Raw genomic sequence first — 57,671 nt, 5'->3', positions numbered from 1 at the left:
GAAGAATACGCCGGTCTGCGTTCGGCATCGGAAGGCTTCCGGCGCTTGTCGCTTGACTTACGGCATTACCAGCGAATCCACCGCGACCTGATCCTGGCGGCTCGCTTTGCCTTCAGTCAATCGGGCGGACCTGCACCTAAACAGAGTACGCTGGGCGGTATGGAAAACTGGATTGGGGCCAACCAGAAAGAACTGGTAACGTCTAATCCGCTGCTCGTACCGAACACCCTGCTGAACGAAGTACCAACGGACTACCGGGATGTGTTCTTCCTTGATTTTGCTGCGCCCCTGCGGGGTTTCCGGCAAGGGAAACTAACGGGCAACAGTTACATGCTGTTCAATGCCGAGTTGCGGCTGCCGCTGATACGTTACCTGTATCGGGGCAACATTACGTCGAACTTTCTCCGGAACCTGCAGCTGGTGGCTTTCACCGACATTGGTACCGCCTGGACGGGGAGCGGCCCATTCAGTCAGCAGAACAGTCTGAATACCGAAGTCGTAGGTGGGGGAAACATACCCTTTCGGGCAATCGTAACGAATTTTAAGAACCCTTTCCTCATTGGCTATGGTGCCGGTGTGCGGACCATGATCTTTGGCTACTTCGTCAAGTTTGATTATGGCTGGGGTCTCGAAGATAAAGTGCTGAGCAAACCGATTGCTTACCTCACCTTAGGCTATGATTTCTAGTCAGGGGATTCGTCAGTGATCGTACGTATAGTCCGTATTAATCAGCTAAGAAAGTAAAACATGAAAAGGCCACTCCGAACTGGAGTGGCCTTTTCATGTTTGTGTCTCCTAATCTAGAACTGACACGGCATATTGCCGACGTCGGCAACCCTCTGCACCTCACTAGCGTCAATAATCTGTAGATGGAAGTTAGTTTAGTCTGTATCTGTTATTATACTTAAGTATATGTAAGTGGATGAATCGTATTTATAATTAACCTTGAACGAATACATTTTTTATATTATATCAATAGTGAGGTGATTATAAATTCCTGTTTATCAAAATAGTACTAATGGACCAGTTGTTCGATTAATTAATTAGCCTCAGGAGGTTACATGCCGGTTGGCATAGTTTTCGCTAACCCCTGTCGACCCCACGCTTCCCGTAAATGCAAACGGGGGCTACCAACTCTCCTTCAAAGATCAGCTGATTGCCGAAGCAACATTCGATAGTAAGACCTTAAAATATAGGTTTTTAGCTAACCGTCAGGGATCAGGCGATCCGCTCACCCGCTAATTGGCATAGTTTTAGTTGACTTCCAGTAAAGCAAAAGTACCCATTTCGCCAAATTCTGTAAACCGTGATTCGTCATGGGTTTACGAATTTGAATAATTGTATAGTCAGCGAAGGGAATTGCTAGTACGATCGTTCCAAATCAAGTTGCAGATGGAAGTAACTTCTACGCTACGAAAAACTCATGTTGAGCCTGTAGTTCGCCCGCCTTTCCGCCCGGAAAGCGACCGGCAAGCTGCCCGCCTGACGTCGATAACCCGCCTGATCAGCCAGGTCGTTTATTTCCTGATGCGCCTGAGTCGCAGGAACGCTTTACCCGTGCCGGTAGCGAATTTATCCATAACGAGCCGCTTCGCTTCAAGGCGGCCAACTGGCTTTGTCCGTAGCGGAAATCATACGGCCAGGAGTCCCGTCGAATCGGTTGGCGAACCGCCCGACATCCCCGACCCCGGGCCACCTACCGTATCGATTCATGATAGCCAAAAGACAGTAATTCCTTTCGTGCACAATACAATGAATGAGCAACTTATACTACGCAAATCACTCGACGATGCTCCTCCCCGGAAGCTGTTAGATACGGGTAGAGGGCTAACGTCCGTAACCGGAGAGCCCTACTCGGTGAGCAGCTTAGGTAGGCTGCTGTCCTCATTTACAGGCCTGGCTTACAACCTGACAGCGCCTGTTCTGAACGGCGTCTATATTTTAGTCGCTGTACTGGCGTTTGGGCTGATTTCGTCAACCGCTCGAGGGCAGGCACCAGCGACCATTAACCTCAGCGTTAATAAATCGATTAGCAATCAAAGTCCAGCTATTGGTGATATTATTACGTATACCGTTGTTGTAACCAACGCGCCAGGGTCGGCCACCGCCACGAACGTAGTCGTGCGGGATGAGCTGCCCGCTGGTGGAGTGAGTTATATTGCGGGTTCGGCTACGTTCGTACGCGGCAACGGTACGTTTTCCCCGGTTACCTCCACATCGGCAATTACCGCAACCATGTCGATCAGCTCGATAGCGCCGGGTGATTCGGCGGTTCTGGTATTGGGAGCCATCGTGTTGCAACGCGGGGTCTGGTTCAATACAGCTGAGGTTATAGCCGCCGATCAAACCGATACAAACTCGTCGCCGAACAACGGCAGTCTGGCGGAGGATGATTACGACGCGGTCTGCTTTTCAGTACCGATTTTCTGGTATGCGGGAGAGGAGTTCACAGTAACGATCCCATCAGGGTATGATCAGGTGGTCTGGTACCGAAACGAGGTACCCATTAGCACATCAGCAGTGTCGACGAGTCTGGCCGAAGTTGGTACAGACTTATCGCTGGTTATTAAAAGTCCGGGCGTCTACCGATTCGATACGTATCGGAATGGGTGCCTGTCGGGCAATTGCTGTAACATTGTCATCGTTCAGGGGCCTTTCGGCAGCCTGGGTGATTACGTGTTTGTGGATACTAACCGAAATGGTCGCCAGGATGACGGGCCGACCGGTCTGGATGGCGTTACGGTATACTTATATGACGGGACCGGTACTACCCGGCTCGATTCTACCATTACCTCGGGTGGCGGACGGTATTTGTTCGACAGCCTGGCCGACGGCAATTACGTGGTTCGCTTTGTGACACCGGCTGGTTACCAGTCCACCTCGGCCAATGTTGGCGGAGCAGGCGATGACCTTGACAGTGATGCGGGTCCCAACGGATTTACCGGCGTTTACACCATAGATACAAGTCAGCCCGAATCCAGCACCGCACGGAATAATACGACCGTGGATGCTGGCTTCTACGTGCCGGGTGCTACGTTGGGCGATCGTGTTTTTGTGGATGCCAACCGCGATGGTCAGCAGGGACCACCGGCTACTGAACCGGGTATTCCGGACGTAGTCGTAACCCTAATCAGTAATGGCAACGTAGTAGCCTCGACCGTCACGGACGCGTCGGGTCTGTATTCGTTCACGGGCCTGACGCCGGGCGTACCGTACTCGGTCAGCTTTGCCACACCTGCGGGTTATAGCGCTACGCAGGCGAACATCGGCAACGACGCGTCGGACTCTGATCCGATAGGCGGCATAACCGCTCCGGTGTCGTTGACCGACGGCGAAAACAACACGACCATTGACGCAGGCTTCTATCTACCGACTGCTACGCTCGGTGACCGTGTCTTTGTCGACGCCAACCGCGATGGTCAGCAAGGGCCAATCGAGACGGAACCGGGCATTCCGAACGTAGTGGTGACCCTGATCAGCAACGGCAACGTAGTGGCTTCGACCGTCACGAACGCATCGGGCCTGTACTCGTTCACGGGCCTGACGCCGGGTGTACCGTATTCGGTCAGCTTCACGACACCTGCGGGCTACACGGCTACGCAGGGCAACCTGGGCGATGACGCGTCGGACTCTGACCCGGTAAACGGGATTACGGCACCGGTAACCCTGACGGCAGGCGAGAATAATCTGACCATCGATGCTGGTTTCTACGGACCTCCCACAACGCCTGAAATCCAGATCTCCATTGTCGATCCGGCAGTTTGCGATCCGGCAACGAATATATACACCAACTCAGGGGTTGTGTCGTTGACCAACACACCCGGTGGTATCCTGACGCTTACCGATAATGGAGTGCTGATTGCTTCGTTCACGATAACGGCCGGGCAAACGTCGGTTCCATTCAGCGCCACCGGTCAAAGCGGAACAGCTCCGACCTCACGTACCATCGTCGCGACAATCAACACGTTAACCGTCAGCACAGTCTATGCTGTACCTGCGTCGTGTACGGTTTGCTCGCCGATTGCGGTTACGCCCGCTACACTGGCACTTGGCAATGTAGGGAAAGCCTACAGCCAGACCTTAACGGCCAGTGGTGGTAGTGGACCGTATGCGTATGCCGTGCTGGGGGGGGCATTACCCGCTGGCCTGAGCCTGAACAACGTAACGGGCGTATTAAGCGGTACGCCAACGACCGCTGCAGTATCTGCCTTTACGGTGGTTGTTACCGACAGCCGCTCGTGTTCGGGCGTAACGCCGGTTAGCCTGACGGTGAACACATCCTGCCCGACTGACTTCAGCATAACCGTACCGAATGACTTTACCATCTGCAATGGTGAAACCGGTACACTGGTGGCAAGCAGTCCGGTACCCGGTGCGAAAATCTGCTGGTACCTGACGCCTTATGCGGGTACGGCCTTCGCTATCGTCAACAATGGCCAGGCCGTTCCGGTCAACCCAACCAGTACAACGGTGTACTACGTTGAAGTGACCACGGCGGATAGCTGCGCCAGTGCCCGTGTACCGGTGGTGGTGACAGTAACGACGGTGCCAACGCCGATATGCCTGGGTAACATTCGAAATACCTGTCCGGCTACGACCGTTGATCTGACTCAAGTTCAAATCGAAAATCAGACGACCGGTCTGATCTACGAATGGTACACCAGCCTGACTCGTACACCGCAAACGCGCGTCACGAACCTGACCACTGTCGGTGCGGGTACGTACTACCTGTTTGCAAGAAATGGCAACTGCTACAGCAACCCAACGGTACTGACGGTTGAGATTGTGAACTGCAACTGCCAGAACGTAGCGCAGGTAAATGTTGGGCCAGGTAGAGCGATCTGTGCGGGTGAGGTAATTCCGCTGGTCGCAACTGTATCCGGCACAAGTCTGGTAACGGGCGTTACGTGGACCTCAAACGGTTCGGGTACATTCAGTAACCCCAATAGCCTGACAACTACCTATACACCGTCGCCAGCCGACATCGCCAGTGGTTCCGTACTCTTAACGGCAACGACCAACGATCCTGATGGTCCGGGTGGTGTATGCAGCGCAGCGACAAGCTCGCTGATTGCGAATATTAACCCACGTCCTGATGCACCGGTCGGTGTCGCCTGCGACGATACACTCGTTTGCCAGGGCAGCAATACCAAACTGATTGGGTTTGCACCAGGCAACCGAATCAACTGGTACGATCAGGACAACAACCTGGTAGGCACGACCCCAAGCGGTGGTAAGCTGGTTATTACGCTGGCAAAAGCCGGTGCGGTTGTGTACACTGCCGAAGCCATTAGCGACGAAGGCTGCGTGAGTCCAACCCGTTCGTCGCTGACCATAACGGTTGGTACGTGCCTGGCCGATCTGGCAATTGTCAAAACTGTCGTTACGCCTGGTCCGTATAGTATAGGTCAGAAAGTAACGTATTCGCTGACTGTGTCCAATAAAGGCAAGATAGCTGCAAGCAATGTCACGGTAAACGACCTGCTGCCGGCTTCACTGGCCTATGTCAGCTCGACACCGGGCGGTGAGTACAATGCCGGGTCGGGTATCTGGACCGTCGGGTCGCTGGGCGTTGGCTCCAACCGCAGCCTGCTCATCGAAGCAACCATCGCAGCGGCCGGTCCGATCCGGAACACGGCTATTGTGAACAGCCCGGATAAGGACCCGAATTTTGCGCTGGACGATACGTCGTCGGTGGTGATCCAGACCAATACCTGCGCACTACTGCCGCCACAGATCACCTGCGCGGTTACGGAAATCTGTCAGGGTGGATCAACCACACTACAGGCCGTTGGCTGTGAAGGTGGTACTGTCAGATGGTCGGATGGACAAACGGGTCTGACGGTAAGCGTGAGCCCGACAGTCACCACGACCTACTCCGCCAGCTGCGTAGTGGTCAACTGCACGAGTGTAGCCTCTAACCCGATTACGGTAAACGTGCTCAACCCGCAGACGCCGGTTATTACGGCCAGCGCCAGCGCCGTCTGCCCGGGTTCTTCGGTGACCCTGACGGCCTCGGGCTGCGTAGGCGGCACGATCGAATGGTCGGATAAAGCACAGACCGGCGCATCGATTGTTGTGACTCCGTACACGAAGACAACCTACACGGCGCAGTGCCGCATCGCGGGTTGCCTGAGCAAGCCAGCCACGAAAACAATCGACATCTCTCCGGAGCTGCCAACACCAACGATTGTATGCAGCACCACGGGAGTCTGCCCAGGCGAAACGGTAACCCTGACGGTTGAAAACTGCCTCGGTACGCCAGTCTGGAACAGCACCACCGCCACCACGGGCAGCATCGTTGTTACGCCGACCGTCGGCAACAACAGTTACTCCGTGTACTGCACGAACGGCAGCTGCGTCAGCAAACCGTCGCCAACCTACACGATCGCGGTCACACCGGTTGTAGCACCAACGATCGTGGCCAGTGCCGATTCGGTTTGCGCGAAAGGCTTAGTCTCGCTGACGGCTACCGGCTGTACGGGTACGGTGGTCTGGAACGCGGTTGATACGTACGGTAATAACCTGACCGGATCGGTTATCAAGGTGAACCCGGATGCGAGCATCAGCTACTACGCACAGTGCAAGTACCGGACCTGCCTGAGCGAACCGTCGAACGCCGTCGACATCACGGTTGTAACGCCACAGACGCCGATCATCCGGATCGAGCCGAACAAGGCGGTAATATGCAGTGGTGAGAAAGTAAGACTGATTGCCGAGGGCTGTTCGGGAACGGTGCAGTGGTACGGCATCAACCGGGTCGGAGCGAGCATCGAAATTCTGCCAACGGAAACGACCGAGTACTACGCAACCTGTAAGCAGGGTAGCTGCGAAAGCGAACCGTCGCTGAAAGTTCGTATCACCGTCAATAAGTCGTCGGCACCGTCGCCAACGGTGACGGCGTCAACCACGACACTTTGCAATGGTGGAGTAGTATCGTTAACCGCCAGCGGCTGCACCGGTACGATCCTGTGGTCGGATGGTCAGACAGGCCAGGTGGTTTCGGTAACGGCAACGCCAACCAACAACGAGTTCTACGCAGTCTGCAAAGTCGGTGATGCCTGCGCTACCGGTAAGTCGAACGTGATTAAAGTGAACGTAACGTCTGTACCCGCGCCGACGGTAACCTGCAGCACCGGCAACATCTGTCCGGGCGAAACGGTGACACTGACCGTCAACAATTGTCAGGGCACTCCGTACTGGAGCACGAACGAAACCACGACGACCATTGTGGTGTCGCCAACGGTAACGACTTCGTACACCGTCTACTGTCAGAACGGCGTATGTAAGAGCGAAACCTCGCCGACCTACACCATTACGGTAACGCCGGTACCAGCGCCAACGATTGTGGCTTCGGCCACCGCCGTAGAGCCGGGTGGTACCATTACCTTAACGGCAACGGGTTGCATCGGTGATGTAGTCTGGTCGGCGAACGACATCAACGGCAACAACCAGGGCACGTCGATCGTGGTGCGGCCGGTGGGTACGCAGACGTACTACGCACAGTGCAAATACCGCATCTGTCTGAGCGATCCGTCGAATACCATCACGGTGAACCCAGGCGACTGCACGGTGAAACCAGGCACGCTGACACCGGTTACGCCGACGGTATGTGCCACGTCGAACACGCCAGCGGTACTGACCGCAACGCCAGCCGGTGGTCTGGTACAGCCTGATGGCTACTCGGTACTGTATGTATTGACGAAAGGAGCAGAGCTGGTCGTTCAGCAAACGAGCGCTACGCCAAGCTTCACGGTTGCGTCTGGAAGCGGAAACTACACAATCCATACGCTGGTCTACAACGCGAACCCAGCCGACAAAAATTACCTTGACCTGTCGGCGGTTAAACCGGGTATAACGACTGGCAGCGACGTAATCAAGCTGATTACGGATCGGAACGTCTGTGCGGCTCTCGATCTGGCCGGTGCCAAAATAGGCGTACGTTCTGTACAGCCGCCGGTGCTGCACACCGCGTCGCTGACCGTATGCTACGGGGCTACGGTGACACTGGAAGCTACCGGCTGCGAAGGGGGCGTGGTGAACTGGTCGGATGGCTCAGTTGGGCAGTCGATTCAGAAAACGGCCCTGAGCGACATCTGGCTGATGGCGACCTGCACCATCGACGGCTGTACCAGCGGTATGTCGAACACCATCGACGTTATCCTGGGTACGCCGGGCATCCCGACGATCGTGACCAGCAAACCTGTTGTTTGCACGGGTGAAACCGCTACGCTGGTGGCTACTGGCTGCACGGGTGGTACGTACATCTGGTCGGATGGGGTAACGGTAGGCAATACGCTGACGGTGAACCCAACGGCCGATGTAAGCTACCGTGTACGCTGCAAGGTTGGTTCCTGCGAGGGCGAATGGTCGCCATACAGCACCATCAAGGTAGGTTCGCCGGGTGCGCCGACCATTTCGATTGCCGGACCTGCGGACGTAACCAGCACCACGGCCTGCTTCGGTGCGCCAGTTACGCTGGTTGCCAAAGGCTGTCCTGCTAATGCCTACGTTACCTGGTCGAATGATCTGGTTGGCAGCACGATCACAGTCTCGCTGGCCAACAGCGTAACCTACACCGCCCGCTGCTGCGTGTCGAATAGCTGTAAGAGCGAACCATCGAACCCAGTGACCATCACGGTACTGCCGAAGGTTTCGTCTCCGACCACCGTCGATCGCACCAACACGTGTCCGTTCAATACAGTAGACCTGGCAACGGGTGTAACCAGCGCGGTCAGCACGGTGGGTGGCGTGTTCGAATACTACACGAGTGCATCGCTGAGCCCAGAATCACGGGTTGCCAGTCCGGCTGCGGTTGGCTCGGGTACGTATTACGTAGTCGAAAGAACGGTGAACGGATGCTACGGATTACCGGCTGTAATGCACGTGTTCATCAGCACCTGCGACGAGCAGGCACCTTGCAACCCGGTTAATCCGGCCAAAGCAAGTGCCGGGGCCGATGCCAGCATCTGTACCACGAAAACGTATCAGCTGAATGGGGTCATGGGTGGCGCGGGTAAAACCGCTCACTGGACCACCAGCGGCAGCGGTACGTTCGATAATCCATACGCACTCAACGCCGTCTACACCGCGAGTGCCGAAGATGTGCTGTCGGGCAAGGTCACGCTGACGCTTTCGGTAAGCACGAACAACGCAAGCTGCCCGGTTGCCAAAGACGATATGCTGCTGACGATTGAAGGCAGCAAGTCAGTACCAACCGTGAAGGTGATCGGTGCGGTCAGCTTCTGCTACGGCGATTCGGTCCGGCTGGAAGCCCCCGCCGGTGCTACGTACCTGTGGAGTAACCAGGCAACCACGCAGAGCATCGTGGTGAAGAACAGCGGAGCCTACAGCGTTCAGTTGTTCGATCCGAAAGGATGCAGCTCGGTTAAATCGGAAGACGTAGTCGTTACGGTCGGCGATCCGGGTGCTACGCCACTCGTGTCGAACCTGCGGAATGACTGCCCGGCTCAGATCGTTAACCTGACCTCGGCCTTATCGGCAACAACGGCAGGCAGTACGTATGAGTACCGGATTGGTAGCTCGGCGTCGTCGCAGGTGGTGATGCGCCCCGATTCGGTAGGCGCGGGTACATACTACGTATTTGCCCGGAACGGTGCAGGCTGTCTGAGCGCCCCCTCTAAGGTGGTGGTGAACATCTTCAACTGCACGGCCGATTCGCTAACTACGGATGTCAGCATTGCCAAGACCGCCAGCGCCAGCGTTGTGAAACACGGAGAACCCGTTGTGTACACCATCCAGGTGGCCAACCAGGGCGCGCATACGGCCCGGAACATCGACGTACGTGACGTCTTGCCGCAGGGTCTCGAACTGGTAGCCGATAGCACCCTTAATTACGTAGTGAGCAACGGGGCCATCCATAAACGCATCGATAGCCTGCAGGCGGGTCAGTCGGTATCGTTCTCATTCGCGGCCCGCGTAGTTGCCAAGGGCGAGGTTGTCAACAAAGCCGAGATCACGTATCTCGATCAGCGGGACACCAACCTGGCCAACAATACGTCGAGCGTAAGTGTGAGAGATACATCGGCTTACACGCCGAGCCGGATTGGTATCGCCAAATCGGTGGTGGGTATTCCAACGGCCGAAGGGGATTCAATTATCAAAGTCGCTTACAACTTTATTGTGACGAACTTTGGGGATGACACCCTGCGTAACGTGGGAGTTGTGGATGACCTGGCCTACTTCTTCGTGCCGAATACGGTGTTTGAAACTAAAGTGGCCCTGGGACCAAACACAACCTTCAGGCTGAATCCGAACTTCACCGGAACCGGCGTGAACACGAACATGCTTGACTCCACCACCAGCTATCTGGCCCCCGGCCGCTCGCAGGCGATTCGCCTGGACGTCAGGGTAAGACGGGTGGCGGGTGATACGGCAACGTCGTTCCGGAACCTGGCCTCAGCCTCGGCCGTCAACAGCGTAACATCGGTGTATGACCTGTCGGTTGATGGGGGGGACTCTGATCCCGACAATGACGGTGATCCGACGAATAACTTCAGCTTCTCGACGTTCACGCTCGGCGTTGGTGAACCGGGTGGTCCAGGCATCGGTCTGGCCCTGGCCGTGACGAAGATTGCACCGCAGCCCGACAGCACGTATAACGTAACGTTTAAGGCCACGATCAAGAACTTCGGCGATGTTTATTTGTACGGCATCAGTTTGACCGATAGCTTAGCGAAAGCGTTTGCGTCGCCGGTTTCCTACTCCATGGTGGGTGCGCCGATTGTCGGAGCGGGTAGTAACTTAGCGGTGAATCCGGCTTTCGATGGCAACACCGACGCGAATCTGCTGGCTGGCACCAGTAACCTGGCTCCGAGTGAGCAGGACACTGTAGTATTTACCATGAACGTGAAGCTGAATGGCAACCTGGGTCCATTCTTCTCGACGGCGACGGTGGTTGCTCGTACGGAAGATTCGACACAAACGGTTAGCGACATCTCGAATGCGGGTCTCGATCCAACGCCGTCGGGCGCGGCATCGACTACGGTACGCTTCGATCTGCCGAAAGCCTTGTTAGGGGTTGCCAAGTCGGTGGGTACGCCAACGCGGGTTGAAGAAGGAGTGTATGACATTCCGTACACCATTCAGGTCACGAACCTAGGCTCGGTGCCGCTGAAAAACGTACAGGTTGAAGATAACCTGTCGGAAACCTTCGGTCATGGTGCGCTGATTGTGAACAACCGCATTCCGGTTACAGCCGGTGCTGGCCTGACAGTCGATTCGCTGTACACGGGTCAGGGTCTGATTACCAAGATGCTGGTCGACTCGCTGAGCAACCTGGCCGTTGGAGTCAGCAGCAACCTGACTTTCACCGTCCGCGTCGACGTACGGAATGCCGATTCGCTCACCTTCTACAACGTAGCCCGAGCCACAGCATTGACCCTCGATGGAGAAGCTGTGGAAGATACGTCGACGGCGGGTACGAACAACGACCCCGACTACGACCTCGATCCACGCAACAACAGCGAGCCGACGCCGGTAGCTCTGAACAACCTCTCGACCAGCTCGTACATTGGTCTGGCGATGGCGGTCAGTGATACGGTTCGGAAAGGCGACGGCAGCTACGACGTAACGTATAAGATTGTGGTGAAAAACTACGGTATTGACCCCATGACGCACGTCGCCATCAGCGACTCGCTGTCGAAGGTGTTCAACAGCCAGACCGGAGCCACCTATACTGTGGTCAATGCGCCGATTACGATCTCGACGGGTAGTACGCTGAAGCTGAATCCGGCGTTCAACGGCGGTTCTGATCCGATGCTGGTTCTGGGCGACAGCACCAGTACGCTGGCCGCCGGTCAGACCGATACGATTCAGGTGGTGATCAATGTGGCCTTCGACGGCAGCACGACAACCTTCCTGAACTCGGCGTATGGACAGGCGATCACGAAGACGGGCCGCGTAGAGGACATATCGACGACGGGACTTAACCCCGACCTGAACGGGAACAACAACCCGACCGATGTGAACGAGCGCGAAGCTACGGCCCTGTCGTTGGAGCCAACGTTCTCGGCCGTCTTCATACCGGAAGGCTTCTCGCCAAACGGTGATGGGATTAACGACCTGTTCGTGATTCGCGGGACAACCGGGCTGTCCGTGACGGTTGAAATTTACAACCGCTGGGGTAATCTGGTGTACCAGAACAGCGACTACCGGAATGACTGGGATGGCAAGTCGAACACGGGTGTAAACATAAGCAGCGATGCGGCCGGTGTACCCGACGGAACGTACTACTACGTGATTAAGACCAGTGACGGACGCAAGTTTGTACGATACATGACTATTAACCGATAATACCGATGTCAAATCAGTTTTCAACGAAACATTGGGCAGTCGCGCTGCTGCTGATCCTTGGGATCGGCAGCAGCCCCCTCCGGGCGCAGCAGGACAAGATGTTCTCGCAGTACATGTTCAACATGATGGCCCTCAATCCGGCCTATGCCGGCAGTCGGGATGTGCTGAGCATGTCGGCGCTGTACCGCAACCAGTGGACGGGCCTGCCGGGCAGTCCGCAAACGGCGACCTTCACGATGGATATGCCGCTGAATCAGGAGCGGGTCGGTATCGGGCTACAGTTATACGGGGATAAGTTCGGGGAGATGCAGGAAGCAGGGGCCTTTGCGTCGTATGCCTTTCGCATTAAAGTCGGCACCAAGAGTACGCTATCCCTGGGTTTGCAGGGAGGAGCGTCCAGCTTTCAGTGGAACCTGGCCAACGTGAAAACGAACCCGGATGGCTCTCCGCAGTCCGATCCGGCGTTTGCCAGTAACATCTCCAAGGTGTTGCCAAACTTCGGAACCGGTATCTACCTGAGCAACGACCGCTCGTACCTGGGTATATCCGTCCCCCGGTTGATCAAAAACAAGATTTCGGAGTATGCTTCGGGCGATTACCGGTCCGTGCAGCGTCGGCACGCCTATTTAACCGCGGGTTTTGTGGTCGGTATCAGCCCGGTCGTGAAGATGAAACCGTCGATGCTGGTGAAGTACGCCGAAGGCGCGCCATTGGGATTTGATGCCAACATCAACTTCTGGTTTGCTGATCGGATCGCCATTGGTGCATCGATACGTCGAAATCAGTTCTCAACCTGGAATAACTATTCGACCGATGCGCTTGTCGGTATGCTGGAGGTGCAGCTTACGGACCAGTTCCGCTTTGGCTACGCCTACGACCGGACGATGAACCAGTTGAAGGACATAGCCCCCAGTTCGCACGAGATCATGCTTCGCTACGAATTTGGCTTCGGCAAAAACCGCATTCTGACTCCTCGTTACTTCTAACTTCGGCGCAGTATTTGCTTACGGGAAGGTATGTTCTCCAGAGCGAGAGAATATACCTTTTCTTTTGGGGCCTTTGCCGCGTTTTCCAACCATCAGAGTGTATGACACGTATCGTTTCGCTATTCGGATTTCTCTGGCTGTTCACGAATACCGTACTGGCACAGTCACTTAAACAGGCCGATCGTCAGTTCGATCAACTCGCCTACGCAAAGGCCATTGAACTGTACGAACAGGTGCTGAAAACGCCCACGTCGCTGTCGGAAGCCGAACTGCGGTCCGCAAAAGCCAGACTAGGGTATAGTTATCAGCAGCTGCGGGATATGCCCAATGCCGAACGCGTGTATCGCGACCTGGTCAGTGGAAGCAGTTTACCCCCGGACTATGGGCCCTACTACCTGTATTATGCCCAGTCGCTGGCCAGTAACGGCAAATACCGCGAAGCTCAGGAAGCCTATGATAAATACGGAACCCTGCAGGCGTCGGATAAGCGCGGTCCGGTTTTTTCCAAGCTATACCGGGATGTGAGTAACCTGACACGTAACGCGGGGAGCTATAAGGTCGAGTTCCTGACCATGAATACCCGCAAGGCGGAGTTCAGCCCGATGCTGTATAAAGAAGGCCTGGTGTTTGTTTCCGCCGGTCATGGTGGAAACGGGATCAAGCGGGTATTCAACTGGAACAGTACGTCTTTTCTGGATCTGTACTACGTACCGGAGTTAAAATCGCTGCGGGGCGCGAAGGCATCGTCGCTGGGTGGATCAAAGAGCACCCGCCGTACCCGCACGCAGGTAATTCGCCCGCTCGGCCGCGACGATTATACCGCGCCAACGGCCAATGACACCCGCACGGTTGGCTTCTACGGCGGCACCAACATCAGCCTCGGCTACGAAGATCAGCCCATCGGCGAAGCCGACCGCTTCAGCCAAACCCTCAACACGAAATACCACGAGGGTCCCGCTACGTTCACCAAAGATGGCCGGCGCGTGATCTTCACCCGCAACAACTACAACGAGGGCGAGTACCGCCAGAGTAAAGACGGCGTTAATAAACTCAAACTGTATACCGCTACGCAGACGAACGGCATCTGGGGTAAAGCCGAAGAGTTACCGTTTAACAATGACGAATACTCAAGCGGACACCCGGCGCTGTCGAAGGATGACCAGCTGCTGTACTTTGCTTCAGATCGGCCGGGTGGGTTTGGCGGCACCGATATTTACGTATCCCGCCTGACAAACGGCAAGTGGGGCGAACCGGTGAATCTGGGAAAAGAAGTCAACACGAAAGGGAATGAGCTGTTTCCATTTGTTGATGAAAAAGGAAACCTGTATTTCTCGTCCGATGGTCAGCCCGGATTAGGCGATCTGGATATGTTTTATGCGCAGCTCACCAACGAAGGCAGACAGGCCACGACCGTGCGGAACCTGGGCGAGCCTCTCAACTCACCCAAAGATGATTTTGGTATCGTAACCGATGGCGATCGTAAATCGGGCTATTTCAGCAGCAATCGCAAACGGGGCGGAGCCGACGATGATGTGTACCGATTCACCCGCGAAGGGTCTCTGTATCCGTGTCGTGAGTTGACCGTCAGCGTGTTCGATGCCGATACGAAAGAGCCGCTGGCCAACACGGCCCTTGCCTACGACAATGCCGCCGGATCGAGCCAGAAACAATTGAAAACCGATGCCGATGGCCTGGTTCGCGTTTGCCTGGATGCCGACAGCGAAACTAGTTTCCTGGCCACCCGCGAAGGGTACCTCGACAACAAAGTAGGATTCTCAACCCGGTACATGTCGGACGATGGTCCGTCGCGGCTGGAGATTGCGCTGATGAAGCCAAAAGCCCCCGAAAAACCAGCCACCACAACTCTCCGTGGCCGCGTAACGACCCAGACGGACAAGAAGCCGATTGTGGGCGTAAAAGTGGTGCTTGTCAATGAATGCGACGGTACGTCGCAGGAAACGACAACGGGGGCGGATGGCAGCTACGAATTCACGGTACGTCCGGGCTGCGACTACTCACTCGAAGCCATGAAGGACAACATGGGAACGAGCGGCACCCGGATTGCGAAAGACGGCTCCGGCTCAGCCGACCTGACCATGTTCAAAAAAGGGGATGTGATCAAGATCGACAACATCTATTATGACCTGAACAAGGCAACCATTCGGCCCGATGCCGCCACGGAGCTGGATAAACTGGTCGAGCTGTTGAACAAATACCCAAAAATGACCATTGAAATGCGGTCGCATACCGACAGTCGGGCTACGGCTCAGTACAACAATACGCTGTCGACCAACCGGGCAAAAGCCGCCGTTACGTATCTGAAGTCAAAAGGAATTTCACCTAAACGGATGACTGCCAAAGGGTACGGCGAAAGCGCTTTGCTGAACAAGTGCAAAGACGGGGTGAACTGCCCCGAAGAACAGCACCAGCAGAACCGCCGGACAGAGATTAAAATTCTGAAATTAAGCTAGGGCAAGCGACAGGAATCTGGAATGGCTATTGGTAGAAGGGAATCCGGCTATCGACAGCCATTTTAGGTTTTTAGCGTAAAACGCCCCAATTTGGCTGTTTACTCGTTTGGTATATGGTTAGTTTTCACCCGAAGAAAATCGTTGGGCTCGTCTGCGTTCTTGCGTTGGTCTGTCAGCAGGCACGGGCGCAGCGGGAAGTCCTGTATTCGCAGTATCTGCTCAATCCGTTGAGTATCAACCCCGCCTATGCCGGCAGTCGGGAGTCGTTCCAGTTATCGGCGTTTCTCCGGCGGAAGTGGTTCGGAGTCCGGGCCGCTCCGGTTACGCAGAGCGTATCGGCCGATGGGCCCATTGCGAATGGACGGATAGGGCTGGGTTTTCAGGCGCTCAACGACCGGATGGGGCTGTTTGCCGCAACGGGCGTCTACGGAAGCGTTGCCTATCGGTTTAATCTGCCGGCTCTGGCGAAGCTGTCAGTTGGCGTTCAGGGCGGTGTGAACGTACTGCCTCTGTATGATTTTGCGTCCGCAGCGAGCGTGAACCGGGCCATCGGCAGCTTTGGCGTTGGGATTTATTACCAGTCCGACCGCTTTTTTGGTGGGCTTTCGGCACCTGAGCTGACCGGCCAGACGCTGGACCTGGCGGGGCGGTTCCTGTACAAAAGCGTTCGGCCGATCATGGCGCAGGCGGGTATGAAGTTTCTCGTCGGCGATAATACCGTACTGATTCCCTCGGTGCTTGTTTCCAAGATCACCGACCGGCCTCTGGGAGTTGATCTGAACGTAAGGGCCTGGTTCAATGAACAGGTCGGGTTAGGCGTATCGTACCGGCAGAATAGCCCCGGCCTGATCCAGACGAATTACCTGCAGGCACTGGCGGAATATCAACTGACGAAGGCGATTCGGTTAGGGTATATCTTCAACTCCGACACACCCGAGAGCCCGAACGCGAGGCTGTACTACCAGAAAAGCGTACACGAACTCATGCTGCGCTTCTCGCCCAACAGCCTGAGATTTACGTATTAGCGTAACTACGTCTAAAACGTGAGTTCGTAAGGCCAGAAGTTGCTTGTGCCGAGTCGACCTCACGGTTAGGCGATTTGTCGAATTTTGGGTAACTTGGTCCCCTAGAAACGTAATCCAACGCCCGTTTGAAACCCCACGAAGAGATTTCCAGGGCCGACATGTTTCGCTACCTGACGGCCGACAGTCGTATGCCCAACCAACAAACGATCCAGAATCTATACATTCCCAGCGACCTCGACCGGGAGTTTCCGCTGGCTCCGCACTTTGTCCAGGCCTTTGGCAGCTACCCGAATTATCTGCACTTCAACGACGATTTCAGGCTGTCGGGCCGCGATCTGCTGGACAGCCGGGGGTTCGCACTGATCAATCACTCGGCCCGCGTTGCCGACGAAGGCTGGAGCATTGTGGAACGGATTTACCAGCATGAGGACGGGGTCCTGTTGAAAGCTGAGTTTGTTGGCGAACGGTTCTTTCGGCTGTACGGGTTTTACCGCGACGAGGCTTCGGCCAGGACGTTGCTAACAGGCTTGCAGGAGCATAAATACGTCCACGAAGACAATCAGACGCATATCTATCTCATTCAGAGCGGACTGGGTGGGCTGCATACCGAACGGGTTGAGATTCTGCCTCCCGATATAAATCTCGAACTGCATTATAATGCCGACTTTCCGCCCGTTCACGAGCGGCTGGTAAACCTGCTGGCCCAGCCGAAAAGCAAAGGGCTTATCCTCTTGCATGGTGAGCCCGGAACCGGCAAAACTACGTACATCAAATACCTCAGTTCGCTGGTCAAAAAGGATATGCTCATTTTGCCGCCTTACATGACCAACTACCTGACCTCGCCCGAAATCATTCCGTTTCTGCTCGATAACAAGGACTCGGTATTGATCATTGAGGATGCCGAGCGGATTCTGCAATCGCGCGAAGCCGGTGGCGACACCAACAGCGTCTCGAACATCCTGAACCTGACGGATGGGCTGCTGGCCGACTGCATGCACATTCAGGTAATTGCTACGTTCAACGCCAGCAAACACCTGCTGGATAAGGCCTTATTACGTAAAGGGCGCCTGATGGTCGACTATGCGTTTGGAAAACTGGCCCCCCCAAAAGCCAACGACCTGCTGTCGCACCTCGGCATGGAGTATCGCACGAACGAGGCCATGACGCTGGCCGACATCTTCAATCTGGAAGAACAGACCGTATCGGGTGAGCGGCACGAGATGAAAATGGGGTTTTAACCCGGTAGGTCAGCTATAGTTTTTGTCGATCCGGAAGCCAGTCAGTACCGTTTAGCCAGTCTGATGCAGGAGTTGCGTATGGCTGAAAACCTATGTTGCGAAGCCTTTGCTGCTGGCGTTGCTTAGCCTACTAAGTACTTATACAACAACATTGCCATGCGTGATACACTCAAGAGGTTGACACAACTTGATAACGATACGTGGCCAGTTTTTGACAACGTACTGACTGAATATAAGCTTAATAAAGGAGAGCTTCTCCTACATCCTGGGCAAGTATGCAGGCATATCTTCTTTCTGCAAACGGGACTCTTACGGAGTTTTCATAGCAGGGATGGCGACGAATGGAACGTGGCATTTACTGCCGAAAACTCCTTTGTCACTGATTTGAAAAGTTTACGCGCCGGGCATCCATCCGAACTAACGGTTCAGGCCCTCGAACCCTCACTGGTTTTAGGCATCACTAAAACAGATTTGATCCGGCTTTATCAGGCATCTCATCAGATTGAAGCCTTTGGTCGTAAGTTACTGGAAACACTACTGGAAGAGCAGGAAGAATACGCAACCTGGTTTAAACTGTATTCAGCTAAAGAGCGCTACGATTTGTTCGCCCAAAAACATCCTTCTTTAACCCAGCGAGTTTCATTAAGTCATTTGGCTTCCTTCCTCGGCATTCGACGGGAGACATTGAGCCGGATTCGGCGATTGAGATAGCTTCGTTTTTTGACTTTTGTCACACAGCTTACCTTTACTGCGTGCCTACTTTTGCGTTAGATAAATATTAAATGCGATGGAAGTAGATCAGGTTAAACAGGTAGCCGCCAGGTTCATTGAAGAAGTCTGGAATCAACAACAGTATGACAGATTAGGTGAATATCTTCATCCGGATTATGTCGACCACTCGTTACCAGCAGCCTTACCCCCTGACCGCATCGGTCTAGTGAAATGGATTCAGGCGACCAGCCAGTCGTTTTCCCACCAGACCCTTATCGAAGACCAGGTCACTGAAGGTTACAAGACAATTCTTAAGGTTAAGATGGTAATGACCCATATTGGGGTATGGCGTGGAGTTGATCCTACTGGAGCGCAGGTCAGTACAGGCGGCTACCGGTTTTATCGCTTACAAGACGGTAAAATCATTGAACACTGGGCGGAGATCAACGGTACGGTGCTGGAAAGTCAACTCAAGCAGCAAGCTTCAGAAGGATGCAAAGTGCCCGAGTAATGTAAAACCTGAAAGTACTCTTTGCTTTGCCTGTCTTTCTGTTATCTGGAGTAGGTGCAAAGCTCCCGTATGTCAATACTACCGTCCGTCCACAACTGCCGAGTCGGGCAAGTTTTGCGGGACGGGAATGGGCTCGGCCGAAAGTGCACGTTTGCGTTTCGCCAGCGACCGGCGCATTTTGGGCATGTCCAGCACCATGTCTGCCTGTTTCAGCATCGCATTGATACCTGCATACCCAACCGCCCGGTGAACCACTTCGCCCGCGGGCGTGATGAACAGGGCGGTTGGATAGCTGGAAACGGCGTATGTTTTGGCTAATTGAACGCCTTCTCCCCGTTCAGCGTCTAGCTGATAATTAATGAAATGCCCGTTAAACTTGGCCCCAATCTGTGGATTGGGAAAAGCCTCCCTTGTCATTCGTCGGCACGGCGGACACCAGGTTGTGTAAAAGTCAACGTAGATCGGCTTATGCTGACGACTGGCTTCGGCCTGTACCTGCTGCCACGACCCCATAAAAAATCGAACGCCTGAGGGTTCCTCGGCCCGCATGGCGACCGAAAGCAGACAGAACATAAGGGCAAGACGCTTCATACGCCAAATGTAAACACAAATTACCAATCGCCTGGGCGGTTCTGCGGTTACTGGTCCGTATGTTCGTTTGTCGAAGCGGACTGATGCGTACGGCGTCGGCGTCGATTCTGTAAGTCTTCGGTTTTCTCTTCGTGGATCTCTTCGGCCTCTTCGATCGAGTGCGACTCCACAAAAATGGCCTCTGCTTTTGCTTTCTCGGCCAATCGCCCGAAAAAGTCGTGCAGAACGTGTAACTCAGCTTCGGTCAGGTCTTCTACATTGAGCAGCCGGTTGCTGGCTTTCCGATTGACGGCAATCAGTTCGTTGAGCTTGATCTGCATTGCCAGTGAATCTTTGTTCTGCGCTTTCTGAATCAGAAATACCATCAGGAACGTAATGATGGTCGTGCCGGTGTTGATGATGAGTTGCCAGGTGTCGGAGTAGCCAAAAATGGGTCCGGTGATGAGCCAGACAACAACGGTCAACAGCGCCAGCAGAAATGCGGTTGATGAACCAGTGGCCTGCGTAGCGCGTGACGCAAGTTTCTCGAAGTATTGCGAAAATCTGTTAGATTTCATAAGGTGTACGAATGGATGTATATCTATCCAAAACGCACGATGAGGCTGCTTTGTGAAATTAAATTCGTTTAATCCCTGCTTGTAATCTACATGAAAGAACAGGTGACTTTGCCTCGAAGAGTATGCTAAGATTATGCATTCTGTGTAAGCTAGTCAATTGACATCTGCTGACGCCTGACCAGGCGTCAGCAGATGTCAATTGTTAGCATGGAAGGCAGGTAACCAAACGCCCGTTTCAACAGCGTTGAAACGTGATGAGTTTCGCTTGTTATAGTCAAAAAGTTAGGGGCTGAGCGATGCTATTGATGGGGAGCAGTAAGGCAAGTTCAACTGAACTAATCCCCAGTTGCACTTGTCTTTTACGTGTATGGCAAAACCTGTAACTCCACACGTTAACTCCACTGATACTAAGGAACAAATAAGCTGGCGCGAACGCTTCGCAGCGTTAGGTAACCTGCCCGCTTTTTTTCGACTGGTCTGGGAAACGTCACCCGGTTTATTTCTGGGTAACGCGGCCCTGCGGCTGATTCGGGCCGCCATTCCAGCCGCTACGTTATACATTGGGAAGCTGATCATCGATCAGGTTGTTGACCTCACCAAACACCCCGACAACGGCAGCACCGAATACCTTTGGTGGCTGGTTGCGGCCGAGTTCGGACTGGCAATTTTGTCCACCGGACTCGGGCGGGCCGTAGCCCTGATGGATAGCCTGCTGGGCGATCTGTTCGCGAATCAGACCTCAATCCGCCTGATGGAGCACGCGGCCACGCTCGACCTGGAACAGTTTGAAGACGCTACGTTCTACGACAAACTCGAACGGGCCCGTCGGCAGACAACGGGCCGGACGGTGTTGTTGTCGGGCGTGTTCGGGCAGGTGCAGGAACTCATTTCGGTGGGTTTTCTGGCGGTCGGACTGGCGGTGTATAACCCCTGGCTGTTGCTGCTGATTCTGATCGCCGTAACGCCGTCGTTCATTGGCGACAATTATTTTAATCAGCGCAGCTATTCGCTTTCGCGCTCCTGGACCCCCGAACGCCGTGAGCTGGACTACCTGCGCTACATTGGTGCCAGCGATGAAACGGCCAAAGAGGTTAAAATTTTCGGGCTCTCAGGCTTTCTGATCGATCGGTTTCGCAGCCTCTCGTGGGAGTATTTTACGAAGAACCGGGCGCTGGCCATTAGCCGGGCTGGCTGGGGAACCCTGCTGACGGCACTCGGTACGGCAGGCTACTACGGCGCTTACGTCTGGATTGTGATGCGGGCGGTGAACAGCCAGATTACACTGGGCGACCTGACCTTTCTGGCGGGGTCGTTCCGGCAGGTACGGAGTTCGCTGGAAGGCATTCTGCTTCAGTTCAGCAGTCTGACTCAGGAGGCCATCTATCTGCAGGATTTGTTCGATTACTTCGCCATCAAGCCGCTGATTCACTCGCCCAACACCACCCGTCCGTTTCCGAACCCAATTCGCGAGGGGTTCGTATTCGAGAACGTCGGGTTCAAGTACACCAACTCCGAGCGGTGGGCGTTACGGAACCTGTCGTTTATGTTACAGGCCGGTGAAAAATTAGCGCTGGTGGGCGAAAATGGAGCGGGGAAGACCACCCTCGTTAAGCTCCTGGCCCGGCTGTATGACCCGGCCGAAGGACGTATTTTGCTGGATGGGTATGACCTCCGCGAGTATGATCTGATGGAGCTGCGACGGAACATCGGCGTTATCTTCCAGGATTATACGCGCTTCAAAATGTCGGCGGGAGTGAACATTGCCGTTGGCGATATTGATCAGCGTACCAATCAGCCACGTATCGAAACCTCAGCCCAGCGGAGCCTGGCCGATACGGTTATTGCCAAGCTGGCCGGAGGCTACGACCAGCAGCTGGGTCGTTCGTTCGGCAAAGGCGTTGAACTGTCGGGGGGTGAGTGGCAGAAAGTAGCGCTCGGCCGGGCGTATATGCGCGATGCCCAGCTCATTATCCTCGACGAACCGACCGCGGCCCTCGACGCCCGTGCCGAATATGAGGTGTTCCAGCGGTTTGCGAAACTGACCGAAGGCAAGTCGTCGGTGATTATCTCGCACCGTTTCTCAACGGTACGTATGGCCGACCGGATTCTGGTGCTAGAAAATGGTACGTTGCTCGAAATTGGCTCGCACTATGAGCTATTGGAAAAAGATGGTCGTTACGCTGAACTGTTTGGCTTGCAGGCCAGAGGGTATCAATAGGTTTAAATAATATAAGTACGTAATTCTGTACGTATAAAGATTAAATGTAAAGTATGCAGGTTATAAATTATAGCGAGTTTCGACGTTCGATGAAGGCTAAACTCGATCAGGTTAGCGATGATGGGGATATGGTTATTATTAATCGCAGCGGAAGCAAAAACGTAGTGCTTATCTCGTTGCGGGAATATAATTCCCTGAAAGAAACGCTTCATCTGCTTAGTTCTGAAAGAAATAGAAATCGGCTAATGGATGCTGTTGACCGCTCGAACCGGGGAGAGTATGAGAATCACGGGCTGATTGAAGAATAACAATGAACCTATCGTGGGATAAGGACGCCTGGGAAGACTATATCTATTGCCAGCAAACAGATAAAACGGTTCTTCGACGTATTAACGAGTTGATCAAAGAATGTTTGCGAACACCATTCGAAGGGAGAGGTAAACCAGAGCCGCTTAAGGAAAACCTGAGCGGCTTTTGCCGGGCCGCCGGGCGGTCGCGTCGTATAACGGATGAACATCGTCTCGTCTATCGGGCTGATGCTGAACGGTTGCACATCATCCAGTGCCGTTACCACTATTAGTATTACACTAACGAAATCAGATTACGCACCTCGTTTTGATACGTCATTCCGTCAAGACCGCGCTTTAATTTTCCAACGAACGGTCGTAAGCCTTTACCGCTGGCCTTTTTTTTGGCCAGCAGGGCTTTGATCTCTTCCGCAGTTGCTCCTTTGCGTATTTCGGTGGTCATAGCATTCTACTTTTTACAAAGCTACTGAATGTATGGTTGACATGTGCAGGGAGTGAGAGCCCAAAGCCGTTATAACCATGCTCACTACCGCTTTTTGAGTAGTAGTCGGATTGATTTTCCTTACTGCATAAACGGATACTGACCATGAAAACGCCTGTTCTTGTTGTTGCCTTACAAGGGCTTATTGCCGTTACGTTCGCGCAAACGCCCACCGTACCCTCTGCCGATATCCAGATAAAAACAGCCGTGCTGGCCGCTCCGGCTGACAAACGCGACGGCGCTACCGTATACGGCTACTCGCCAAAGAATGAATTTGTCGTACTCCGTAAAGGAACGAATGAGATGGTGTGTCTGGCCGACGATCCTCGCCAGAAGGGCTTGAACGTATCGTGCTACCACCGCGATCTGGACCCGTTTATGGAACGAGGCCGGGTGCTGAAACAGGAGGGGAAGAAAGCCGACGAAATTCTGAAAATTCGGGAGCAGGAAGTTAAAGACAAGAAGCTGACTATGCCCACTCACCCGTCGACCTTGTACTCGTACACCGCCAAAGACGAAAACGTCAACGCGGCAACCGGTGAGGTGAAAGATGGCTACCTGCGCTACGTCGTCTACATTCCGTATGCCACCGCCGAGAGCACGGGCCTGCCCCTGAAACCCGAAGCGCCGGGTATGCCCTGGATCATGGACCCCGGTACGCACCGCGCCCACATCATGATTAACCCGCCGGTGCCGACGGCGGAAGCGCGCCATTAAAGGCTGTTTAAAAAAGGCGATGCTGACTCTACCGCAGGTGAACGGCCCGTTCCTGTTTCGTTATGGCGGTAGGCTGTTGTTGGCAGCCGTGGTGTATGCGCTGTCTGTCGGTCAGGGTATGGCCCAGAACAAGGAAGTGGACTACTCCCGCACCAGGGCACCGCTGAGTACTGCTAACCCGGTTCTGGTAAAATCTGCGCCGGTGGATTCGGGGCGCAAAGCCGCACCCAGCGTATTGACGATCAAAGCGTTTGCGGTTGATATCCGTAAGCCTCTCGCATCTGCCAGAGTCAGAATTACGTCCGGAAACACGAAAAAGCAGGAGTCGTTTGTCTTGCTGAACGGCCAGCTGGAGTGCCTGTATACCGCCCCCGATGTGTTAACTATTGAGGTCGGCGGAGAGGGCTACACGACCGTTAAGCGGACAATGACGATTGCCATGTCGCCAACGGGTAATCGGTACGAATTCGATGCGCAGCTAGACCCCGCCGGCATCAAGCTGATCGTGTGGGCGGTGGATAGCCGGACCCGGAAGATCATCAATGATGCGCATTTCACGATTTCGGGCAAAGCCGGAAGCGCGACCCTGTTGTTAACGCCCGATTCCACGACGGGCAAGGTGAAAACCGAACTGCCCGGTAAGGGAGTCTATCAGTTGGCTAGTTCGGCGGCTGGCTACGGAAGTTTTATAAAGCCAATCCGGCTGGACAGTGCCGAGAACGAAGCCCAGGTGCTGTTATCTCCGGTAAAATCGCCTACTACTGCCACGGAGGCTCAGGCGCTGCCCGAAGCGGTGGTAAAATCCGTGAAAACGCCGACTGTGGAGACGCCAGCCCCGGCTCCAGCCGTTCGGAGACCGGTTCTGTCAGGCACCATAAAAGTCCCTGTCATTACCAACAAACAGTTCGGCGTAGTGGAGAAGGCGAAGCCGGTTCAGTTGAAGAATCTTTATTTCGACCAGAGTTCTCCGGTGATACGTCCGGAATCGGTTCCTGAACTCGACCAACTGGCGGCTATGCTACAGGAAAACCCGTCGCTGCAGCTCGAAATACGCGGCCACACGGATAATCAGGGCGATTTTGATTTAAACGTAACGCTCTCCCGCGACCGCTGTCAGTCGGTTATCAATTATCTGGTTAGTAAGGGAATTGCCAGGGGCCGCCTGAAAGCTGTTGGGCGCGGCCCCATTGATGCGCTTGTGCCCAACACCAGTGAAGCGAATCGGAAGCAAAACCGACGCGTCGAGTTTGTGGTATTGTGATTGCCGGTGGAAGCCAATAAGGCTGTTTAAGATTTTACTTTGAGTGTGTTTTTGTCATCCCGACGATAGGAGGGATGACAAAAGTCTGCTGTAATTTACGTGAACTGGTTAGGGTGATGTCGGTTATACATCCATATACAATTACATTATTGCAACCAGTTGTTGCTGAATAAACTACTGTCAAAAGTCGCCTACAAGCCCAACATTGCACTTGTTCACAACCGAATGATGGGTTAACTTGCCATTCAGTTTTTATCCTAAAGACATATACCGACAAACCCGAAAAGACAACTTATTCTGACATAAAGATATAGCGTTGCTTACAGTTTCCCCTTCAGGAAAAACCGCCAAATTTTTTAAGCGAGGGGAGGAAACAGTCAAGCAGGACGCGCCCGGACGGGTGCGCCCTCTTGCTGTTTCTGCATTTAACCCTCGCTGGGCGCTTGGCGGTGCCTTCCTGAGATAGAATGTTGAGCAGCGGAGGTTGCGTACCCTGTTTTTTTGCCCTCTCAGCCTCGGGGTTTCATTCAAAAACCGCCGAACGCGTACAATGCCTACCCTGACCTGGATTGGGAAAGAGAAAGTAATTAATCACCACCACGACGTACCGTTTCGGGTACTCGATCAGCAATATGCCGTCGGCGATACGTCTGCCGAGAACAAGATCATCCACGGCGATAACCTCGAAGCGCTCAAAGCCCTGCTGCCGTATTACGAAGGCCGCGTAAAGTGCATTTACATCGACCCGCCCTACAATACCGGCAATGAGAACTGGGTGTATAACGACAACGTGAACGACCCGAAGATCAAAAAGTGGTTAGGCAAGGTCGTTGGTAAAGAAAGTGAAGACCTCAGCCGCCACGATAAGTGGCTGTGCATGATGTATCCCCGCCTTCAACTGCTTTATAAACTGCTGTCACCAGATGGAGCCATTTTCATTTCCATCGACGACAATGAGCAGGCAAGTTTGAAGCTCATGATGGATGAGATTTGGGGAGAGAATAATTTTATTTCTTACGTGGCTTGGCAAAAGATATTCACAGTTAAAAACTCAGCTAAGTATCTGTCCGACATGCATGAATATGTAGTTGTCTATGCTAAAAAAGTGGAACAATGGAAAAGAAATCTGTTACCTCGAAGCGAGGGTCTCGATGAGACATATACGAATCCAGATAATGATCCACGTGGCCCTTGGACAACCAATGCAATACAAGCTAGAAACTACTATAGCTTAGGAAGTTATCTTATAACTGCTCCAACCGGTAAAGAGCATCTGCCACCTAAAGGCACTTATTGGAGAATATCCAAAGAAACGTATCAAAATCTTGAACAAGACAAAAGAATATGGTGGGGCCGTGATGGTCAAAGCATACCAAGAGTAAAGAAGTTTTTGTCCGAAGCCAAACAAGGAGTTGTACCTACTACTTGGTGGACACATAGCGATGCGGGTCAAAATGCGGACGCTAAAGTTGAGCTAAGGAATATATTCGAAGGTAGTGACACTAACCTTTTTAATACTCCTAAACCTAAAAAGCTAATTGAACGCATTCTTCAACTCGCAACCGGCCCCAATGACATCATACTCGATTCCTTTGCTGGCTCCGGTACGACGGCTCATGCGGTTTTGAATCTAAACCAGCAGGACGGCGGAAATCGTCAATTCATTCTGGTGGAGATGGAAGATTATGCCGAAACCATCACGGCGGAGCGGGTCAGGCGCGTTATGAACGGCTATGGCGACAAACCCGGCACGGGTGGAGGATTCAGCTACTACACCCTTGGTGAGCCGGTCTTCACAGAAGATCAACTGCTCAATGACCAAATTCCGACAGACCGAATTCGGGAATACGTCTGGTATACCGAAACCAAAACCACCCTGCCCGTTACGTTCGAAATCACCGATGAAACGGCGCATTTCCTGGGCAAGCACTACGAAACGGCCTACTATTTTTATTATGAACCGGAGGCTTTGACAACGCTCGATTACGATTTTCTGGCCACGATCAGAACCCCGGCCGAACAGTACGTCATTTACGCCGACAACTGCCTGCTCCCCCGCGACTGGCTGCAGCAACGTCGGATTGTGTTCAAAAAGATTCCGAGAGATATTTCCCGATTCTAGCCCACCGCCTTCATGGAACTCAAACCCTACCAGGCGGGCGTGTTGACCGACCTCGACCGCTACCTGCACTATACCCAGCAACACCAGAACTACGCCGAAGCCTATAATCTGTTCTGGCAGGACGAAGTAGGCGAATATGACCCGCTCGACGGCAAAGGCATGCGGCCGTACCAGAACAACGTACCGGGTACGCCCCATGTCTGCGTGAAGGTGCCCACGGCGGGCGGCAAAACCTTCATCGCCCTGAACGCCCTACGTACCGTGTTCGACGCCTACGCCAGCGATCGCCCTAAGGCCGTGGTCTGGCTGGTACCCTGGAGCAACCTGCTCGACCAGACCGTGCGGAACCTGTCGGACCCCGGCCACCCGTACCGGCGCAAACTCGACAGTCTGTTCAGTCACCGCGTCGCCATCTACCAGAAGAAAGACCTGCTGCAAGGCTCCAATTTCAATCCGTCGGTGGTGCGCGAGCAACTGAGCGTGTTTGTGCTGAGCTTCGGCAGCTTACGCGCCACCAAGAAAGAAGACCGCAAGATTTTCGAGGAAAACGGCGCGCTGGCCTTATTTGCCCGGCAGTACGGCGGCACCGATCACGTTTTGCCCGATACCGACGAAACGGCGCTCATCAACGTCATTCGCAGCCTGACGCCCGTAGTTGTCGTCGACGAAAGCCACAACGCCGAAAGTGACCTGAGCGTGGAGATGCTCCGCAACCTGAACCCGTCGTTCATTCTGGACCTGACCGCTACGCCCAAGAAAAACGCCAACATCATCAGCTTCGTCCCGGCCATTGAGCTCAAGAAAGAGCACATGGTGAAGCTGCCGGTCATTGCCTATAACCACAAGGACAAGTCGCAGGTGGTGGAAAGCGCCCTGAACCTGCAACGGCAACTGGAACTCCTGGCCAAGGCAGAGCAAAAGGCTGGTGGGCGGTACATTCGTCCGATTGTGCTGTTCCAGGCCCAGCCTAAAATTGGCGAAGAAAATACTACGTTCCAGAAGCTGAAAGCGCAGTTGCTGGGCCTGAATATTCCAGAGTCGCACATAAAAATTAAGACCGCTACGATCAACGAACTCAACGGCGTAGACCTGATGAGCCCGGCCTGCGAGGTGCGGTACATCATTACCGTCAATGCTCTGAAAGAAGGCTGGGACTGTCCGTTCGCCTACATACTGGCGTCGCTGGCCGACCGGTCGTCGGCGGTAGATGTCGAGCAGATTCTGGGGCGGGTGCTGCGGCAACCGTACGTCATGCGGCACAAAAGCGATCTGCTGAACGTATCGTACGTGTTGACCGCATCGGCGAAATTCAGCGATACGTTGCAAAACATCATTCGCGGACTGGAATCAGCCGGATTCAGCCGCAACGACTACCGTGCCGAAGATCCGCAGGCCACCGCCGAAGCGCCTAAGCCTAAAGAACAGGTACTATCGGGTTTTCTCTTTCCGGAAGAGCAACCGGCTGTTGTGGCCGAGCCGGCCGATGAGATTCGACCGGAGCAGATTCAGTTCAATCCTGACGAAGCCGTTGTGCCCGTTATCACTACAACAATAGAAACGATCACGCAGCTCGCCAGCGAGAAGAACCAGGCGTTCACCGAGCAGATCACAAAGCAAACCGACACCGCAGACACGCCAATAGTTCAGGAGATGGGGGATAAGGTCAGGCAGTATAAGCTTAAAGACGACTTTGTTACGTTGGCCGGGCAACTGCGTCTGCCGCAGTTTTATCTGGACGTACCCAACCTTGGTATCTTTGGCGAAGGCAAAAAAAGGCCGCTAAATCAGGAGGCTTTGCTGGGCGGTTTCAAGCTCTCGGAAGAAGACATCAAGATCAACTGGGACGAGGTTGACAGCGAATTATACAAGATCGACCTGGAACGGACGCAGGGCAACCAGTACCGGCCGGTGTACCTGCAAATCGACAACATAGCCGTACGCGACGTGTTTGTCGATTACATTCTGGCCAAACCCAAAGCCGGACAGATTAAAGACCTGGCGCACCGGATGCTGCAACTGATCGGCGATATGTACCCGATTCCTGACCCGCAGATCAAGCTGTACCTCGAACGTATTTTCGCTACGTTCGACAGCGAGCGGATTAAAGACCTGCTGGCGCGGGAATACAGCTATAAAGACAAGATCAGAAAAAAGATTCAGGCCCTGGCCGACCGATACGCCGAAGAACAGTTCAGGGAACTGCTGGACCTGGGCCGAATATCGGTTGAAGCAGGCTTCACGTTCAAAAAAACGATTGTGCCGGGTGTGTTGGGCAATCCCATCGGTAAATCACTCTACGAACGCGAAGGGCAGATGAACCAGTTTGAAGCCAGAATCATCGCCGACATCGCCAGCCTGCCGAACGTCGTGTTCTGGCACCGCAACCTGGGTCGTGGCAAAGGGTTCGCCATTAACGGCTTCAAATCGAACCACTACCCCGACTTTATCCTCTACACGAAAAGCGGCAAAATCATCCTGCTCGAAACCAAAGGCGACGATCGCGACAACTCCGACAGCGAAGCCAAAAACCGCCTGGGCCGCAAATGGGCCGACAAAGCCGGTAACCAGTTTCGCTATTTCATGGTATTCGACAGTCATCGGCTCGACGATACGTATACCGTGGCCGAGGTCAAAGAGCGAATCAAGCAGTTGTAACGTCAGGAAAGATCTGGTAGAATCACGTGATTTACGGATAAGCCTTTGCATCATAACCAGATCCTTTTTTGTCATCCCGACGTAGGAGGGATCTTCTCTAGCCGGGAGTTTTTAGCCTCACCCGAAGATCCCTCCTACGTCGGGTTGGCAAAAGACGTTCTTCGAGTTCGTAGAAAAAGCTATAATTCGCATTGTAAAAGGACACCGTGTGCTCCGGAAGCGGGCGGTCTAAACCGCCCGCTTCCGGAAGACCTTACTGCATTTCCGGCTCTGTACCCCGAAACGCGTCTTTCTTTGTGATGCTGGTCAGCTTCACTGGTCGACCGTCGCGGGCGGACTGGTAGATGGCTTCCATAATTTTATGGTCCTGTAAGCCTTCTTCCCCCGGCGTAAATGGTGTTTTGTTCTGCGAAACACATTCCGAAAAATGGTCGATTTCCGACGCGAACTGGTTTTTCTCCGAAATTTTTGGCTGCTCTTTATGCTCTACGTTGCCTTCCGCGTAGGAGAGTTGAGGTTGCAGGCCGCTGTAGGCAAAGGCCGGGTCCATGCCCATCCAGCCGCGCTCGGCCATCACGCGGTACCGACGGGTCTCGTGAACGCCGTAGTTGGTGCCACAGTTTGCAATGATCCCACTCGGAAAACGCATCTGCCAGCTCACCATTTCTTCGACTTCCTTAAAGCGCGGATCGCCCGGTGTGCTGTACTGGTAAGCAAACACCTCGTTGGGTTCTTCGCCCAGCAGATACCGCACCGTGTTTAGGCAGTACAGACCGATATCGGGTAATGCACCCCCGCCCGCCAGCGCTTTTACGTGCCGCCAGTGCTGCGGGTTGGCCGAGTTCTGCACGTTGAAGGCTTCGATGAACTTGGTGGTCCCGAACCGATTCGACTGAATCATGTCGCGGATCATGCGGTTGTTGGGCTCGTACTGAATCCGGTACGCTACCATCAGCTTCCGGTCGGCTTTGCGGCAGGCGTCGATCATGGCCTGGCACTCGGCTGCGGTATTGGCCATCGGTTTTTCGCACAGGATGTGCTTACCGGCCTGCGCCCCCCGAATGGTGTATTCGGCGTGCATACCGTTGGGCAGCACGATGTAGATGGCCTGCACCTCGGGATTGTCTTTCAGCCGGTCATACTGATCGTAGGTATAGCAGCCTGATTCTTTAACGCCGTATTGTTTGGCCACTTTCTGCATTTTCTCGCGGCTGCCGCTGACCAGCGCCACTATCTTCGATTTTTTGCACTCGCCAAAGGCGGGCAGCAGTTCGTCGAGCGTCAGATGGCCCAGGCCAACAATGGCGTAGCCAACGCGCTGGTCGGGGGGCGTAGGGGAGGGCGTCGGGCCTGATTCAACTTCGGTCTTTGCTTTCCACTCTTCCAGCTTGATGGGCTCATCTACTTTAGCGGGAATTTTGGCCGGGGGCGACTGCGCAGGCAGCTTCGGTACGTTGCCCGACGAGGATGCGTAGGTGCCTGAACTACCCACTGCATTCTGGCTTGTTTTGCAGGAAGCCGCCAGTCCACCGGCTACGCCTACGGCCAGGCTTCGCCCGGCGAGGGTCAAAAAATCCTTTCGTGATACGCCTGCTTCGGAGGGCTTGTCGAGCATCAGGTTAACTAGGTGATCAATCTGTTTCATAACGTTGTAGTTTTGCTGAAAACCCCAACAAGCGACGCTTTGTTGAGAAAACCAATCGACTCGCTTCTATGCGCCCAACCGTTCATGACCTTCACCACTCCGGCCGTTACGTCCTGATTGAGTCGTTCGGTATTGATGAGATGAATCAGTTCATTTTGCGGGAATTAGGTATGACGCCCCCGTCGGCCGAAAAGCCCCGTCAGCGCGGGTTGAAAACCTGGCTCTTTATCCTGGTGATGCTCGTGGCCGGTGGACTGGTTGGGTACGCTGGTTCTTCGCTGATGATCAGCCAGGCCAGGCAGGGCGGTGGCTTGTCGATCGTGTGGCAACTCGGCGCGGGGGTAGTGGGGTTGTTCGTGCTGCTGCCTATTCACGAGTTCATTCATGGACTGGCGTTCAAATCCATCGGCGCACCGCACGTTGGCTACGGCTACTCCCTGAAAAGCCTGATGGTTTACGCCTATAGCCAATTGTTTCCGGCCACTATGCGCGAAGTGGCGTTTGTGGCGATTATGCCGTTTCTGGTCATTACGCTTGGATTGATAACGGGGATGGCCGTCTGGCCCGCCTACACGCTGTTCTGGATTGTGCTGATGCTGGTGCATACGAGCGCCTGCTTCGGCGATTTTGCTTTAATCCGGTATTACCTGAAAAACCGCGACCGCGTCATCTACACCTACGACGACGTAGAAACTGAACGCCGGTCTTACTTCTTTACGCCGGTGACAGCCTGAGTAGAGGTCCGGATCGTCGACGCTGTTTTTGCGGGCCGGGCGGCATTCGGTGCAGGTTGAGGAAACGGGTTGTACAGCTCAGTCGTTAAAAATGACAACTCATGACTTCCTTATTGGCTGGAATCGGCCCGCTGCGCATTTTTGACGGGGTAAACAGCACCTACAATGATTCATACGTTCAGCCAACGTTCAAATTAAGGAGTACACTCGGTTTATGGCCACCAAAGGCGAAGAAGCCCGGCATCAGCACGGCTGTCAGCGTGCGCAGGTGTATACCACCGCCGGTTCCCGCGCACTGGTTGTACTTTTCGACTGGTCGTTGCGTCAGGATTTCGACGGGATTTTAACGAGCCGGTCCGTCAGGGAAACGATGAACGCAAGTGGCACGATGGGCCCACCGACGTTTACGTTTTTAGATAAGGTAGGCGAATTGCCCGGCTGATTGACGAGTTGATGGCGTAATTTTGCTGGTCGTCTTACTGGCCCTGTCCGCCATTTGATACGTGACACAACTGAACACGCTGTTCAAGGGTCCTGTCGGTAGTTTTTAAACAGTAGGAACAGCGCTAGTTCATACTTACATGAGTAAAACCAGGCGATGATCAAGATGAAAGTATGGCTTTTTTGGGTGGCCGTAGTTGCGGCTGTAGTCATCGGTGGGCTTAGCGCGTTTCGACCCGCTCCGCAGGGCCCCAGGAATATTATTTTTATTCTGGCCGATGACCACCGCTACGATTTCATGGGCTTCACGGGCAAGGTAGCGGGGCTACAAACGCCTAACCTCGACCGGCTGGCGCGCGAAGGTGCCCATGTACAGAACGCGTTCGTATCCACGGCGCTTTGTTCACCCAGCCGGGCCAGTATTCTTACCGGTCAGTACGCGCATACGCACAAAGTCGTGGATAACTTCGCGCCCTTGAGCAAGGGGCTGATGTTCTTTCCGCAGTATTTGCAGAAAGCTGGTTATCAGACGGCATTCCTGGGTAAATGGCACATGGGAAACACCGACGACCGACCGCAGCCGGGCTTTAATTACTGGCTCAGTTTTCAGGGGCAGGGCGTCTATTACAACCCCACATTCAACATCAATGGCAAGCGCGTTCCGCACGGCGACAGCAGCTACACCACTACGCTGCTGACCGATTACGCCCTGAACTGGCTGAACAACGGCCGCGACAAAAAGAAGCCGTTTATGCTGTATCTGTCGCACAAGGCGGTCCATTCCGAGTTTCAACCGGCCCGTCAGCACCGGGGACGTTACGCCAGCATGCCCATCAACTACCCGGCTTCCATGTACCTGACGGCTACCGACAGCAGCAAACGGTGGGGACCCGATCCGCTGGCCAGTCCGGAAACTGGACCCGGCAAGGTGAACATGCGGGATATGCCCAACTGGGTGAAAAAGCAACGTTACAGCTGGCACGGGGTCGATTACATGTACCACGGCCAGATTGGCTTTAATGACTTTTACCACCAGTATGCGGAAACCCTGCTGGGCGTTGACGACAGCGTAGGGCGGGTGCTGAAATGGCTGGAGGATAACGGGTTGAGTGAGAATACGATGGTTGTGTATATGGGCGATAACGGCTTTAGCTTCGGCGAACGGGGCCTGATCGACAAGCGCCACATGTACGAAGAGTCGATGCGGGTGCCCATGCTCGTTCGGTGTCCGGCGGTCGTTAAGCCCGGTACCAAGGTTACGTCGGTCATTCAGAATGTCGATATTGCTCCCACCTTCATGGCGTATGCCGGTTTGCCGACGCCCGCCAACATGCAGGGGGCTTCGTTCCTGCCTATTTTGCAGGGGAAATCAATACCGTGGAAGAACCGGGCGTTTTATGAATATTACTGGGAAACCGATTTTCCGCAGACACCGACTATGTTTGGCGTTCGGACGGATCGGTACAAGTATATTTTTAACTACGGTGTCTGGGATGCCAACGAGCTTTATGATTTGCAGGCCGACCCGCAGGAGGTCAATAACCTGATCCGCAGTCCTGAACATCAGCAGGTGGCCGGGCAACTGCGCGATCAGGTGTTCGACTGGCTCGAAACAACGGGAGGGATGCAGATTCCGCTGCATCGCATTCGCCAGAAACGGTCAGATCACATCTATAAAGGAACGTACTAACGATAAAGCCAGCGTATGGCTATGGAAAGGCGAATAAAGAGACGCATACGTATCGGGAAGATGAGCGGGTTTGGTATGCTGCTGCTGGCCGGTGCCTGCCAATCGAAGCCGGATTCGTACGCGTTCACGGAGAACGTAACGGTTTACGCGCCGACGGACCAGCGCCCAACGGTCGAGAAAGCAGCGGATGTTGCCGTACGTCCGCCCGCGGGCATGGTATACGTACCGGGTGGGCTGACCCAGATTGGGGCGCTGGATGGCATGCAGCACGAGAAACCCGTTTTCTGGGTGTCTGTGAAGCCGTTCTTTATGGACGAGCATCCGGTTACAGTTGCCGAATTTCGCCGGTTCGTCGATGCTACGTCCTACAGGACGGAAGCCGAACAACTAGGCGATGCCGGGGTGCTGGACGAAACGACGCAGGAGTGGACACTCGTGAAAGGCGCTGTCTGGCAGTATCCGCAGGGGCCCGGCAAGCCCAAAGCACCCGACGACCATCCCGTTACGCAGGTATCCTGGAACGATGCTCGTCAGTATGCCAACTGGGCGGGTAAACGCCTGCCCTACGAGTTTGAGTGGGAACATGCCGCCCGGAACGCCGTGAACAGCCGGACGCTGTACCCATTCGGTAACGACTTACAGACGGCTAGCGGTACATTCCTGGCGAACACCTGGAACGGTACGTTCCCGCAGCAGGATGCCGTGCTCGACGGATTTCATTATACATCGCCCGTTGGGTATTTTGGCAAAACTCCACTCGGCCTGACCGACATGACCGGTAATGTGTGGGAGTGGTGCGAAGACTGGCGGCAGACGTACGCTGAGGTGCTGGCGAACCAGAAACCGCAGTCGCCCACCGAAAAGGTTCAGCGGGGCGGTTCGTTTCTGTGCGAGCCGGGCTGGTGTCACGGCTACCGCGTGTCGGGTCGGTCGTTTACCTCGCCCGAAACGGCGCTGATGCACGTCGGGTTTCGATGCGTCCGCGACATACCCGCCCCGGTGAAGGGCGATTTAACCCGACGTTGATTTAAGTGTGCTTATTGTTTGATTATGACTTCTCAACAACGACACCGACAGACAGGCCCTCTGTGCCTTGCTCTGATGCTGATTGTTTGCGGCTTCGGTATGACTACTGCGCTGGGGCAGACGGCCCGCGCCGACACCGGTTTTGTGACGGCAGCCATCCGAAACGCCACGGCGCGTTACGAAACGCTAAACCAGAATAAAGACCGGCTGTATACGGGTATCGAATACGTCGGCTATGATTACCGGCTGGACGGGAATCCGTTCTGGACATCCGACAACTGGAAAGTCGGGTCGGTCGCCTACAATGGCGCTACGTTCGATTCGATTCCGATGCTGTACGATATTGTGCGGGACGTCGTGGTGATCGAGCACCCGATCGGATACCGCATGACGTTACGCAGCGATAAACTGACGTCGTTTTCGTTGTTTAATCACGCCTTTATCCGGTTTGCCGACAGCACCAGCCGCGGTTTTCGGCGCGGTTTCTACGATCTGCTTTACGATGGCCCTACGCAGTTGCTGGCGAAACGAATGAAAAGCGTAGTGATCGAGCCGACGCGCCAAAATTACGGCCGGTTCGACGAAAAAACGGTTTACTACCTTCGCAAAGAAGGCCAGTATTTACCCGTTAAAACGAAACGCTCTCTGTACAGCGTCCTGGGTGATCGCAAGAAGGAGCTGACTACGTATGCCCGAAAACAGAAAATTCGCTTCAAGGAAGACCCCGAAGCGGCCATCACCAGACTAACGCAGTATTACGATCAGATCAGGCGGTGAACAGGGGCCTGTTACCGATCCGTTTTAACTTTTCAGTTGCCAGTTGAGGCTGCACGTATGGAATCGTGATAGCCGATTAAAGTCGATTATGAGAAACGTTTACCGATTAGTTATTCTTGTCGCTCTCATTGGGTTACGTACTGTGCCGCCCGCCCTGGCGCAGTCGGATCGGAACGCGGCCATCAGTGGGCAGTTCATGGACATTCCCTTTAGTCAGTTCGTGAGTGAGCTGGAAGGGCGCACCGATTACCGATTTTTCTACAGCCCGAACGAGGTGGATAGCCTGCGCGTACGGCTTCAGGTGACCAATCGCCCCCTGCCTTATATCCTCAGCCGCGTTTTCGACGGTACGCCCTTCCGGTTTGGTATCGATGCGCAGAAACGGGTGTTTATTACCATCGACCAGGCGATCCGGACGGAGTTGCCGATTGGTTTTTTTGAACGGGGCGCAACGGGCACGGATAGCGATACGGTCGGTATTGCGTATGGGCCGGGCAAAGAAAAAGCCCGCGCGTCGCTGGAAACGAAGCTGTTCGAGATTGGGTCGCGGAGCAGCGCCGGGAAAACTGGTAACGCTACGTTGGCCGGTCACGTACGAAACGGAGGCACCGGAGAGCCTGTTCCGGGCGTTGCGGTGCTGATCGAGCAGCCGCGCGTTGGGGTCTTAACGGACCAGTACGGGTATTTTTCGATGGCGATACCCCGCGGGCGGCATGAACTGCGCATCCGGAGCATCGGCCTGAAAGACACCAAACGGCAGATTCTGGTCTACGGCGATGGCAAGCTCGACATTGAAATGGAAGAAGAGGTGATTCCCCTGAAAGAGGTTGTCGTTGATGCGAAAAAGAATGTCAACGTAGCGGGCCTGCAAATGGGCGCCGACCGGTTAGACATCAAAACGATCAGGCAGGTGCCGACGGTGCTTGGCGAAGCTGATCTGATCCGGGTCGTGCTTACGCTGCCGGGTGTAAAGTCGGTGGGAGAGGGGACGGTCGGCTTTAACGTTCGGGGAGGCTCGGCGGGTCAGAATCTGGTGCTGTTCAACGACGCCGTTATTTACAATCCATCGCACCTGTTTGGCTTCTTTTCGGCCTTTAATCCCGATATTATTAAAACGGTTGACTTATACAAAAGCGCTATTCCGTCGCACTACGGCGGTCGGCTGTCGTCGGTGCTGGACGTAACGACGCGCGATGGCAACAAGAAAAAACTGGCGGGCTCGGGCGGAGTTGGGCCACTGACGGGTCGGCTTACGCTGGAAGGTCCGATCGTGAATGAGAAAACGTCGTTCCTGATCGGCGGCCGTACTACGTATTCCGACTGGTTATTGAAACAGTTGCCCAACGGGTCGTACAAAAACAGTGCGGCTTCGTTTTATGACGTAAATCTGCACCTGACGCATGATCTGAACGAAAAGAACAGTTTCTACCTGACGGGGTACCTGAGCCGCGATCGCTTTAAGCTCAACAGCGACAGCTTATATACGTACCTGAATCAGGTTGCCAACCTGAAGTGGAAGCACGTATTTGGCAACAAACTGTACGGCGTTTTTCAGGCGGGATTCAGCCGGTATAATTACCAGATAGCCAGCGAGAAAGAGCCGCTGGAAGCGTTTCAGTTCGGGTTCGATATTCAGCAGACGAATGCCAAAGCTGATTTCAACTACTACCCGCATTTCCGGCATGCCGTCGATTTTGGCATCAGCACCACGAAGTATAAACTTCAGTCGGGTAATTTACAGCCTACTGGTCCCGAGTCGCTGATTCGCCCGGACGTTGTGCCCGGCGAGCAGGGGCTGGAAAGTGCCATCTATATCGGCGACCGGTTCGATATTTCGCCCCGCCTATCGGTTAATCTGGGGCTGCGCTACTCCTTATTTAACAATCTGGGACCGAGTCAGGTCTTTACGTATGCGCCGGGTTTGTCGCGCACCGAACGGACTATTCAGGATACGGTGGCGTATGGGGCCGGGAGCGTGGTGAAGACGTACCACGGGCCCGAGTACCGGCTGGCCCTCCGCTATTCGCTGACGGACTACTCGTCGGTCAAAATAAGCTACAACCGGATGCGGCAGTACCTGCACATGCTGTCGAACACGGTGGCCGTTTCGCCACTGGACATCTGGAAACTGAGCGATTCGTACCTCAAACCGCAGATTGGCGATCAGTATTCGATCGGGTACTACCATAATTTGCGGGGAGGCTCCATTGAACTCTCGGCCGAAGGGTATTACCGCACCCTGGAAAATCAACTCGATTACAAAGGCGGGGCTACATTGCTCTTGAACCACCACCTCGAAACGGACATCGTCAACGCCGAAGGGGTAGCGTATGGGATTGAGGTGATGGCTAAAAAAATGACGGGTAAACTCAACGGCTGGGTGAGCTACACCTATTCGCGCTCGCTGTTGCGGACGCCCAATGTTCCAGCGTCGGACGTAGTGAACGCCGGTAATTTTTACCCCAGCAGCTACGATAAGCCGCATGACGTAACAATGGTTGGTAATTATAAAGTCAACCGGCGGTTCAGCATATCGCTCAACGTTACCTACAGCACCGGTCGGCCGATTACGCTGCCCCTGGCGAAGTACCAGCTGGGTGGGGCCGAGCGGGTTTATTACTCCGAGCGCAACCAGTACCGGATTCCTGATTATTACCGGGCTGACCTATCGCTCAACCTGGAAGGCAACCACAAGATCAAGAAGCTGGCGCATAGTTCATGGACGTTCGGTATCTATAACTTAACGGGTCGCCGGAATGCGTATTCGGTGTATTTTACCTCGTCGGGCGGTATTATTCGGGGCTACAAGCTGTCTATTTTCGGCCAGCCGATTCCAACGCTTACCTACAATTTCAGATTTTAAATCACAAAGGAAGTTTCAATCAGGCTTTCGGACATACAAGCCGTGCAAAGACAATGTTGATGAATTTTTCGTTTAAACAAATCCGGGAACAGGGGCGGTATTGGGCGTTCGGGCTGGCTCTGCTGGTCGTTGGCAGCTGCGTTGACCCGTATAAGCCCCAGGAGATTTCAGCCCCGAATCGGTATCTGGTGGTCGATGGTTTTCTGAACGGCGGTACCGGAGCCACAGTCATTAAACTGTCGCGGACGCAGAACATTCAGGATTTCAAGAAGCCGGCTCCGGAAACAAAAGCCACCGTGCGCGTGGAAGGAGAGGGGAGCGGTCCGTATGCCCTTACCGAAGGACCCAACGGAACCTATAGCCTCGAATCGCCCCAACTGACGGTTGGGCAAACGTACCGGGTACGGATCAAAACCGCCGACGGGCAGGAATACCTGTCGGATGCCGTAACCGTGAAGAAGACCCCAAAAATCGACAGCCTGTCGTGGTCAGTGCAGAATGACGGACTTCAGGTTTTTGTAAACACCCACGACGCAACCAACCGAACGCGGTATTACCGCTGGGAATACGAGGATACATACGAGATCCAAACCCCGTATCAATCGCCGTTTGAATTAGTCGATGATTCGATTGTGGCTCGTAAGGTGACGAACATCAATCGCTGCTGGCAAACGCAGCTATCGACCAACATTATAATCGGCTCCACGGCCCGGCTCACGCAGGATGTTTTGCAGCGATCGCCCATTCTGTTCATTCCGGGCAGCTCTCCCAAGCTCTGGATCAAATACAGTCTCATGGTGAGGCAGTACGCGCAGTCGCCCGAAGGGTACGCCTACTGGGAGAATTTGCAGAAGAATACCGAACAACTGGGATCGCTGTTCGATCCGCTGCCTTCTCAGGTAACGGGCAATCTGCACAACGTAGCGAACGCGGCCGAGCCGGTGCTGGGCTTCATCGATGGTTATTCGGTGGAGCAGGTACGTGTATTCATCGACCGACCGGCCGCGTTGCCCCGTTTCCTGATCAATACGGGTTACGAAACGTGTAAGCTGGATACTATACCGTTTCCCCTCGATCCAACCCCTTTAAAAGACTGGTTAGGGCCGAGTGGCGGGTATAATGCCGTCGAGCTACTAGCTCCGGGGGTATACCTGGCTGCGGCTGCTGGTTGTACAGATTGCCGGAACCGGGGAACGACGACGAAACCGTCGTTCTGGCCTTAAACGACCTGATACGTAATCTTATGAAGTTTATACATCCTCTTTATCGCGTTCTGCTGTCGGGCGCATTGCTGGCGGTTCATGCGTCGTCGGTCGGGGCGCAGGATCAGACGCTGACCCGGATTCGGCAGCAGGTCGATACGGACCGGAGCCAGACCTTGCAGGAGAAGCTGTTTGTGCATACCGATCGCTCATTCTACCTGACCGGCGAGACGATGTGGTTTCGGTTCTATTACGTAGATGGCGCGTTTCACCGTCCGCTCAACGTAAGTAAAGTCGCCTATCTGGAACTACTCGATAAGGATCAGAAGGCCGTATTACAAACCAAAGTAGCGCTCAGCGAGGGCAAGGGGGCGGGTTCGCTGCTGCTGCCCACGGCGCTTAGCTCGGGACAATACGTCTTGCGGGCCTATACACACTGGATGAAAGCGGTCAGTCCGGAGTTTCTGTTCGAAAAGGCCATTACCATCGTTAATCCGTTCCGAAAGCTCGGCCTGACGGTCCCCGCGGACTCACTGGCCTATGACGTACAATTTTTCCCCGAGGGCGGTAATATGGTGAACGGGCTACCCGCGAAAGTGGCCTTTAAAGTCGTTGATACTAAAAGCGGCCGGGGCGTCGACTGCCGGGGTGCCCTGGTGAGCCGAACCAACGATACGCTGGTTCGCTTTACGTCGCTCAAATTCGGCATGGGTCACTTTTCATTCACTCCCGTCGCCGGAACTCCCTACCGGGTAATCCTGAAGGATGGGCAGGGGCATACGGTAACGCGTAGTCTCCCCCAGATTTATGAGCAGGGGTACACCATGCAGGTCGGCGAAGCGAATGCCGATCAGCTGAACGTAACGATTCGGGCCAAACGACCGGCCGATGATACCTCCAGTCCAATCGTTTACCTGGTCGGGCACACGCGTCAGTCGGTGAACGTAGCGGAGATGCGGGTGCTGCAAAACAACGAAGCTCAGTTTCTGATCCCGAAACAGCGCCTGGGAGAGGGAATTTCGCACCTGACCGTGTTCTCCGGAGCCGCGCAGCCCGTCTGCGAACGACTGTATTTCAAACGCCCCCAGGCCAACCTGCTCATTCAGGCAACAGCCAATCAGCCGACCTACGGAACACGGGCACCGGTAACCCTTACGCTAAAGGCAAGTGACGCGGCCAATAAGCCGCAGGCCGCTGATCTGTCGGTGTCGGTGTACCGGATCGACTCGCTGCAACGTGGTGAAGGCGCTGGCGTAGCCGATTACCTGTGGCTGACATCCGATCTGAAAGGAACCATCGAGTCGCCAGACTATTACCTGACCCATACCGGTGCCGACGTCGATGTGGCCGTCGATAACCTGATGCTGACGCAGGGCTGGCGACGCTTTCGGTGGGAAACCGTACTGCAGGCCCGGCCGACGGACCGCAAAGCCGCGCCCGAATACGCCGGACACGTCGTGCAGGGGCGGGTGACGGATAGCCGTACCGGAAAACCCGCTGCGGATGTTGTGCTGTATTTGTCTGTTCCCGGCAAAGCCATTCAGTTATACAGTACCCGCACCGACGCTCAGGGAGTCGCCCGGTTCGAGGTCGATAATTTTTACGGGCCCAAAGACATCGTTATGCAGACCGAGCAGCCCGACAGCCTGTACCGAGTCGAAATCAGTAACCCCTATACCGAATCACCTGCTCTGACCCGACTACCCGTTTTTGACCTGGCTGAGTCCGTCGCCGAGCAGGTCGTTGCGCGGAGTCTGGCCATGCAGGTGCAGAACAGCTACCACAATCAGTACGCCGTTCAGTCCCGTATCAGCGCCGACAGTTCTGCGTTTTACGGTGTTCCTGACGAGCGCTACCGGCTGGATGCGTATACGCGGTTTACGGTTATGGAAGAGGTTCTGCGGGAATACGTAACGGCGGTTCAGCCCCGCCAGCGGGATCGGCACTTCTACCTGCGGGTGAGTAATCTGCCCTACCGGGAGTTCTTCGGCGAGGAGCCGCTCATCTTACTGGATGGTGTTCCCATTACCAATACCGATCGGCTGATGGCGTTCAGTCCGCTGAAGATTCAGACACTGGACGTAGTGGCCCGGCGGTATTTTCTGGGACCGTCGAAGCTATCGGGTATTGTGAGCTTCAGGACCTACAAAGGTGATCTGGCCGGATTCCAGCTGGATCCCCGCCAGGTGGTGCTGGAATACGAGGGTTTACAGGCGCAGCGAGAGTTTTACGCTCCCCAATATACCACTGCCAAACAGCGCGAAAGCCGCCTGCCCGATTTCCGGAATCTGCTGTACTGGAACCCTCAGGTAGCCACCACGCAGCAGGGGCAGACCGTCGTTACGTTCCCTACCGCCGATCAGGAGGGAACTTATTTGATCGTTGTGCATGGAATGACCACCGACGGGCGGGCAGCTACCGGTCAGCACCCGATTGTCGTCAGCAACGGGCTGAAATAAAACGGGTTGCGAAAGGTCGCGGATGTTAGTCCCGGTACGAACGACGCCGGTGGGGAGGCTGTGTCTGCTTCTGTCCGATAAATAGATTGCGCCGGGGGCGGGAACCCAGTTGGCTAAATTGCGCGTTCAGAAAAATAAGATGGACTTTGTTCTGAACTATGCAGAAGAAAAATACGGATATACGGCAATTTGTGAAATGGGTAGGCGGTCTGTTCATTGTCTGGCTATTCACCTCGTTGCTGTTCCGTCCGGAGACTTCTGCGGCTGAATCGGATACGCAAACGTTCATCAAGCCCGATACGCCAGCGCCGGAAACGGCTCCGCGCAACGTACCTGAACTGCGGGGCAATGTGCCGGTGGCGCTGATTAGTTCACACCTGAGCTTTTCGCCCAGCCCGTCGCCACTTTTTTTGCAGCGATGGGTCAGCGAGTTTCACCGGGCACCGGGTATTACCCTGATCGATCAGCCGCATCGGTCCTATTACTCGTCCTGTTTTCTGCGGCTTATTCTGGAGCATCAGATTACCATCAACGCCCCCTGACATATCCGATCCACTCGTCTCTATCGGTGCTCCTGCCAGCTTAACAGGTGGGTCGACTCCTCGTTTTTCCTCTTTTTAATCATTGGTTCGGGGCGGGCAGCCGCTGTTGATTGCTCAACGATACATATCGTTGAGCCAACTGGTCTGGTTCTGCAACTGAAACGAATTTAGCTTTATTCCTCTGTTTATGTGGTCCGCTGTTGTCCGTGCCATTCTTTCGTTCCGGCTGTTCTGGCTAACGTTTCTTGTCGTATTAACTGGGGTCATGGCGTATTTCGGTACCCGGCTGCAACTGTCATATCAACTGGCCAGGGTACTTCCTTTGTCGGATTCAACCCAGCAGCAATACGAGCGGTTTAAGCAGCGTTTCGGGGCCGATGGTACGTTGATGGTTGTAGGTTGGCAGAGTGAACGCTGGTTTGATCTGCCGGTGTATCAGGGCTGGTACCGGATGACTGAGCGAGTGGGAAAGCTGCCGGGCGTGAAGCAGGTGCTGTCGACGGCGCGCTTTTATAAACTGGAGAAGCGGGATACCGCCTGGTCACTTCAGCCCGTCGTCAGCCGAATGCCGCAGACGCAGGGCGACGTCGACAGTCTGAAAAAACAGGTACTCGCCCTGCCGTTCTACGAAGGGCTGCTGTACAACCCGGCCACGAAGTCAACTCTGCTGGCCATTACGTTCGACGAGCGGAAGCTAAACTCCCGGGACCGCATTGCGCTGGTCGCGACCATTCGGGAGTACGGTCGGGAGTTTGCCGAGAAAAATAAGATCACGCTGCACTATTCGGGCCTGCCTTCCATCCGGACGGAGGTCATGAAAAAAGTGTCCAGCGAGATGAAGCTGTTTATGGGGCTCGCTGCGGGCGTAACGGGCCTGATGGTCTGGCTCTTGTTCCGGTCGGGCCGGGTGGTCTGGCTGTCGCTGGTGGTGGTGGCCATGGGCGTGTGTATCGCACTCGGAACCTTGTCCCTGCTGGGCTACGAAATCACCTTGCTGACCGGACTGCTGCCGCCTTTGCTCATCGTTATCGGCGTGCCGAACTGCGTTTTTCTGGTGAACAAATACCACGAAGAGCTGGATCTGCACGGCGACAAACAGCGGGCGCTGGCGACCATGATCCGGCAGATTGGCCTGTCGGCGCTGCTGGCGAACGTAACGACGGCCATCGGCTTCGGCGTGTTCTATTTTACGAACAGCCGACTGCTGATGGAATTTGGCGTGGTGGCAGCTATCTGCGTGATGGCCGTGTACGTAATCTGTCTGGTTATGGTACCGATTCTGCTGAGCTACCTGCCCGTGCCGAAAACGACGCAGCGGCAAACCAGTCAGGAAGGGCGCTGGCGGGAGCTGCTGACCCGCATCGACGGGTGGGTACAGCACCGCCGGCCACTCATCTACGGCTCCATTGCCCTGATTACGTTGATCAGCACGCTGGGAACCCGCTTTATTCGGGTAGAAGGCTACGTAGTAGACGACCTGCCGAAGAACGATCCGGTGTATACAGACCTGCGGTTCATTGAGCAGCAGTTCAAAGGCGCATTGCCGCTGGAAGTGATGATTGACACGGGGCAGCCCAACGGAGTATTTGCCAATGCGGGTGGTGCGCTCTACAAGATTCGGGCGCTGGAGCGGATCATGGACGATTACCCCGAGTTCTCGAAGCCGAACTCGCTGGTCGACGCCATTCGGTTTGCCTACCAGACGTACCGGGGTGGCGACCCGCGTTATTACGTGTTGCCGCCCGCGATGGAGTTGAAAAAAATGGTGGGCGATACGCCACTGAGTGGTGGGCAGTCGTCCGTCGCAAAGTCGTTCTTAGATGCCGACCGGCGGATAACGCGGGTCAGCTACCAGATGGCTGACGTTGGCTCTATCCGGCTTCAGAACATCCTGGATCACCTGCGTCCCCGGCTCGACTCGCTCGTGGCCGGTACGCCCTACCGAATTCAGTTGACGGGCCATAGTCTGGTGTTTCTGCAGAGTAACGATTACCTGCTGGACAATCTGTACGAGAGTTTGCTGATTGCCATTCTGCTGATTGCGCTGGTCGGCATGGTGCTGTTCCGGTCGATTCCCATCATTCTGCTGTCGAAGCTGCCGTGTCTAATTCCGCTGGTGGTGACAGCCGGTATTATGGGCTACGCGGGTATTGCCTTCAAGCCATCTACGATCCTGATCTTCAGCATCGCGTTCGGGCTCGCGTCCGACGGCACCGTGTATTTTCTGACCAGCTATCGCCGACAGCTCCAGGCTGGTCTCGAACCAGTGGCTGCGATTTCGGGCGCTATCCACGAAACCGGCATTAGCCTGATCTACACCGCCCTGATCCTGGCGGGCGGGTTTGGCGTTTTTGCGGCTTCGAGTTTTGGCGGCACGGCTGCCCTGGGCGTACTGGTCGCGACGACCGTGCTGATGGCCTGTCTGACAAATCTGATTTTGTTACCGGCGCTTCTGCTAACGCTCAAGCGCTATCGTGTATAAAAGAACTAAACCATTATTAGCAATATGGTATCGACACAAGCAATTACCTCTACTAATGAGAATCACATTCGTTGGTTAAAAGACCTTGCATTTCTGTGCGCGGGTGTGCTCTGCGCGGGTATGGGGTTAAAAGGGTTTTTATTGCCCAACAACTTTCTCGATGGCGGGGCGATGGGTATATCGCTGCTCTTCGAACTGCTCACCGGTATGGAACTCGCCCTGCTGGTCATCATCGTGAATATGCCCTTTATCTGGATGGGCTACCGACAAATCTCGCCGGGCTTTGCCCTTCGTACGGTCGTAGCCATCGGCTTGCTGGCCCTCTGCCTGGTTGTGGTGCCGTATCCGTTGGTTACTAACGATAAGCTCTTGATTTCCGTGTTTGGCGGCTTCTTCCTGGGCGCTGGTATTGGGCTGGCTATTCGGGGCGGGGGCGTTCTCGACGGAACGGAGGTCCTGGCGATTTACGTCAGCCGCCGTACGGCCCTGACCGTCGGCGATGTCATTATGGTCATCAATGTCCTGGTGTTCGGAGCCGCAGCTTTGCTTACCAACATCGAAACGGCGCTGTACGCCATGCTGACGTACCTGGCGGCTTCAAAAACCATTGACTTCCTTATTCACGGGATTGAGGAATACACCGCCGTCATCATCGTTTCGGACCAGCACGAAGCTATTCGTCAGATGGTGACCGAAGAGATGGGGCGTGGTGTTACGGTGCTTAAGGGTGAAAAAGGGTATGGTAAGCGCGGGCACCGGCAAAATGACACCAATATTTTGTATGCGGTGGTTACCCGACTTGAGCTAACCCGCCTGAAAGATCGGATTTCCCATATTGACGACCAGGCGTTTATTGTCAATCACAGCATCGATGATGCAAAAGGCGGTATGGTAAAAGGTCGGCCTCTGCACTAAACCGGCGTAAATCCCGACAAACGTAGTGAGAGCAGCAGGAGCTTCCTGCCCAGCCTACGCAGGGAGTGAAGCAGACCCGCCAATCATTGGCGGGTCTGCTCCTGTCTGGGTATAACCGGTTGAACCGCTGACAGACCGGTAACTTTTACTACGTTAGGTGAAGCAACTGAGTTGCTACTCAGCTTAGTGATTACGTCGTTAAGCGGAACCATAGCACTGCTTTACGGGGCTGATGACTGCGCTGGTACGTATTACCTGTACGCTGTAGTTCAGCCTGGGTTAAGACAAGTAAGCGCAGTCGGGAGGGGAATTTCGCTGGCGTTCAAATCAGGAAAACGGGCTCACTACGGGTTAGCCGAAACCGATACGATGATTTCATACAATATATTGCTGGTTGTGCTGGGCGTGGCCATTCTGGCGGTTGCCTGGTTACCTTCGCTGCTTAAAGATCACCCGCTTTCGTATTCAATGGTGGTAGTCGCGCTGGGGCTGATGATATACGCCTTTCCGCTGCCGCTGCCGACCCCCGATCCAATCCAGCACAAAACGATCACGACGCATTTAAGTGAGTTATGCGTCATTATCGCGCTAACGGGTACGGGACTCAAGATCGACCGGCGCTTTTCGATCCGGCGGTGGCGAATCCCGATCCGGCTGGTGCTGTTTACCATGATTCTTACCATTGGCGGTATGGTGCTGGCGAGCTGGTGTGGACTGGGCCTGCATCCGGCGTCAGCGTTGCTGCTAGCGGCCGCCCTGGCACCTACTGATCCTGTACTGGCGAGTGATGTGCAGGTAGGCGACCCTGGAGAAGGGCAGGAAGACAACGTTCGCTTTGCCCTGACGGGTGAAGCGGGGCTCAATGACGGGCTGGCTTTTCCGTTTGTGTATGCCGCCCTGGCCCTGCTGCCTTCGGCTACGCCGTTGAGTACGCGGCTGTTCGACTGGCTGACGATGGATGTTGTTTATCGGGTAGCTGTTGGGCTGGGGGCGGGCTGGTTGTCGGGGAAACTGCTGGCGCTGTTGATCTTTAGATTACCACGGCGCATCAGCATCAAAACGTCAGCGTACGGGTTCGTAGTGATGGCCGTTACGCTGACGACCTACGGACTTACCGAACTGATTGAAGGCTACGGTTTTCTGGCTGTTTTTATCGCGTCCATTACGTTGCGCAGTTACGAACGTAGCCACGAGTACCACCGGCAGATGCATGATTTTTCGGACCAGATCGAGCGGATCTTTATCGTGATTCTGCTGCTGTTGTTCGGCGGAGCTATCGGACAGGGGCTACTGGCTCCGCTGACGTGGTCTGACGTAGCAGTAGGGCTGGCGCTATTGCTGATTATTCGTCCTGCAGCGGGGATGTTAACCCTGATTGGAACCCGAACGGCCAACAGCGAACGCTGGGTAATTTCCGTCTTCGGTATCCGGGGTATCGGTTCGTTTTTTTACCTGTCGTACGGACTGGAGAAAGGGAATTTTCCCGATGCGGAACGACTATGGGCGATCCTGGGGTTTGTGGTACTGGTTTCGATTATTTTTCACGGCATTCTGGCAACGCCCGTTATGAACTGGCTCGACCGCCGTCACCGGCGAATCGGTTGAACATAAGTTGATCTCCTATAATTTGTCATCCCTCCTTTGGTCGGGATGACAAAAGTCGTTTTTAATCTTAGCTATAAATTCTTGCTATTGGCCGCTTCGAATGGGCGTTAGCTGCTGATATTCCTCCTCGGTAAACAAACGGGAGCGGATCAGGAAACGAATCCCCATCGGAATTTCCAGCGAGAAGCTGGCACCCCGGCCGGGCGTAACGTCGATCGTTAGATGGGTATGTTTCCAGTACGTAAACTGATCCTCTGACATCCAGAAATCACAGTCCTCGATCTGACCCAGCCATACGTCGCTGGCGCCAACGATGAAATCGCCTTTGGCAAAGCACATGGGCGACGAGCCATCGCAGCAGCCCCCGCTCTGGTGGAACATCAGCGGCCCGTGCTGGTCGCGTAGCCTGCGGATAACGTCGATGGCGGCCGGAGTGGCATCAACGCGGGAAACGGTTTGATAGGTCATAACGAATCAGTAGGCAAATGAAGGAGGGAATGAGCGAAAGGGTGATTGAGTGAAGAATACAGTTGCGTTCAATATGCACACCCTCGTTCACCCAGTCGCTCATTCCCTCCTTCGTTAAAAGAAACCCAGTTTGCTTTTGCTGTAGGAGATCAGCAGGTTTTTCGTCTGACGATAGTGGTTGAGCATCATGTGGTGGTTCTCCCGACCGAAGCCCGACTTCTTGTAGCCGCCGAAGGGTGCGTGAGCCGGGTACTGGTGGTAACAGTTGACCCACACGCGACCCGCCTGAATCTGACGCGGAATCTGGTACAGTTCATGGGCATCGCGCGACCAGAAGCCAGCGCCGAGGCCGTATAACGTATCATTGGCGATTTCCAGCGCTTCGTTCGCGTCTTTAAAGGTCGTTACTGAAACAACCGGGCCAAAAATCTCTTCCTGGAACACCCGCATCTTGTTGTTGCCTTTAAAAATGGTTGGTTTGATGTAATAGCCGGTTTCCAGCCCATTGCCAACCAGTCCGGCCGGGCCGCCACCGGTGAGCACTTCGGCCCCTTCCTGCTTGCCAATGTCGATATACGACAGAATTTTCTCGTACTGGTCGTTGCTGGCCTGGGCCCCCATCATCGTGTCAGGGTCCAGCGGGTGGCCCAGCTTAATGGCTTCGGTACGCTGAATAACCCGTTCCATGAATCGGTCGTACATCCGTTCGTGCACCAGCATCCGCGACGGACAGGTACACACTTCGCCCTGGTTGAGGGCAAACATGACCGCACCTTCCACGCACTTATCGAAAAACTCGTCGTCGGCATCCGCCACCGAATCCATGAAGATATTGGGTGACTTGCCGCCGAGTTCCATCGTCACCGGAATCAGGTTTTCGGAGGCATACTGCATGATCAGGCGACCCGTGGTCGTTTCACCCGTAAACGCTACTTTCGCTACCCGTTTGGACTGAGCCAGGGGTTTTCCCGCTTCGGGTCCGAATCCATTGACGATATTGATCACGCCCGGCGGAATCAGCCCTTCGAGCAGTTCCATCAGCACCAGAATCGACGTGGGCGTCTGCTCAGCGGGTTTCATCACCACGCAGCAACCGGCCGCCAGCGCCGGAGCCAGCTTCCAGGTCGCCATCAGCAGCGGGAAATTCCAGGGAATAATCTGCCCGACAACCCCGACTGGCTCCTTGATAATCATGGAAACGGTGTCGGCGTCCAGTTCCGAAACAGCCCCTTCTTCGGCGCGGATCACACCGGCAAAGTAGCGAAAATGATCGACGCAGAGGGGAAGGTCAGCGGCCATCGTTTCCCGGACCGCCTTGCCATTTTCAACCGTTTCGACACGGGCCAGAAACTCCAGATTCTGCTCGATCCGGTCGGCAATTTTCAGGAGCATATTACTCCGTTCGGTAGCCGATGTACGCGACCAGCTCGCAAACGCTTTGTGCGCTGCATCCAGCGCCAACTCTATATCAGCCGCTTTGGAGCGGGGCACACGGGCAATCAGGCTGTCATCAACCGGTGACGTATTGTTGAAATATTCGCCATCGACGGGGGCGACCCACTTACCGCCAATGTAGTTTTCATACTGGGTTTTAAACTGCGGCCGGGGCAAAATTTTGCTGGGTGCTTCCAAGACTTCCATGTGACAGTAATTACGTTAGGAATTAGATTTGTCACAAAGTTTGCCTGAATCGTTCAATAAAGAGTTGAGCAATTGTATCGGCTGATTACACAATCCTATCAAAATTGCCCGGTTCCAACCAGGCTAATGATCGCGTCAGTACTTTTATAAAACCAACATTTTTTATAACATTACAAATAAGTCACTCGTTGAAATTGTATAGTTTGCCGTTTCTGATCTGTTCATTTTAACAGAATTGACAGATGGCCCCCATTCTTCCTTCCCCGCATGAAACGTGTACCCACAACCCAGCTAGACATCTCCCGCCATCTTCAAACCCGGCGTTTGGAACAGGAAGTTGAAAACCGGACGGCTTACACCATTGACACCGCCGAGCTAACCATTTACGAAACACAGCACATAGCCGAAAAGGTAGAACTGACGTTTACGAGTCCGGTGCTGGCCAGCATGATTCGGGGTAAGAAAGTGATGCACCTGCCCGGTACACCTTCCTTCGACTTTCTGCCGGGTGAATCGGTGATTGTACCCAGCCAGGAAACCATGCGGATTGACTTTCCCGAAGCGCAGCACCAAAACCCGACCCAATGCCTGGCCCTGGCCATTGCGCCCGACAAAGTACGCCAGGTAACGGATCTGCTCAACGACCGGGCTCCTCTCATCGACAATGCACAGGGCTGGCAATTCGGTCAGCACAACTTCTTCCTGACCAACGACGAGCCCATCCATCAGCTGGTTGCCCGACTGATTTATATCTTTACCGAGAACAACCAGGCGAAAGAGGTTTTTGCCAACCTGGTTATTCAGGAATTGGTGGTTCGGCTGATGCAGACGCAGGCCCGTACGTTCCTGCTTAGCCCCGAAACTGCGCTGGCTAATGTAAACCGGCTGGCGCACGTAGCCCAGTACATCAACCGGAACCTGAACCGGATTCTGCCAATCCGGGAATTGGCCGACGAAGCCTGCATGAGCGAGCCGAACTTTTACCGGACGTTCAAGCAAACGTTTGGCATGACGCCCGTTGATTACATCAATCAGCAGCGGATCAGGTTAGCTTCCAGGTTGTTACGTACGACCAATCGCTGTCTGGTCGATATTAGTCAGGATTGCGGCTTCAATACCCTCACCTATTTCATGAAGCTGTTCCGGCGCGAAATCGGTATGTCGCCCGCGCAGTATCGCAAACAAGGCATACTGACCTAGCCGCAGCCGGCCCGGCTTATTCAGGTTCGTTACGAATCAAGGGTTAATACACAGAGCAGGATGATAAATCCAATCAATAGTGGCAAGCAGCCGACAATGCCGACCTAAAGCGCGAGCGTGTTCCAATGCGTATAAAGCAGGATGGCTACAGCCAACGGGAAAAGTGCCCCGACCAGGAAAGCAAATGAGCCTGCGTAGCCCGCACCATCCTCGAAGCGGGTGCCGTATGTGCCAAGTAACAGACCTCCTCCGCTGATAAGCACTGCCAGCGCCGACAAACTATACAGAGCTGCTAACGTACTATAACAGGTTGAGAACAGACAAATGTAACCGAGCGAATAGCCAGTAATCAGGCCCGGCTGGTAACGGGTGGGTTCGGAGGAATAGCTGGCAGCAGGAAGCACAAGATCTTCGAGTCACATCCGTTTTCTACTAAGTACCCTGAAATAACCCGGTCGCTTTTTGTAAACAAGACATATAGGCGTGGGTATTATGGATAGAGCGTCGGTCGGCATTATCTTGCGGACCAAAGGCGTTCCTCATTCATAACTGCTCAAGAGCTGCCTTTTTATGCCAGCAGCTGCCATAAAAACAGGGGAGAGTAACGAGTAGACGATCTACAGGTAATTTGAACACAGCACCTATTCATAAGCACGCATTCTTACAGGGCGGAGGAAAACTCGGCGAACTTACTCGCACCTACGACTGGTCGAAAACTTCAGTGGGATCACCCGACCACTGGCCGCCAGGCTTATGTACCACGCTGGGTCTGTTGCTGCACGCAGCCTCGCCCATGGTGCTATTTTGGGGAGAAGAATTCCTGTGTTTTTACAACGATGCGGTTCAATCCGGTTTCGACGCGGCTGGTAAACACCCGGCGGTCGGTCAGCGAGGGGCCGCAGTTTGGCCCGGAACCTGGGAACGTATTGAGCCGCTCCTTACACACGTTACGGAAACCGGCGAATCCGTTTCTGACAGAAGTCCGCTGGTTCCCCTAACGCATAATGACTCTGATGATACGTATTGGACCTTTACGTATCATCCGGTTTACGGAGATACCAATCAGATCAGCGGAGTGCTGGTGACCGCACTGGAAACTACCGGCGACGTAACGACCGTAGATAGCCTGCGGGCGTCTGAGCAGCGCCTGCGAAGCCTGGTGCTGGAAGCTCCGGTAGCCATGGGGCTGTTCGTAGGCACAACCCACCGGATTGAAGTTGCCAACACCGCGCTGCTCAGGTATTGGGGCAAAGATGAATCGGTGCTGGGCAGGCCTTATCGGGAAGCTGTGCCGGAACTGGAAGAGCAAGGGGTCTTTGCCATTCTGGATAAAGTTTTTGTCACGGGTGACGTTTACGAAGGGAAAGCCACCCCGGCGAATCTATACAGCGACGGGAAATGGTCTACCCATTATGTTGACCTTACGTTCAGGCCGTTACGGAATGCCGATGGAAACATCTATGGCATTCTGAATACTGCGGTTGATGTGACCGAACGGGTGTTTAGTCAGCAGCAGCAGATGGAAAAAGTTCAGCGGGAAGTGCTGACTTCATTCGAGCAGTCACCGGCTGCGATTGCCATTATTACCGGACTGGACCTGCGCTTCCAGATGGCGAACCCATTTTACGGGGAACTGGTGGGCCGCTCTCCCGATCAATTGATCGGAAAAACGCTGCTGGATGCATTGCCCGAGCTGACCGGCCAGGGATTCGACCAGTTACTGCGGCAGGTTATCGACACCGGAAACGCGTATATCGCCCGAGAGGTAGCCGTTAATATTATTCGAAAGAAAGGTCCTGAGACTATTTACGTCGATTTAACGTATCAGCCCCGGCGCGAAGCAGATGACCACGTTTCGGGGGTGTTCGTGGTCGCAACGGACGTAACGGCGCAGGTGCTCAGCCGCAAAGAAATAGAAGCGAGCGAAGCCAAACTACGTAGCCTTGTCGAAAGCGCTCCGTTCCCCATCGGGGTGTACGTCGGGAAGGAAATGGTCATTCAACTCGCCAACCAGTCTATCATCGACGTATGGGGAAAAGGAAGCGACGTGATTGGTAAGCGCTATGCCGACATATTGCCTGAACTGGCTAACCAGCATATCTACGCCCAGCTCGACCAGGTTTTTACAACCGGCATTCCGTTCCATGCCCATAACCAGCGCGTCGATCTGGTAATCGACGGTGTTTTACAGCCGTATTATTTCAAGTACAGCTTTACGCCCCTCTACGATGCCGACGGTCGGGTATATGGCGTGATGAACACTGCAGCCGACGTAACCGATCTGATGCTGGCCCGGCAGAAACTGGAAGAAAGCGAAGCCCGGCTCCGAAGCCTGTCGACTGAGCTGGATGCCCAGGTGCAGCAGCGTACCCAGGAGCTTGCGGCCATCAACGAGGAACTTCGGGAAGCCAACGTCCTGCTGGTGCGTTCCAATCACAACCTGGAGCAGTTTGCCTACATCGCCAGCCATGACCTACAGGAGCCCTTGCGGAAGATTCAGCAGTTCGGCGATCTGCTCCAAACGCGCTATGGTCACCAGCTCAACGAAGGCATGGCCTATCTGGAGCGTATGCGGGCAGCGGCCAGCCGGATGTCGATGCTGATCCGTGACCTGCTGAACTTCTCCCGGATCTCGACGGGGCAGGAGGTCGACACCCGGGTTGCGCTGGATCTGGTTGTCAATGCCGTACTGGCCGATCTGGAACTAACCATTCAGGAGACTGGTACCGTGATCCACATTGAGTCGCTACCGACGGTGCCGGGCGACGTTTCGCAGCTGGGGCAGCTGTTTCAGAATCTGCTGTCGAACGCCATCAAATTTCGTCGGCCGGATGTAGCCCCGATCATTCGCATCACCACTCAGGCGGTAGCTGCCGCCGACCTGCCCCCCCAGGTTAAGCCGACACGGACGGCCGCAGTATATTCCCGCATCGATGTGATTGACAATGGCATTGGCTTTGACGAGAAATACCTGGATCGCATCTTTCAGGTCTTCCAGCGGCTGCACGGCAAGGGGCAATACGCGGGTACGGGCATTGGCCTGGCCGTTTGTGAGAAAGTGGCTACTAACCACGGCGGGGCCATTACCGCCAGCAGTCAGCCCGGTCAGGGCGCTACGTTTAGCGTATACCTGCCCAACTGAACCGGCCGGTCAATGGACGGGTGAACTAGGCCGGGAAAATTCTTTGGCGTGATCCAGCGCCTGCTGCAAATGGTCGATTACCTGCTGTTTGTAGGCTGTGTAGACGGCAGTTACCGAAAGCTCGTCCAGAGGAATAATCAACACTGCCTTCGATACGGGCAGGAGCCGGGCCAGACTGGCCGTGAGCGTAATGGCAACGATCTGGTCATTCTCAAAATAAGTGGCCTGATCGACAAACGGTAATTCATCAATGGTATTCAACAGCGATTCTAAGTCCGGGTTACGCATCGGTGGGTTGTAATTGGTGCGGTTTGCCCAAATAAAGCAGATCGCTGGCCGGGATTACTACGATACAGACCAATATTGTATAAGCGGTTGGTGATTTCCCCCTGCACAACAGCCAGATGCCCTGAGCGTCTAGTTATGGTACCACATCGTTTTTTCGTTCGTGCGATACGCAGCAGGTAGCCAGCAACCAGAATATCGGTGATTTGTTGGTGGGCGCTACGAGCTGTCAGCCGTTCGATTGTAAATACCCAATACGTTGAGGGGTTCAGAGCGTGAGTCGTTGGATACACTCACTTTCTGAACCCCCTCGTAATAATGCCGTCCGTCCCAGTCTTTACGTATCGGTTAATTTGGGCGGTTAAGCTCCGCCGGCCCGGCGTTTCTCGTCTTCAGCGCCCCCGCTGCGTCGGCGGGTTGGTGCTACTTTATCGTTACCGAACCGGTACGAGAACGACAGCGTGGCTACGCGTGAGTCGCGTCGTTGGTAGAACCGCTCCACGTAGTTATCGTAGGCCGACACGGCCCGCACTGTCTGGGTGTAGAACACGTCCGCTACGTTCAGGCGCAGGGTACCTTTCCGTTCCCAGAGGTTTTTTTGCACGCCCGCCGTTAGTTGGCCATTTGGCTGGACGCGCAGGAAACCGTATTGCTCACCCGACTGAAAACTGCCGTTCAGTTCGGCCGACCAGCCATTGCCGAGCGTAAAGGTATGGTTACTGCTTAGGTTGAACGCCGGGCGCCCTTTGTCTAGGGCCGTTCCGGCCAGATTGCCTACGAAATGGCTGTAATATAATACGGCATTGTTGTACATCTGCCACCATTTGGCGGGCTGTACGGGAGCCGTAATGGTCAAAGCGAAATAATCCTGCCGGTCGAGGTTTACGCTGGTCGACAGCACGGTCGAATCTGTTTCGGGCTGCACAACGCCAATCATGGGTAAGCTGGTGCGGCTGTAACTCAGACCCGTGCTGAAGGTGCCTTTGAACGTATGCGTTAGTTCCAGATTGTAACTCGTTTCCGGACGAAGATTCGGGTTGCCCGAACCAGAGGTAGTCGGGTCGATGATAATGCGGAAGGGGTTCAACTGCCCGTACGAAGGTCGGTTAATCCGGCGGCTGAGCGTAAGGCTAAGGTCGTGATTTTTGCTTAGCGTCCGCTTAAGGGCCGCACTCGGGAACAACTGCGCATACTGGCGGGTAAAACTGCTGTCGCCGACCGCCTGCCGTCCTTGGGCCATAGTTTGCTCGGCGCGGAGTCCAAGCTGGAGCGTTGTTTTGGCGAACGAACGGCTCCAGTTTCCGTAGGCCGCCAGAATCGTTTCGTTATAGCGGAACCGATTCGTGCGCGTCGGGTCAATAGTCGTGAGCGAACCTTCCGTTAACCGAAACACGACATCGTTGTCCGAAGCGATACGGCTGGCTTTAACCCCGGCTTCTAACCGGCTGCGGTTGGCGAGCGGGCGGGTGTAATCGGCTTTGGCCGATATAATGCTCAGGTCGCCCTGCTGATCACCACTGAGCAGATTGCTCCGTTCCGACAGGCTAAAGGCCGTGCGAAGTTCCTGCAGGCGACTGGTGCGGTAGCGAGCATAGTCAATGTCGGCCGTCAGCTCGGGACTGTTCGTCGAGTCCGCGAAAGTATGTTTGACGTTCAGATTAACGGAGCCATTCGGGGAAACAAACGTGCGGTTGGTCTGCGCGTTATATACGTCGGTGATCCGGCCGCTGGCGTTATACAGAGTTGTTTGATTCTGGCCGATCTGGCTGGGCGAGCGATTCTCCAGGAGGCTGCCCACGGCCCCCAGCACAGTTCGCTTCGAGAGGGTGTAATCAAAACCGGCCCGGGCTGAGTGCGACTGAAAACGCATGACCCCCCGGTTGACTTGGTCGCTGCTGCCGGTCAGCGTTTGTTGCCGGTTCGACCCCACGGCGTAAAAATCGCGGTGAATATCCAGCAGGGCCAGGCCGTCGCGGTTCGCGTAGTTATACGAGCCGAACAGATTGAGCCCTTTTTTTCGGTTGTTCAACGTAATGCCAGCCGTGTATTTATCGTACTGGCTACGTCCGTAACTGGCCTGTAAGCTGCCGTTCGTGCCGAGCCGCTGGTCTTTCCGGAGATTAATGGCAATGATACCGGCGGTTCCCTGGGCGTCGTATTTCGCGGGTGGATTGGTGATTAGCTCAATGCTTTTCAACTGGTCGGCGGGTAAGGCCCGGAGGTAATCGGCCAGTTCGGTGCCCGTCATGGGCTGCCGTTTGCCGTCGATCAGAACCAGTACGTTCTGCCGACCCCGCAGCGCCAGGTTATCGTTGTTGTCGACGGTAACACCCGGCGAACGAGCCAGTACGTCGAGGGAGGTATTCCCCGCAGCCAGTGCACTGCCT

Annotated in this window: 38 protein-coding genes (2 of these 38 running past the window's edge); 29 read left to right on the top strand and 9 right to left on the bottom strand. The window is 54.6% G+C overall.

Annotated elements, in window-relative coordinates:
- The 8 genes from ACYVBJ_RS02925 to ACYVBJ_RS02890 form a co-directional block, all read left to right on the top strand.
- Window positions 1–687 carry the 3' portion of a hypothetical protein gene (locus tag ACYVBJ_RS02925; protein ID WP_460980807.1) on the top strand. It extends 2,589 nt beyond the left edge of the window, so the window shows 687 of its 3,276 coding nt (coding positions 2,590–3,276); its start codon lies off the left edge, out of view; the stop codon is at window positions 685–687.
- 705 nt (window positions 688–1,392) lie between these two features.
- The gene (locus ACYVBJ_RS02920) at window positions 1,393–12,315 is read left to right on the top strand and encodes an SdrD B-like domain-containing protein (protein WP_460980806.1); all 10,923 of its coding nucleotides are present in this window, start codon (window positions 1,393–1,395) and stop codon (window positions 12,313–12,315) included.
- A gap of 5 nt (window positions 12,316–12,320) precedes the next feature.
- Window positions 12,321–13,301, top strand: a complete 981-nt coding sequence (locus ACYVBJ_RS02915) for a PorP/SprF family type IX secretion system membrane protein (protein ID WP_460980805.1) — start codon at window positions 12,321–12,323, stop codon at window positions 13,299–13,301.
- A 101-nt stretch (window positions 13,302–13,402) separates the two neighbouring features.
- A complete protein-coding gene (locus ACYVBJ_RS02910; protein ID WP_460980804.1) occupies window positions 13,403–15,772 on the top strand; it encodes an OmpA family protein in 2,370 nt (789 codons plus the stop codon).
- A 113-nt stretch (window positions 15,773–15,885) separates the two neighbouring features.
- Entirely contained in the window at window positions 15,886–16,797 is a 912-nt protein-coding gene (locus tag ACYVBJ_RS02905; RefSeq protein WP_460980803.1) for a PorP/SprF family type IX secretion system membrane protein, read from the top strand.
- 125 nt (window positions 16,798–16,922) lie between these two features.
- Window positions 16,923–18,035, top strand: a complete 1,113-nt coding sequence (locus tag ACYVBJ_RS02900; protein ID WP_460980802.1) for an AAA family ATPase — start codon at window positions 16,923–16,925, stop codon at window positions 18,033–18,035.
- Window positions 18,036–18,191: 156 nt separating this feature from the next.
- Complete coding sequence (locus ACYVBJ_RS02895) at window positions 18,192–18,746, top strand: Crp/Fnr family transcriptional regulator (RefSeq protein ID WP_460980801.1); 555 nt, start codon at window positions 18,192–18,194, stop codon at window positions 18,744–18,746.
- Between the two features lie 76 nt (window positions 18,747–18,822).
- Window positions 18,823–19,257 carry an ester cyclase gene (locus ACYVBJ_RS02890; protein ID WP_460980800.1) on the top strand — a complete coding sequence of 145 codons (435 nt, stop codon included), beginning with the start codon at window positions 18,823–18,825 and terminating at the stop codon, window positions 19,255–19,257.
- A gap of 78 nt (window positions 19,258–19,335) precedes the next feature.
- On the opposite strand, the gene ACYVBJ_RS02885 is transcribed toward ACYVBJ_RS02890, so the two are convergent.
- Together ACYVBJ_RS02885 and ACYVBJ_RS02880 are read right to left on the bottom strand one after the other, a co-directional pair.
- The gene (locus ACYVBJ_RS02885; protein WP_460980799.1) at window positions 19,336–19,848 is read right to left on the bottom strand and encodes a thioredoxin family protein; all 513 of its coding nucleotides are present in this window, start codon (window positions 19,846–19,848) and stop codon (window positions 19,336–19,338) included.
- A 47-nt stretch (window positions 19,849–19,895) separates the two neighbouring features.
- Window positions 19,896–20,405 (bottom strand): low affinity iron permease family protein, encoded by a 510-nt coding sequence (locus ACYVBJ_RS02880; protein ID WP_460980798.1) that lies wholly within the window; start codon window positions 20,403–20,405, stop codon window positions 19,896–19,898.
- A 367-nt stretch (window positions 20,406–20,772) separates the two neighbouring features.
- Between ACYVBJ_RS02880 and ACYVBJ_RS02875 the strand changes: the two genes are divergently transcribed.
- From ACYVBJ_RS02875 to ACYVBJ_RS02865, 3 genes are read left to right on the top strand one after another with little or no spacing between them, the layout of a single operon-like run.
- Entirely contained in the window at window positions 20,773–22,623 is a 1,851-nt protein-coding gene (locus ACYVBJ_RS02875; RefSeq protein ID WP_460980797.1) for an ABC transporter ATP-binding protein, read from the top strand.
- Between the two features lie 53 nt (window positions 22,624–22,676).
- On the top strand, window positions 22,677–22,931 hold the full coding sequence (locus ACYVBJ_RS02870) for a type II toxin-antitoxin system Phd/YefM family antitoxin (protein WP_460980796.1): 255 nt from the start codon (window positions 22,677–22,679) through the stop codon (window positions 22,929–22,931).
- Between the two features lie 2 nt (window positions 22,932–22,933).
- Window positions 22,934–23,203, top strand: coding sequence for a Txe/YoeB family addiction module toxin (locus ACYVBJ_RS02865; protein ID WP_460980795.1), 270 nt, complete (start codon window positions 22,934–22,936; stop codon window positions 23,201–23,203).
- Window positions 23,204–23,205: 2 nt separating this feature from the next.
- Here the strand turns inward: ACYVBJ_RS02865 and ACYVBJ_RS02860 are convergent, their stop codons facing one another.
- Window positions 23,206–23,373, bottom strand: a complete 168-nt coding sequence (locus ACYVBJ_RS02860) for a hypothetical protein (RefSeq protein WP_460980794.1) — start codon at window positions 23,371–23,373, stop codon at window positions 23,206–23,208.
- 144 nt (window positions 23,374–23,517) lie between these two features.
- Between ACYVBJ_RS02860 and ACYVBJ_RS02855 the strand changes: the two genes are divergently transcribed.
- The 4 genes from ACYVBJ_RS02855 to ACYVBJ_RS02840 all read left to right on the top strand — a co-directional run bounded on the left by ACYVBJ_RS02855 (window position 23,518) and on the right by ACYVBJ_RS02840 (window position 30,167).
- Window positions 23,518–24,129, top strand: a complete 612-nt coding sequence (locus tag ACYVBJ_RS02855) for a hypothetical protein (RefSeq protein WP_460980793.1) — start codon at window positions 23,518–23,520, stop codon at window positions 24,127–24,129.
- 19 nt (window positions 24,130–24,148) lie between these two features.
- Window positions 24,149–25,390 (top strand): OmpA family protein, encoded by a 1,242-nt coding sequence (locus tag ACYVBJ_RS02850; protein WP_460980792.1) that lies wholly within the window; start codon window positions 24,149–24,151, stop codon window positions 25,388–25,390.
- Window positions 25,391–25,940: 550 nt separating this feature from the next.
- Window positions 25,941–27,512: a site-specific DNA-methyltransferase gene (locus ACYVBJ_RS02845; RefSeq protein WP_460980791.1), complete on the top strand. Its 1,572-nt coding sequence runs from the start codon at window positions 25,941–25,943 to the stop codon at window positions 27,510–27,512.
- 12 nt (window positions 27,513–27,524) lie between these two features.
- Complete coding sequence (locus ACYVBJ_RS02840) at window positions 27,525–30,167, top strand: DEAD/DEAH box helicase (RefSeq protein ID WP_460980790.1); 2,643 nt, start codon at window positions 27,525–27,527, stop codon at window positions 30,165–30,167.
- Window positions 30,168–30,420: 253 nt separating this feature from the next.
- On the opposite strand, the gene ACYVBJ_RS02835 is transcribed toward ACYVBJ_RS02840, so the two are convergent.
- Window positions 30,421–31,812: a Gfo/Idh/MocA family protein gene (locus tag ACYVBJ_RS02835; RefSeq protein WP_460980789.1), complete on the bottom strand. Its 1,392-nt coding sequence runs from the start codon at window positions 31,810–31,812 to the stop codon at window positions 30,421–30,423.
- 68 nt (window positions 31,813–31,880) lie between these two features.
- On the opposite strand from ACYVBJ_RS02835, the gene ACYVBJ_RS02830 reads away from it, so the two are divergent.
- From ACYVBJ_RS02830 to ACYVBJ_RS02775, 12 genes are all read left to right on the top strand, one after another.
- Entirely contained in the window at window positions 31,881–32,546 is a 666-nt protein-coding gene (locus tag ACYVBJ_RS02830) for a DUF3267 domain-containing protein (protein WP_460980788.1), read from the top strand.
- Between the two features lie 214 nt (window positions 32,547–32,760).
- Window positions 32,761–32,988 (top strand): hypothetical protein, encoded by a 228-nt coding sequence (locus ACYVBJ_RS02825; RefSeq protein WP_460980787.1) that lies wholly within the window; start codon window positions 32,761–32,763, stop codon window positions 32,986–32,988.
- A gap of 165 nt (window positions 32,989–33,153) precedes the next feature.
- Window positions 33,154–34,677 carry a sulfatase family protein gene (locus tag ACYVBJ_RS02820; RefSeq protein WP_460980786.1) on the top strand — a complete coding sequence of 508 codons (1,524 nt, stop codon included), beginning with the start codon at window positions 33,154–33,156 and terminating at the stop codon, window positions 34,675–34,677.
- 21 nt (window positions 34,678–34,698) lie between these two features.
- Window positions 34,699–35,703, top strand: a complete 1,005-nt coding sequence (locus ACYVBJ_RS02815; protein WP_460980785.1) for a formylglycine-generating enzyme family protein — start codon at window positions 34,699–34,701, stop codon at window positions 35,701–35,703.
- A gap of 99 nt (window positions 35,704–35,802) precedes the next feature.
- Complete coding sequence (locus ACYVBJ_RS02810) at window positions 35,803–36,480, top strand: hypothetical protein (protein ID WP_460980784.1); 678 nt, start codon at window positions 35,803–35,805, stop codon at window positions 36,478–36,480.
- 88 nt (window positions 36,481–36,568) lie between these two features.
- Window positions 36,569–39,343 (top strand): TonB-dependent receptor, encoded by a 2,775-nt coding sequence (locus tag ACYVBJ_RS02805; RefSeq protein ID WP_460980783.1) that lies wholly within the window; start codon window positions 36,569–36,571, stop codon window positions 39,341–39,343.
- Between the two features lie 59 nt (window positions 39,344–39,402).
- Window positions 39,403–40,566 carry a DUF4249 domain-containing protein gene (locus ACYVBJ_RS02800; protein ID WP_460980782.1) on the top strand — a complete coding sequence of 388 codons (1,164 nt, stop codon included), beginning with the start codon at window positions 39,403–39,405 and terminating at the stop codon, window positions 40,564–40,566.
- A 20-nt stretch (window positions 40,567–40,586) separates the two neighbouring features.
- Entirely contained in the window at window positions 40,587–43,004 is a 2,418-nt protein-coding gene (locus ACYVBJ_RS02795) for a hypothetical protein (protein WP_460980781.1), read from the top strand.
- A 158-nt stretch (window positions 43,005–43,162) separates the two neighbouring features.
- On the top strand, window positions 43,163–43,546 hold the full coding sequence (locus ACYVBJ_RS02790) for a hypothetical protein (RefSeq protein ID WP_460980780.1): 384 nt from the start codon (window positions 43,163–43,165) through the stop codon (window positions 43,544–43,546).
- Window positions 43,547–43,733: 187 nt separating this feature from the next.
- On the top strand, window positions 43,734–46,028 hold the full coding sequence (locus tag ACYVBJ_RS02785; RefSeq protein ID WP_460980779.1) for an efflux RND transporter permease subunit: 2,295 nt from the start codon (window positions 43,734–43,736) through the stop codon (window positions 46,026–46,028).
- Between the two features lie 24 nt (window positions 46,029–46,052).
- Window positions 46,053–46,943 (top strand): YitT family protein, encoded by an 891-nt coding sequence (locus ACYVBJ_RS02780; protein WP_460980778.1) that lies wholly within the window; start codon window positions 46,053–46,055, stop codon window positions 46,941–46,943.
- A gap of 171 nt (window positions 46,944–47,114) precedes the next feature.
- A complete protein-coding gene (locus tag ACYVBJ_RS02775; RefSeq protein ID WP_460980777.1) occupies window positions 47,115–48,548 on the top strand; it encodes a cation:proton antiporter in 1,434 nt (477 codons plus the stop codon).
- Window positions 48,549–48,632: 84 nt separating this feature from the next.
- Here the strand turns inward: ACYVBJ_RS02775 and ACYVBJ_RS02770 are convergent, their stop codons facing one another.
- Window positions 48,633–49,016 (bottom strand): DUF779 domain-containing protein, encoded by a 384-nt coding sequence (locus tag ACYVBJ_RS02770; protein WP_460980776.1) that lies wholly within the window; start codon window positions 49,014–49,016, stop codon window positions 48,633–48,635.
- A 114-nt stretch (window positions 49,017–49,130) separates the two neighbouring features.
- Complete coding sequence (locus tag ACYVBJ_RS02765) at window positions 49,131–50,657, bottom strand: aldehyde dehydrogenase family protein (protein WP_460980775.1); 1,527 nt, start codon at window positions 50,655–50,657, stop codon at window positions 49,131–49,133.
- Between the two features lie 267 nt (window positions 50,658–50,924).
- On the opposite strand from ACYVBJ_RS02765, the gene ACYVBJ_RS02760 reads away from it, so the two are divergent.
- A complete protein-coding gene (locus ACYVBJ_RS02760; protein ID WP_460980774.1) occupies window positions 50,925–51,857 on the top strand; it encodes an AraC family transcriptional regulator in 933 nt (310 codons plus the stop codon).
- Window positions 51,858–51,961: 104 nt separating this feature from the next.
- Here the strand turns inward: ACYVBJ_RS02760 and ACYVBJ_RS02755 are convergent, their stop codons facing one another.
- Complete coding sequence (locus ACYVBJ_RS02755) at window positions 51,962–52,261, bottom strand: hypothetical protein (protein ID WP_460980773.1); 300 nt, start codon at window positions 52,259–52,261, stop codon at window positions 51,962–51,964.
- A 224-nt stretch (window positions 52,262–52,485) separates the two neighbouring features.
- Between ACYVBJ_RS02755 and ACYVBJ_RS02750 the strand changes: the two genes are divergently transcribed.
- On the top strand, window positions 52,486–54,999 hold the full coding sequence (locus tag ACYVBJ_RS02750) for a PAS domain-containing sensor histidine kinase (protein ID WP_460980772.1): 2,514 nt from the start codon (window positions 52,486–52,488) through the stop codon (window positions 54,997–54,999).
- Between the two features lie 9 nt (window positions 55,000–55,008).
- Here the strand turns inward: ACYVBJ_RS02750 and ACYVBJ_RS02745 are convergent, their stop codons facing one another.
- Window positions 55,009–55,287 (bottom strand): hypothetical protein, encoded by a 279-nt coding sequence (locus ACYVBJ_RS02745; protein WP_460980771.1) that lies wholly within the window; start codon window positions 55,285–55,287, stop codon window positions 55,009–55,011.
- 358 nt (window positions 55,288–55,645) lie between these two features.
- A protein-coding gene (locus ACYVBJ_RS02740) for a TonB-dependent receptor domain-containing protein (RefSeq protein ID WP_460980770.1) crosses the window boundary here: on the bottom strand, window positions 55,646–57,671 show its 3' portion. It continues 437 nt past the right edge of the window; the window shows 2,026 of its 2,463 coding nt (coding positions 438–2,463); its start codon lies beyond the right edge, outside the window — the gene reads right to left on this strand; it ends in the stop codon at window positions 55,646–55,648.

The sequence above is a fragment of the Spirosoma fluminis genome (assembly GCF_054778895.1).
Note: the sequence above shows the minus strand (reverse complement) of the source record. Positions and strands in the feature narration are given on the sequence as shown.

Coding starts and splice junctions, on each gene's coding strand:
- ACYVBJ_RS02920 (WP_460980806.1), top strand. CDS start 1,393: ATGGAAGTAACTTCTACGCTACGAAAAACTCATGTTGAGCCTGTAGTT.
- ACYVBJ_RS02915 (WP_460980805.1), top strand. CDS start 12,321: ATGTCAAATCAGTTTTCAACGAAACATTGGGCAGTCGCGCTGCTGCTG.
- ACYVBJ_RS02910 (WP_460980804.1), top strand. CDS start 13,403: ATGACACGTATCGTTTCGCTATTCGGATTTCTCTGGCTGTTCACGAAT.
- ACYVBJ_RS02905 (WP_460980803.1), top strand. CDS start 15,886: ATGGTTAGTTTTCACCCGAAGAAAATCGTTGGGCTCGTCTGCGTTCTT.
- ACYVBJ_RS02895 (WP_460980801.1), top strand. CDS start 18,192: ATGCGTGATACACTCAAGAGGTTGACACAACTTGATAACGATACGTGG.
- ACYVBJ_RS02890 (WP_460980800.1), top strand. CDS start 18,823: ATGGAAGTAGATCAGGTTAAACAGGTAGCCGCCAGGTTCATTGAAGAA.
- ACYVBJ_RS02885 (WP_460980799.1), bottom strand. CDS start 19,848: ATGAAGCGTCTTGCCCTTATGTTCTGTCTGCTTTCGGTCGCCATGCGG.
- ACYVBJ_RS02880 (WP_460980798.1), bottom strand. CDS start 20,405: ATGAAATCTAACAGATTTTCGCAATACTTCGAGAAACTTGCGTCACGC.
- ACYVBJ_RS02875 (WP_460980797.1), top strand. CDS start 20,773: ATGGCAAAACCTGTAACTCCACACGTTAACTCCACTGATACTAAGGAA.
- ACYVBJ_RS02870 (WP_460980796.1), top strand. CDS start 22,677: ATGCAGGTTATAAATTATAGCGAGTTTCGACGTTCGATGAAGGCTAAA.
- ACYVBJ_RS02865 (WP_460980795.1), top strand. CDS start 22,934: ATGAACCTATCGTGGGATAAGGACGCCTGGGAAGACTATATCTATTGC.
- ACYVBJ_RS02860 (WP_460980794.1), bottom strand. CDS start 23,373: ATGACCACCGAAATACGCAAAGGAGCAACTGCGGAAGAGATCAAAGCC.
- ACYVBJ_RS02855 (WP_460980793.1), top strand. CDS start 23,518: ATGAAAACGCCTGTTCTTGTTGTTGCCTTACAAGGGCTTATTGCCGTT.
- ACYVBJ_RS02850 (WP_460980792.1), top strand. CDS start 24,149: ATGCTGACTCTACCGCAGGTGAACGGCCCGTTCCTGTTTCGTTATGGC.
- ACYVBJ_RS02845 (WP_460980791.1), top strand. CDS start 25,941: ATGCCTACCCTGACCTGGATTGGGAAAGAGAAAGTAATTAATCACCAC.
- ACYVBJ_RS02840 (WP_460980790.1), top strand. CDS start 27,525: ATGGAACTCAAACCCTACCAGGCGGGCGTGTTGACCGACCTCGACCGC.
- ACYVBJ_RS02835 (WP_460980789.1), bottom strand. CDS start 31,812: ATGAAACAGATTGATCACCTAGTTAACCTGATGCTCGACAAGCCCTCC.
- ACYVBJ_RS02830 (WP_460980788.1), top strand. CDS start 31,881: ATGCGCCCAACCGTTCATGACCTTCACCACTCCGGCCGTTACGTCCTG.
- ACYVBJ_RS02825 (WP_460980787.1), top strand. CDS start 32,761: ATGGCCACCAAAGGCGAAGAAGCCCGGCATCAGCACGGCTGTCAGCGT.
- ACYVBJ_RS02820 (WP_460980786.1), top strand. CDS start 33,154: ATGAAAGTATGGCTTTTTTGGGTGGCCGTAGTTGCGGCTGTAGTCATC.
- ACYVBJ_RS02815 (WP_460980785.1), top strand. CDS start 34,699: ATGGAAAGGCGAATAAAGAGACGCATACGTATCGGGAAGATGAGCGGG.
- ACYVBJ_RS02810 (WP_460980784.1), top strand. CDS start 35,803: ATGACTACTGCGCTGGGGCAGACGGCCCGCGCCGACACCGGTTTTGTG.
- ACYVBJ_RS02805 (WP_460980783.1), top strand. CDS start 36,569: ATGAGAAACGTTTACCGATTAGTTATTCTTGTCGCTCTCATTGGGTTA.
- ACYVBJ_RS02800 (WP_460980782.1), top strand. CDS start 39,403: ATGAATTTTTCGTTTAAACAAATCCGGGAACAGGGGCGGTATTGGGCG.
- ACYVBJ_RS02795 (WP_460980781.1), top strand. CDS start 40,587: ATGAAGTTTATACATCCTCTTTATCGCGTTCTGCTGTCGGGCGCATTG.
- ACYVBJ_RS02790 (WP_460980780.1), top strand. CDS start 43,163: ATGCAGAAGAAAAATACGGATATACGGCAATTTGTGAAATGGGTAGGC.
- ACYVBJ_RS02785 (WP_460980779.1), top strand. CDS start 43,734: ATGTGGTCCGCTGTTGTCCGTGCCATTCTTTCGTTCCGGCTGTTCTGG.
- ACYVBJ_RS02780 (WP_460980778.1), top strand. CDS start 46,053: ATGGTATCGACACAAGCAATTACCTCTACTAATGAGAATCACATTCGT.
- ACYVBJ_RS02770 (WP_460980776.1), bottom strand. CDS start 49,016: ATGACCTATCAAACCGTTTCCCGCGTTGATGCCACTCCGGCCGCCATC.
- ACYVBJ_RS02765 (WP_460980775.1), bottom strand. CDS start 50,657: ATGGAAGTCTTGGAAGCACCCAGCAAAATTTTGCCCCGGCCGCAGTTT.
- ACYVBJ_RS02760 (WP_460980774.1), top strand. CDS start 50,925: ATGAAACGTGTACCCACAACCCAGCTAGACATCTCCCGCCATCTTCAA.
- ACYVBJ_RS02745 (WP_460980771.1), bottom strand. CDS start 55,287: ATGCGTAACCCGGACTTAGAATCGCTGTTGAATACCATTGATGAATTA.